Origin of the sequence: Caballeronia udeis (assembly GCF_001544555.2) — a bacterium.
Classification (GTDB): Bacteria; Pseudomonadota; Gammaproteobacteria; order Burkholderiales; family Burkholderiaceae; genus Caballeronia; species Caballeronia udeis.
In genome coordinates this window covers 1-50,800 of record NZ_FCOK02000075.1, presented here as the reverse complement: position 1 = coordinate 50,800, position 50,800 = coordinate 1, and the positions used below count along the sequence as shown (strand labels likewise).

The following is a 50,800-nucleotide window of genomic DNA, read 5'->3' as shown; positions in this document are numbered from 1 at the left end:
GCCCGAGGCGACAAGCTCAGGGATGTGGGCTGCACCTGCCCTCGGAAAAACCTTGACGGACCGCCTCAGGGCGTGACTCGGCCAATGGACTTTCTACAAAGCGAACCTGGTTTCCGCTCACCCAGGCGGCATGAGCCAGCGGGTGTTGTCCTGCTTCAACTGAACATCAAACGGTAGCCATTTGCTCTTTCTTATGCCCCAGCCAACCGGGAGCGATGCATGGACAGCACGAGTCTTCGCCGTCTGCGGAATAACAAGGACCGGTCGCGTGTTCTATTCAAGTACGCCAGAAAACGGCGCCGTCTGATGCAGATGCGGGATGTGAAATGCGACAGCGAGTTCGAGCAGACACCCACTTAGCAGAGCCGGTGAAAAAGTCACCGGATTCCGCCCTACGGACGCGTATGCCAGAGCCGGACCCGCTCGTTTCGGATTTGGCGCCGGAGGGCGATGGCGAGCGGGAACATAGTTCGGATACGCTCATGGCTACCCGACCCCGGCACCCAAACGGGCGTGATAAGCGCCAAACGGGCAAACAGACTCGACGCGACAGGCTGCCCCCCGGCCTCCATCTCGCGATGCAACCGATCATGTCTATAACCGCGCCCTCCGAGTCATTGGATTTCGAAGTATTGCTGCGCGTTCGCGCGCCCGACGGATCTGTGCAAGCGGCGAACAAGTTGATCGCGACTGCGGAGCAATCCGGCGATATCGCTGCCATCGACACATGGGTAATGACCACCGTCCTCGAATGGTTCAGGGAGCATCGCATGGCGCTCATAAATACACGCTTCATCTGCGTGAACTTGAGCGCCAGCTCAATCAACGACGCGCACTTTCTTGAAGAAACCTTTTCGCTTTTCGTGCGCTTTCAGGACGTTGTTCCTTACCTGTGCCTCCAAATCAGCGAGAGCGTCGCGCTGAACAATCTGGCGGGCACTCAGCACTTCATTTCTCGGGTGCACCACATGGGTGGCAAGATCGCGCTGGACAACTTTGGTTCGGGTTACAGCTCGTTCAAATATGTGAGGCATCTATCCACCGACGTGCTCAAGATCGACGACGAATTGGTTCGCACCATGCACGCGCATCCGACCGATATCGCCATTGTCGAGGCGATGGTCATGCTCGCACGCAACCTCGGCATGCGCAGCATTGCATCGCAGGTAGAGAACATTAATACGCTTCGTGTGCTGACGGAACTCGGCGTGGACTATGTGCAGGGCTTCCTCGTGGCGAGGCCGCAGGAAGCGATGGCAATCCTCGGTGCGTCTTCGACCACGAGCTTCGTCGAGGATCCGGCCGTGGCGAAATTCGTACAAGACATGGGCAATACGGATAAGCAATCCACGCCCGCACTCGCCTCCAAACAAAAGTCGCAGCTTCACTAGTGACGGCGCATTTCAGGAGCACCGAGCGTAAGACCATATTTGCCCCGTGCTGTGTCGCACTCCCATGGCGAGACCGTTCTCGAACTGACTCCTCTCGCGCCTCGTACGTCACGCGGCCCGCTCTGCCGCGCCGCAAGCGCGTGCATTACTTGAGGTAACCAGCCTGGCGTACCGCCCGATCAGTTATCGCCTGTCCGGACTGCAACGCCTGATCGACGGTTGTTTGCCCCGCGACCGCACCCGAGATGCTCTGGCCCACTACAGTTCCGAACGACTGGAACTCCGGAATGCCAACGAACTGCACGCCGGTATATGGCACCGGCTTCGCGGTCGGATGATCTGGATCCGCCGTCTCGATCGCGTTCCGTACGAACTCTGAAAACGGAGCAGCAGTCTTGTATTCAGGCAACTGGTAGGTCGAGAGTCTGGTGCCGGGTGGGAGGGATGCCCAGCCGATATCGGCTCCGACCAGCTTGATGTATTCCTTCGAAGTGGCCCACGCAATGAACCTCTTTGCTGCATCCTGCGATCTCGACGTCTTTGGGATCGCGAGCGCCCAAGACCACAGCCAATGAGAGCCCTTAGCTGTATCCTGTACTGGGGCCGCGGCGAATCCCACCTTGTCCGCCACCGAAGATTCCTTTTTGTTGTACAGGATGCCGGCAGCGGAGGTTGCATCAACCCAGATGGCACACTTGCCGCTGGTCATCAAGGAAAGATTTTCGTTGAATCCGTTCGAACTGGCTCCGGGGGCACCGTATTTCTGCAAGAGGTTCACATAGAATCCGATTGCGCGCTTCCATTCAGGAGAGGTGAGCTGTGCATGCCATTGCTCGTCAAACCATCGGCCGCCAAACGTGTTAACGAGGGTACCGACGTAAGCCATGTTCTCTCCCCAACCTGCCTTGCCGCGAAGGCAAATGCCATATACGCCGTTCCCCTTGTCCGTCAATTTTTCAGCAAATCCCTGGATCTGTTCGTAGGTGGGGTGGTCGGGCATTGTCAGACCCTTTGCCGCGAACAAATCCTTGCGATAGAACGTCATCGAACTTTCTGCGTTGAACGGAAGCGCGTAAAGCTTGCCGTCATTAGATAACCCGTCGCGCACGGTCTTGAACAGATCGTTGAGGTCGTAGTCCGCCGGTAGGTCTTTCACTGGAACGAGCCATCCTCGCTTCCCCCACAACGGCGCCTCGTATGTTCCGATCGCCAGGACATCAAACTGGCCGCCGTTGGTCGTGATGTCCGTTGTCAGGCGCTGACGAAGTACATTTTCCTCAAGCACCACCCATTTCAACTGAATGTCAGGGTTCGCCTTTTCAAAAGCTGGTGACAGCTTCTTGAGCTCAATCTGATCATTATTATTGGGTACGCCGATCGTCACGGTGGTGGCGTGTGCAACGCTGCATACACCCAAGATTCCACACGCGGACGCAATCACGGTGAGACGACGGCATAACGCGCGCATGGTCCCCTGACTACGGTAGAGCTTTGCTTTCATTTCTGTCTCCTTAATATTAATCAAGCACCGAAATTGGGCGGAGCGGTTCAGTCATGAATGAAATGCTCGCAGCCGAATTACTATATAAGTGGAAAGATAGTGACGCAGATAACTCTTGACTCAGGTGATGGTGTAACCTCCGTCGACCATCAGGTTTGCGCCATTTATCATGGCCGCTTCCGTGCTCGCCAGGTACATGATGGCTGACGCTATCTCGGCAGGCTTCGCAAACCGGCGAGTGGGTATTGCGGCTCGGGCTCGCTCCCCTACCTCTCCCGCCCATCCGCTTAGACCCAGTTCGGTCTCAACCACCGTTGGTGAAATGGCATTGACCGTCACTCCCCTAGGCGCCCATTCGAGCGCCATGCAATTTGTCATTCCGATGATTCCGGCCTTGCTCGCGCAGTAGGCAAGGTGCCCCTCGATGCCGATGACTGCGGCTTGGGACGCCAAGTTTATGATCCTTCCGCTTTTCCGCGCGAGCATGATGGGCGCGAACGCTCGGGCGACCAAAAATGGTCCGGTTAAGTTGACGGCGATCGTTTTGTCCCACGTCTCCAACGGGAAATTCTCCGCCGGGGCAAGCGGTCCGATGCCAGCGTTATTGACTAACACGTCCACGCGGCCACATAACGCCAAAATTTCATTCGCCGCCGCGGTTACCGACTCGGCGTCAGTGACATCAACGATCCAACCGGTATGTTTGGAGCCCAAACCCGCGGCCACTTCCTTGACCGACTCTGCGCGGTCCAGGAGCGCCAAAGTAGCGCCCGCGTCTGCAAATAGCTCCGCAGCCATGCGTCCGATCCCGGCCGCTGCGCCGGTGATCACAACGACAGCATTCGTAAAATCATAAGAGGTATTTGACCTGGAGACCATGACTGTTCCTTGACCGTGCGTTTCTATAAATGCCTCCGATCAGGTCTGACCGGTTCGGCTGCGATTGATCGACCAATGCGGGTCTTGAATGGCTGATTTGAGCGCCTGTCCTAGCGTTGAAATTCAACTCCGGCGGGAATCCCGCGACGTCATCCCTGGTGTATTCCGATTACAGCGCCGCCGACGACGGAGACCTTTTCTTTCAGCCGCAGGATTTTCACCGGCCAGGCGCGCCACGATGTTATACATCGGGTCGCTCCCCAGTCTTCGCAATGAATTCATCGAGTTCGGCAAGTGTCGCTGTCCCTTCCATCGGTCCACGGAACGTGACGGCCCGCGCACCGCTCGCGCATGCGTAGCGCAACGCTTTATCTGCACCGAATCCCTGCAAGCGGCAGGCTATATACGTTGCGCCGAAGCAATCGCCGGCGCCCGTCGGATCCACTTCCTGCACTCGAAAGCCGGGAATATGGATTTCATTCAGCCCATCATAGAAGCTGCATCCATCCTTGCCACGCTTGATGACGACTTCGCGAATCCCGCGCTTCAGCAGTTCTTCAATAGCCCCGTGCTCGGTGCTTGCGCTGGCAAGCAGCGTCACTTCATGTCCGCTTGGCAGAAAGACGTCCGTGTAATCGAGAATGAAGTCCAGCGCCTCCCGCATTTCCGGAATGCGCAGCATTTCCTTGCGGATGTTCGGGTCAAAGCTCACCGTCCCGCCGTGCCCCTTGACGACCTCGATAACCTTTTTCATCGCTTCAATGATGCGAAACGAAAACAGCGACGACCCCATTACATGGAAGTGTTTGCAGTCCTTGAGAATGTCATCCCGGACATTGCCGACAGACAATTGCCCCGAAGCGCTGTTAGCAATGTTAAAGATAAAATCGCGTTCGCCGTCCTCCCGGTATGTGACAAAAGCACTACCCGTCGTGGCGGATTTGATGACCGAAATACCCGATACATCGACACCATCTGAACGCAAGCGTTCGACGTTGAGCGCGCCGAAATCGTCGCCGCCTACGCAACCGATCATCGCGCAGCGGCTGCCTATGTGCGCGACCTGGTCAATGAAAATCGCGGGAGCACCACTCGCATACGGACCGATCAGGGTACCCGGACTGCGGAACGACTGCCCGCGCTCCGTCGCCATGATTTCGACGAGGATCTCACCCATCGTCAGGATATAGCCGGCCTCGCCGGGTTTGTGCAGTTCAGTGTTAGCCATGGCGCTTTGAGTCAACAGGCGAAATCACAATGACATTGAAGGCGATAGCAGCCAGCGCTGCGACGAACCTGTTTTGCTTCAAATTCATGGTGTGTCTTCCTTTGGCAGTGGACTAGGCTGTGGATTTGCGAAACTCAAGAATTCCGCTTTCCCTTCTGTGGAACCGGAGGCCCTTGCTCTGCATCAGCTCCATTGTTTCCGGGTCAATTCCGTCATCGAGCAAAAGAGCGTCGATGTCAGAAACGTTCGCGAAAACTTCTCCATCGTGCTCACCCAGTTGCGGCTGATATGCAACTACGATCGTGCGGGTGGCACCTCGCCTGGCCCCTTCAGACACGCGCGCAACTGCGGGATCTGCGCAAAGAAGATTGCCGTCCCGATCAAGACCCGACGCTTCCAGAATGCACAGGTCGAATGATCTGTGCGTCACGGACGCTTCCGCATCGGGACCAGTCAACGTCGTGGCGCCTTGCTCAAGCTGCCCGCCTGTAAGCAGTAGCTCGCAGTGAACGAAGCGCTGCGCGGTCTGTGCCATTCCAATGTCTTGCAACAGCAGCGCGAGATTCGCCCTGTCCGAAAGAAATGGCAGGATCTTGTGGACTATTTCACCCGCGCCCAACATCAGCGATTGATGGTCGTCGACGGCCTCTGCCGCGAAACGGGCGATCGCGGTCTCCCAAGCCTTTCGCGCAGCACCGTCGACCTCCGGGATGACGACGTTGTTTCCCGACCGCTGGGCAAGGTAGCGAGCTTTCCCGAAAGAGCGGACGAGGTAACGCTGCTCCTCGAGATAGGTGAGGTCCGTGCGAATCGTCACGCTCGACACGTCGAACGCCTGGCTGAGCTCCTCGACCGAAACCTCGCCGCGCTTGCGGACCAGTTCAACGATCTGCAGGCGCCGCTTCAGGGAACTCTTGTTTGCGAGCATGTCTTCGATCTCGAAAGTAATTCCTCTGTTTCGAAAGATTATAGTTTCGAATCGAAAGACAACCTAGTGATTCTTGCCGGGTGAAGGTAGTGATTTTCCCTAGGCGGTGTTCACATTTACGACTGGCCCAAACGCGCAGGCAAGCGATGCAAAGACGAGATAGCTCTCGGCAAGCTTGTCATATCGAGTGGAGACGCGGCGAAAATGCTTGATGCGATTGAAAAAACGTTCGACCAGGTTGCGTGTACGGTACAGCGCACGGTTGTAGCGTCGCTTTGTCTTGCGATTCGAACGCGGGGGAATCACGACCTTCGCACGGGTAGCCCGAATCCGTTGCACGAAGTGGTCAGCATCGTAGCCCTTGTCTGCGATCACCGCTCCGGTGCGCAGATGCTCGACCAGTTGCGCGGCGCACGAGATGTCGGCGACCTGTCCTTCAGTGACGATCAGCCGCAACGGGCGACCTTTCGAATCCACCGCCAGATGCAGTTTGGTGCTCAGTCCGCCTCGAGAACGTCCGAGCGCTTGCGGCCCGCTTTTTTTAAGGCCCCGGCTGAATGCTGGTGCGCTCGCACGATCGTCGAATCGATCAGGATGTGCTCGATTTCCGTCTCGCCTGCCAAAGCATTCGCCACCCGCGCCCACACACCCTTGCTTCGCCAGCGCGGGAAGATCGCGCCACGGACTGCCGGTTCGGGCAATCCATAGCACTGCTTCGAGGAACCAACGATTGTTGGATGCCGTTCGGCCACGGTCGCCTTCCTTGCCCGGCAGGATAACTTGGACTTTGTTCCATACTTCGTCGCTCAGTAACGTTCGTACCATCCTGTCTCGTAGCGCAAAAGACAGGATGTAAACACATTTTTTCAAATGTAAACAGACCCTAGCGTGCGAACTGGCCCGATTTACCGGTCCAAGGATGTCGGCGCGATGATGTAACCCGCAGTTCCGGGTATCGTGCGGTCAGAATCCGATCGCTGTTCAGACCAGCGGGGTGCGGTAGGCAGCTTGAATACATGCATTCGCATCAGGACCACCTGTGAGAGTCGCTGAGTGGGCCGGCGGCCCAATTCGTGGACAGTAGAACGAAGTAAAGCTGCCACAACTTCACGTATAAAAGTGACAACTGCGGTTAGTCGACGGCGCTATCAACGCCCCCTTTGAATTCATCAAGTTGGCGATTCGCGAAATGATTCGCGAAATATATGTGTCACCGCAAAAATCGCCCGACTGCACCACTCACGCAAATGACAGAAGGTGATAGACCCGTTCGAAGGCGAGACGCGGCCTCTTCGGCTGGGCATATGCCGACCCCGGAGGGAATCATCCATCACATCAGAGCCCTCCTTGCCATGGAGACCCGAATATCACCGACGCCGGCGCATGGACAGGATCCGGCGCACAAGTTAAACAGACCTTATGGGCAATTCCGCTACAACTTCTTGGTTAGTGGCTTGATGGGCTCTGGTCAGGGTCAAGATTACTCATTTACGTGGATGCGAACGGGCCGTTCTCCGTTGACGGCAGCCCCAGCAGGTCGCACACGAGGTTCACGGTCTTTTCGACTTCCGCGGGCGAACGCGGATCCAGGCCGGTCATCCGGCTGTACTCGTTCGCGAACACGATGCTGGTCGTGACAATGCCGATTACCGCATAGTGAAGGCGCCCGGGGTCTCCTGCGCGCACCACGCCCGCCTGCTGCCCCGCCTGAATCGCCCCAATTGAAATTTCGTAGTACGGACGGATATAGGTTTCGATCAGCCAGTTGAACCGGTCGCTGTTCGTCTGCCCTTCGAACGACAGCAACCGATGGAATTCCGGATGCTGCGCAGTGAACATGGCGAACGCATGAAACATCTCGCGCAACACGCTGGCAGGTTCTTCCGTGACCGCTTTCTCCGCCCAGTCCGCGACGCTTCGTTCCTGCATGCTTTCTTCGAAGATCGACATGACGACTGCGCGCCATAGCGCGTCTTTAGTCTTGAAGTGGTAGACGAGCAACTGATGCGTTTCGCCGGCGTGGCTGGCAATCTGCCGCAGGCTCGAGCCCTCGAAGCCCGAGGAGGCGAAGACCTGCAGGGCCGCGGCCAGGATGCGGGTGCGGCCGTCAGGCGCGTTGCCCGGTTTGGAAGGATTCATGCTGATGGCCTGCTGTGTCTGTAAAACGGGATAGTTGACTTTCCGAGTGGAAAGTATATCATCACCCTCACTTTCCGATCGGAAAGTCAATACGGAAAGTCCATGAATGAGGACGTGATGAAAAGAGTGATCATCGTAGGAGGCGGTTATGCGGGCGCGAATCTCGCGAGAGCGCTCGACTCGCGGGCCGAGGTTTGTTTAGTCGAGGCCCGTGATCATTTTGTTCATAACGTCGCGGCGATCCGCAGCGTGGTGGACCCGTCGCTGCTCGCGAAGATCGTGATCCCGTATGATCGTTTGCTGCGTCGCGGCCGGGTCCGGCAAGGTATTGTCGCGAACGCGTTCGACGGCGGCGTCATGCTGGCGGATGGCGCGACGATCGAGGGCGATATTGTGATTGTTGCGACCGGCTCGCACTATGCGAGGCCGTTCAAGCCGACCTTGCAAGGTGCGCGGGCGTTCGAGGACAGCGTAAAGGCAGCCAATGCGAGCCTGCTCGCGACAGATCGCGTAACGATTGTGGGCGGCGGCGCGGTGGGTGTCGAACTGGCCGGGGAGATCTCCACGGCGCATCCGCGCAAGCGTGTCACGCTTGTGTCCAGCGCATCCACCTTGATGCCCGGTTATTCGGCGAAGCTGGCCCGCTCGCTCGAAGCGCAACTGCGGGCCAAAGGTGTGGCCATCCATCTCAGCACGCGGGTCGAGTCGCTGGACGCGACCAACTCACCCTATCTCGGCACATTGCCGGGTATGCCTTACGCCGCCGAAAACCAGCTCATCTTCCCGGCCCTCGGCGCACGGCCTATCACAGCCATATTCCGCCACATGCCGGCCGCCTATTTCGACGCGCAAGGCCGCGTCAAAGTCGATGCATGGCTGCGGCCTGCGGGCGCGCAACGGCTCTTTGCACTTGGCGATGCCGCCGCCACGGGCGACCCCATGACGATCGTCGCCATCACCCGCCAAGTGCCGTGGCTCGCAAAAATCATTGCGGCCACGCTTGCAGGCGAATCGCCTAAATCGCTGCCTGCCTATGTTCCCTGGTCGTCACGCGGCATCCTGGTGCCGCTCGGTCCGCGCGACGGGGCGAGCATGCTGCCACTCATGCGCGACGGTGTGCTGGTCGGCAACTGGACCACCGCGTTGATCAAGGGCCGCGAATTGTTCATCCCCCGTTACCGGAAAGAATTTGGCTACGCGAGGAAGTGCGCATGAAAGTCCTGCAAGCCACCCACCCGAAGGCCGGCGCACAGTGGATCTCGCCCGCGCTATGGGTTTTCGCGGCCGCAAGCGTACTGTCCCATGTCGCGTCCGTGTTGATGCACTTGCCGACGGTTGTCGGCGGAGCAATGCTCGCGTTGTCGCTGCTCATGTTCGGTTTGCTGCACGGCGCATCAACCTACGGCTGGCGCGCGATCCTGTTCTTCATCGCGATCTGCCTGGGCTTCAGCAACGCCTTCGAGAATCTGAGCATCGTCACCGGCTTTCCGTTCGGCTCATATCATTACAGCGACACGATAGGCCCGAAACTGTTCCTCGTGCCACTGCTGATCGGTCCAGCGTACTTCGGTGTCGGCTATCTGTCATGGACACTCGCACGGGCGATCCTTGGCGATACCTCCGGCAGGCTGCGCGGCTCATTGGCGGTGCAAACGCCCGTCATCGCGAGCTTCATCATGGTGAGCTGGGACCTGACCATTGATCCAATGATGTCGACAATCACCGGCAACTGGATCTGGCATCACGGCGGCAGCTATTTCGGCGTACCGTTCGTCAACTTTCTCGGCTGGTATCTGACTGTCTACGTGTTCTTCCAGGTATTCGCACTCTATGCGCGGCGTCTGAAGGGCCCGCGTCCGGATATGGCGGGTTACTGGATCAAACCGCTGTTTGCCTATACGTCGATCATCGCCGCGCCTATCCTCAGCCTGCTGTTCGACACGCAGGCCGGAGGAGTGACCGATCCCTCCGGTGCGGTGTGGCAACTCCACGACATCAGAGCGGCGACTGCGCTCGTGGGCCTGTTTACCGTACTTCCGTTCTGGTTGCTGGCCGTATTCCGTTCGCTCGCACGTGTAGGGGAATAGGCGAGGCCGGCGCAACCCGAAGCTCTCATACGAGAAACCGACGACAGATCCCCCTCTATTTCGGATTCGATGCAGCCACGACGGCAAGTTTGATGCGATCGCTCGATTGCCTATCGCGCTTCACGCACCTCATGCGTCGGCGCTTTTCTCGCGTTCCACCACAGGCCGTCGCTGACCGGACGCGGGAGTGATCTGCAGCAGCACTGAGGCGCCGGCAAAGACAAGCCCAACACAGCACACGCCCGGCCAATGCCACATGCTCCACGCATAATTGCCAAGCGTCGCGCCGATCGCCCCGCCCGCAAAACGAATCGTCATATAAAGCGTGTTGGCGCGGCTCATCGCAGTGCTCCGAACCGCCAGGTTGCGCGCCATGTTCGAGACATGCGAGCTTTGCAGGCCGAGGTCGAGCAGGATTACGCCAACGATCAACCCGCCGATGCTCGCGCCTTTCCAGGCAAGCAGCCCATACGAGGCGATGAAGACGATGCTGGCCGCGAGAATGACACGACGTGGATCGTGAGCATCGGCCAGCTTGCCGACGGCATAGGACGCGCTGGCCCCGGCGACACCGACGAGCCCGAACAATCCGGCCGTCTCGCTGCCGTAACGTGGGTCGAGGCCGTGCAGGTGAAACGCGAGTGTCGTCCAGAACGCGCTGAATGCGGCAAACTGCAATGCCGCGATCGAAGCGGTCTGCCGTACCACGGGCTCCTCGCGCAGCAACGCAAACAGCGAACGCATCAACACGCCGTAGCTACCCGAGAAGGTCGGCTCGACGCGTGGAAGCACGCGCGCAAGCATGGCGGCAACGGCCACCATCGCGACTGCCGCGAAGGCGTAGACGGCGCGCCATCCGAAATATGCAGCGATCACGCCCGATACCGTGCGAGAGACGAGGATGCCGCAAAGCAGGCCCAACATCACGATTCCGACGGCCTTGCCGCGGCCCTGGGGTCCTGCAATCTGCGCCGCAAGAGGCGTGAGCAGTTGCGGTGCCACACTTGCCATGCCCGCGGCAAAGCTCGCCGCCACGGCCCAAGGCAGCGTGGGCGCCGCCGCCATCGCGACGAGCGCGACGACGGAGGCCGTCAACGTGAACGCGAAGAGCTTGCGAAGCTCGACCTTGTCGCCGAGCGGAATGAAGAAGAGCAGGCCCAGCGCATAACCAGCCTGCGCGGCGATGGAAACCACACCGGCCTGACCTTCAGTAACCCTGAACGTATGCGCGAAATCAACGAGCAGCGGCTGGTTGTAATAGTTATTGGCGACGACGAGTCCGGCTGCGAGTGCCATGAACCAGTAGATCGATTGCTTCATCTGCGCCCATCCTTTGCCCGAAATTTTCGAAGTGCTCGCACGCTCGAGCCCAAGCGTGGCGTGCGGGCTTTTGCGGTTTGCTCAAAGGGGAATGTAGACTATTCCCGGATTCGGGAGTACGGTCACAAAGCGGTAATGACTCTTCCGATTTAAGGAAAGGTGATCAATGGACCGGTTCGACGCAATGAATGTGTTTGTCCGAGTGGTGGAAGCCGGCAGTCTGTCTGCCGCCGCCCGTACGATTCCGATGTCGCTGACTTCGGTGAGTCGCCACTTGTCGGCGCTCGAGACGCGATTCGGCATGCAACTGCTGCGCCGCACGACACGGCACATTGCGCTGACGAACGAGGGGCGCCTCTTTTTCGAGCGCGCGAAGTCGATCCTCGCGGAGCTGGACGAAGTGGGCGCGTTGCTCAGCGCGGGCCGCAGCGATCCATCGGGCCGTTTGTGTATCGCTGCACCCACGCTGCTAGGCCGAACCGTCATCGCGCCGCTCCTGCCGCGCTTCCTTGCGCGCCACCCCGCAGTTTCGATCGAGCTGCTGCTGGTCGACCGCGCCGTGAATCTCGTCGAGGAGGACATCCACCTCGCGATTCGCGTGGGCCGCCTGCCTGATTCGGCGCTCGTGGCACGCAAGCTCGGTGAGGTGCGCATGATCGTTTGCGCCGCGCCGTCTTATATCGAGCGGCGCGGCGTGCCTTGCTCTCCTGATGAGCTGCGTCAGCACGACTGCCTCGTTTTCTCCGACCAGCCTGGCCCCGTCGATTGGCATTTCAAGTCCGCAGGCACTCGTCGTTCCGCACGCATTACAGGCCGCCTCCGGGCCAACGCGCTCGACGTGCTCGCGGCCGCGGCGATCGACGGTGCGGGTATCGTGCGCGCTCCATCGTGGCAAGTGGCGGACGACATTGAGCGTGGCCGGTTGCGGCGCATCCTTCAAGACTACGAACCAATGCATGCGCCCGTGAATGCGCTCTTCGAACATTCGCGGCGTACGTCGCCCTCTGTGCGGGCCTTCCTCGACTACCTGGTCGAATCGACGAAAACGGGCCCGCTCGCGAGCATATCCCGCTTCGGCGAAGCGCTTGGTGCGGCTAACGAGTGATGCCGCATTACGCCGGGCGCCTATGCAACATGTTCGTCTGCGATTCTTAGCTCCCAAGCTTTCGCACCCTGAGCCCGTGCCAGCGCCAACGCTTGTTCCAAAATTAACGACCGTGGCGCTCGCCGGGATGACTTCTTCTCCGATAGCGTCCGAGACTTGACCCTCATAAGCTCAGGGGCGTTCCAAAGCTGTCCGGCGGCGTCGCCTGCCAGTCGGGCATCAATGAGACCGGCGGCTTCTCGCGTATGTCCCTGCTCCAGCATTGCGTTAGCAAAGTCAGCCAGGAATACGGAATAAGCTGGATCAAACCTATGGGCTTGCAGCGTCTCCAGTGTCGATCGAAGCTCCATGAAAGAGACAGCTTTGGGGTCCTGGAATACTTTCGCCCAAAGTGAAAAAGCCGAACCGTAGAGTCCCCAAAAGTTCAGACCGTGATTTCCTGCCGCTTGACTAAGCTGCTGCGATGCGCGGGCGACTTCTTCTACATCTCCCGAAAGTGCCGCCACGGTACAGCTTCCTTCCGCAAGGGCACAACATAGGGTGCAGGCATGATCCAGTGCCATAGCTTCGTCGATCGCTACCTGGGCAGCCCGTCGAGCTTTCGTCGTGTTCCCCATTACACCCAGAATGCGAGAAAGAAAAGCCCAGCCTGCTACGCGCTGGTCCATTCCAAATCTGAAATGGGACCCATGACGTTCGTCGCGCGTATAGCTGTCGAGCATGGCTTCAATTTCAATCACAGCTTGAGTGTGATTACCCAAAAAATGATGAGATGTACCGATCAGACGACGCGCTGTCAGAAGCGCCGCTTGATCGCGATGCCTCAGGGCTAAATCTGCCATGCTTTTCCCGTGCCGCAGTGCCTGTGCGTAGCAACCGCTACGGAGATGATAAAGCCATAGACCGTATTCAGCCTGCAGTTGCGTTTCCTTGTCGTCCAGTCGGAGCGCGAGATCGCTGGCCCTAGTCCAAGCCCGCTCATTAGCCGGAACCGGTCCGCGTGACCAAGTCAGCGAAGTGGCCAGTGCGGCCTGAATCATCATCTCCTGGTGCTCTTCAACGGGAGGAACTTTCGTTTCTTCCAGTACGTTCGTCATCCGCTGGCGACACTCGTCGTGGAGTGATAGTTGTATCCAGAATGGGGCGGAGTTCGCGAGGATGCGCAGTCCCAGGGCACGGCGCTTACTATCTAACAATGACCAGTCAAGAGCGGCCCTGATATCGTCAATGTGGTGTTCGTATTGTCGCTTCCATTGTGTCGTGGGGAGCGACATCCAATCCTGTTGGGCTTGAGAAACCAATTGCTCAACAAAGCGGGCATGCTTTTCAGTCATGGCCGCCGTACGGTCCGCAAGCTGCTCCAACGCGTACGCCCGCAGCATGGTCAGATAGCGATAGCGTATCGGCTGGGTTCCGGCCTGCAACGTGATGAGCGACTTTTCAACGAGGCTGCAAAGAACATCAACCAAGCGAGTGGAGCTTTCCAGCTTGGTGGATACCATGGGTTCCGCGGCAGCGAACGTGAAATCGCCGGGGAAAATGGCCAGTTCCTGGAACACCGTTTGTTCTACGGAATCGAGTAACCGGTAACTCCACTGCAGAGCGTCACCTAGCGTCCGATGGCGCCCCGGGGTCTGGCGTTTCCGCGCTGCAAGCAATCCGGATGAAACAGCCAAATCCTCGGTGACCGCTGCAAGACCCAGCGACGGCACGCGCGCTGCGGCGATCTCCAATGCCAGTGGAACTCCGTCGAGCGCTCTGCATAACGTGGTGACCTGCCCTACGTTCTCTTCCGTAAGCGCGAAATGATAGTCCGCGGAAGTGACACGACGGACGAACAGTTCAACCGCACTATAGTTTCTTGCGTTTGCTACGTCGACGATGCCTGGGGGTAACGCGAGAGGATTGAGCCGGTATACCTGCTCACCGTCCAGCCCCAATGGGGTCTGGCTGGTGAGCAGCACGCTCAGTCGAGGATCTGCTTCCAGTAGCCGCTCAAGGGCCGCTGCACACGCCGACGTCACATGTTCACAGTTATCAACGACCAGTAGTGCCCTTCCCGGGTGTGACGCCAACGGTGCGCTTGTTCCTACCAGCCCCGCCAACACGCTCGAAATGGCTGGCGATACTGAGGCCGCGCTTAGTTGTGACAAGTCGGCGAAGTAAACCCCATCGGGAAAATAGGGGCTGGATTCTGACGCGGCCTCTATCGCCAGGCGAGTCTTACCTATGCCGGCAGGGCCTGTGAGCGTACATAGCGTTCGGATAGCCAACAGCCGGTTTAATTCCAGTAGCTCCTCAACGCGGCCGATCAGAGGAGACCGCGGACTCGGCAGGCCGACGCGTGCGTGAGGTGAGCCTATGGACGACGTTACAGCCCGATGCGCCTGCACTGAACCTGTAAAACGATAGCCCCTGCCAAACTCCGTCGCAATCAGGTCGCGATCGTCCCCCAGTATTTTTCGCAGCGACGAGATCTGCGCCTGCAGGCTGTTTTCTTCGATGACTCCCTTCGACCATATGCGGGAAAGAAGCGAATCTTTGGAGACTACCTCGCCTGCCGTACTGATAAGTTGGACCAGCACGTCCAACGCACGCTCACCTACGTCTAGCCGTACACCGTCTTTCAATAACAGCTGCAGACGTGGGAAAAGCTGATAGCGGCCGAAAGCAACCATATCGTCGTCGCGGGAGTCAGGACTTTGCGACAGCCTTTCATGGCGGGGCTTTGTACCTGTAGGCATTTTTTATGTCACACAGCAAGAGTGCGGGATCAACAGGAATTTCAGACGTCTGAAATTGTAGGCCAAAGACTTCTCCTGTGCACGACGTCACCATGAAGGTCCCTGTTCCTCATCGTGAGTCTGGACATGTCACAAAATACGGCTGGTAGAAAATCTCCAGCGGGGTCCGCCGCTCTTGAAGCACCTGCTCTTGAAGCACCTGCATTAACACGTCACCTGGATACTGCACTGCTGATGGTGATGGCGGTTGCCTGCGGTGTCTTTGTCGCCAATATTTACTATAACCAGCCGATCCTGGAACTATTGCAACAGGCTTTCCCGCGAGCGGTTGGCCTGGTCAATCTGGTTCCGACGGCTACACAGTTGGGTTTCGCCTGCGGCCTGTTTTTTCTGGTCCCTCTGGGAGACCGGATTGATCGCAGAAAATTGATTCTTTGCCAAGGCGCAGTGTTGATCGTGGCATTGGTGTGCCTTGCTGCAGCCCCAAATGCCGGGTTGCTGGTAATCGCTTCAGCGGTAGTCGGTATTTCAGGATCCGTTACCCAACAAATCGTTCCGTTCGCGGCAGAACTGGCCGCATCCGGCCGCCGGGGCCAGGTCGTCGGTACAGTGATGAGCGGCGTGCTTTGCGGAATTCTGCTGGGCAGGGCGGTCGGCGGATTTGCCGGCGATCATTGGGGCTGGCGTGCCACGTTTTGGCTAGGGGCTGCGATGACCGTCGTCATCTGGTTGATGTTGCTATTCAAACTCCCGCACAGCGAACCCAAGACAAACCACAGCTACCTTCGTCTCATGAAGTCGCTCGTGGAGTTGTGGCGAGAAGAGCGGTCACTGCGTCGTGCAACCTGTATTCAAGCCGCGCTGTTCGGTTCCTTTATTGCACTATGGACAATTCTGGCATTGCGCCTGCACGAGGCCTTCGGTTTTGGGGCTGATGTGGCAGGTCTCATGGGGATAGTGGGTGCAGCCGGGATTCTGATTGCCCCACTTGCCGGCCGGGTCGCTGATACTCGCGGACCCCATGCCGTTATCGGGCTTGGTTCCCTGATCATGCTGTTGTCATACGCGGTTCTGGGCATTTGGGGCAGCCTCGTTGGCCTGATTGTCGGCATCATCCTGCTGGACTTCGGTGAGCAGTCGGCTCTCATCTCCAACCAACATGTGGTCTACGCTCTTCGACCGGAGGCAAGAAGCCGGCTCAACACGCTATTCATGACCGGCATGTTTTTAGGCGGCGCCGCGGGTTCTTGGGGAGCAAGTATCAGTTGGCGACTGGGTGGATGGCAGGCGGCGTGCATATTCGGCGGCGCATTGGCATTGCTCGGATTCGTTCTCCATTTCTCGGGGAGACTGGCTGCTTACGGCACCACCAGGAGTTGAAACGTCGACGGTGGCCGAAAGCCTGAGGCGATCGTGCAGAGCGGCCATCAATCCTTGTCGATCTCGAGATTCAGGTGCGAAAAGGCAGGTACGATCCCTATCCCTGCTTACCCGCGCGCTCCGCGTACGCGAGCGGATGATCCATCGCGTCCTCGTAGCGCCCAGCTAACGCGTCGATGGCGGCTTGGGAAGTGGTGACGTAAGCGCCAGGAATGAGGCCGGCCGGCCTTTAGCCGCGCGGCGTTAGCGGCCAGGCCAAGGCAACGGAGATCCGGCACCTAGTGCGCGGGCTCAGGTTGCCGGATTGGATGCGATGAGCGCTTGGTTTTGTAGGCTTTGCGAAGGTACGCACACAGGGGCTTTTCAATCCACAGGAAACTGAAAATCGATACGGCCGTTAGCACCAGCAAGAATCCCAGGAATGGGGCGGGAGCCGTGGCGACGCTCGGAAACAGCATCTTCGCGTATCTGAAAAGCGGCACATGCAGTATGTAAAACGCAAAGCTCGCCTCCCCGAGCAGCACCATGGTCTTACTCCCAAGCCAGCCGCTAAGCGGCCCTTTCGCGCGTGCCAGGAAATAGAGGAGCAGGATAAACGCGGGGAACAGCAACGCCTTGGCTAACACATGATTCGCCAGCACGATGACTGCAACTGCTGCAACCAAAGCCGCAAAAGCGGCCACATCGAAGATAAAGGATTTGGCCATGCCCTGGCTCAGGTAAAGACGCGCCATGCATATGCCGGCGATAAACTCGCCTATTCGAAGCACCGGTGTGAAGTTGACCAGTTCTCGCAACCAGTACGCCTGTCCCAATGACGCTGGCAGGAACGAAAGCGTCAACGTGGGGATGACCGAAAACAACCAGCATGCCCCGATCAGACTTAACAACACGCCTACGCTGCGATTTTTCAGGAACGCAAACAGGAAGGGAAACGACGCGTAGAAAACCGCTTCCGCGGAGAGCGACCATCCAGGCGTGTTCCACGCATTAGCGGTGGCGGGCGTCCACGCTTGCAACAGCGCGAGGGAAATCACGCCATAAAATGCCAGCCGCGCGTATAGGCCCGTCGAGTGTCCATGCAAGGCCGCAAGATTCGAATACACCAGCGGTGCAAATACGATCCAGCCTAACAAATAGATTGGGTATATTTTTGCGAACCGGGAAAAATAGAACTGTCGTACGGCAGGCGCCTCTGCCCCGCTCATTTCCGGATGGGTGTAGGTGAGAATAAACCCCGAAAGAATGAAGAATAGTTCGACGGGATCGCCCGAATTATCGTAGAAATAAAATGGCGAAATCCCTAACGACGCTGCAATATCCGGCGACAGGTGATACAGCGCTACGCTTAACGCTGCCAGGAAGCGAACGCCGGTTAGCGCGGGAATGACTGGCCTTCTTGCAACTATTGTCATCGTTCATTGGGTTCGCCGCGTGCCCCAGCGCGCCTGGCGGCCTTATGGTGCACGTTAAAAAAATGGAAAATTAATGCGGATTGGCGGATTTTCCGGAAAATAAAACGCTTAAGAGGCAGTGCACGTTATGTCCGGGGGAAACGCACGTGCGCTTATGTAAAGGGGACCAGTGATTAAACTGGCCCTTGGGAACGGCGTCTTTGTCGGCGGATTCGGGCACCTAGAAACTGTGCCGCAATCCCGCCATGACGCCGAGTTGCCCCGCGCCCGCGGCAGGCGTCGTGCCGCCGCCACCCTGACTCACCGTATACGCGGCTTTCGCGCTGTTCGCCAGATACGCGCCCTGCAGATACACAGCCGTACTCTTCGACAGGAAATAGGTCGTGCGCAACACCTCGATCGTGCCCCGCGTGTCGTCCTGCTGGTTGACGATCCGGTAGATACCGCCATCCACGAGGAACGCTGGCGTAACCGGATACGCAGCCGTCAAGTAAAACTGGTCGGACCTCACGTTGGGCGTCGCAGCCGAAACGGTCTCCACCCGTCGGCCCAGCCAGCCGCCGCCAATCTTCAGTTTGCCGATCGCTCCGTAGCCGTTCAACTGCATGCGGATATCCTTGTCGCCCGGGTTGGTCAACCCGAACGTGGGCGTACCGTCGAACAGGTTCGCCGATGCCCCCGGGCCGCCGCGTTGTTCGTCGTAAGCTGCGGCAGCGCCGAAACCGCTCCCGTCATACCGCAGCATGGCGGACCACTCGCGGCAGGTTTGGGGGCTGCCCGGCACCGAGCCCACACATGTGCCCTGCCCCGGTGAATTTCCGGTACCGGCCGAATCACGTCCGAAGGAATAGGTCGCACCCGCCGTCAGGCCCCCGAAGGTTCCCTTGTAGACAACCGTGTTGTCGCTGCGCGCGCTGGGCAGATACTGGTCGAAGGAACCCGTGCCGCCATAAATATCCGGGCCGAGCAGATCGGAATCAAGGATGGCCCAGTAAGTCATGGTGTACTGACGCCCGAACGTCAGGCTGCCATACGGTCCTGTGAAACCGACCAGCGCTTGCCTGCCGAACAGGCGGCCGCCCTGGTTCAGCGTTCCGGCTTTCGTGTTGAAGCCGCTCTCCAACGTGAAGATGGCCGACCATCCGCCGCCAAGGTCCTCGTTGCCGCGTATGCCCCATCGCGACGGCAGTTCTCCTGTCACGCCGGGCATCCGTACCACGCTGTCGCCCGATGCATCGGCATGGGTGACGAACTCGACACCCGTATCGATAATCCCGTACAACGTCACGTTGCTTTGCGCGAAAGACGCGGTCGCGCTGATGCCGAGAAGTGCTCCTGCCAATGCCGTTTTGTATTTCATGATCTCCGGGTCCCCTGACCTGCGCTTTGAAATGCAGGTTGAATGGTCTTGTTCCGACGACAGTCAAGCGCGTTGCGCACTTGACCCTCCTGGTTTCAATCGTCTCGTTTCGAACTTCGCGCTCATTAATTGATAGGTATGCTAATTTATTAAAATTCTTATAGATCCGAATCCCGCCACTTGACCTGTTAAGTCAGGGGCGTGCGGGGATGAGGATCACTCAACCCCGATTGGAAGATTCCATGAAAGTATGTCCAGCGTCCTACCGGATCGCCCTGGGTATGTGTCGCCGAACGAGCGCAAGCGCAATCAACACCACCGTCATTGCCGCTCCCAGCATCAGGAGGTACGACGACGCGCCGCCGGCGGTGATGACCGCGGCGCCGGCGAACGCGCTGACAATCGCGCCTATCCGCCCGAATGCCAGCGCCGAAGCCGTTCCGGTCGCACGCACCCCTGTCGGGTACACATAGGCGCAAAGCGCATACATGGTGGACTGCACCGCGTTGACGAACAGGCCGTGCGTAAAGAGTCCGAACATCAGCACGCTAACGTGCCGGGAGACGTCCACGGTCAACAGCAGCCACGCGCTGGCGGCGGCGCCGAAGCAACAGACGATCAGCGGCCAGCGCGAACCGAATCGTGCGATGGTGACCGCACACGCCAGCGCCCCGATCGCACCGCCGAGGTTGTAGGCCGTCAACCCGTAGCCTGCTAACTGCACCGACAAACCCTCGTTGGTCAGCATGGTCGGCAGCCAGCTAAACGCGGCATAGACAGCCAGCAAGCACATGAAGAACGCACACCAGATCGCCACGGTGTCCAGCGCGCGACCGTCCTTGAACAGCGCGGTGAACCCCACATGCTTTTCTGAATCACGCTCGCGTATGTCGGTGAAGCGCGCATCTTTCGCGACAGGGCGCGACATGCGGCCCAACAGCGCCACCAGTTCTGCCCAGCGATGCGGGCGACGCGACAGGAAGCGTGGAGACTCAGGCAGCGCGAACAGCAGCAGCACGGCAAGTACCAGCGGCAGCACGCCGCCCATCAAAAACAGAGCACGCCAGCCATAAGCCGGCAGGATCACGCTGGCGAACAGCCCGGCGACCATGCCACCAAGAGGAACGCAAAGGATCGTGACGGTGACCGCGACGGTGCGCAAGCGCGCCGGCGTATATTCCGCCGTCAATGTGGTGGACGTCGGCAACGCTCCGCCTATTCCCAGTCCCGCGATGAAACGCAGCGCAGCAATCACCACAAGGTTCGGGGCGAGGCTGATCGCGCAGGTCGCAATGCCGAAGACCAGCACGCTCCCGATCACCGCCCAGCGCCGGCCAAAACGATCCGCGAACAAACCGGCGCAGGCGCTGCCTATTCCCATGCCGATCAGTCCCGCGGCAACCACCGGCGCAAACGCGTTGCGCGCTATACCCCACTCCTTGATCAACACGGGAATGGCAAAACCGATCAACTGGCTGTCGAAACCGTCGACAATGATCGATAGCGCCGCCAGCAGCACAATGAGTTTCTGGAACGTAGTGAACGGACCGTCGTCGAGCACGCTCCCAATGTCCACGGTCTTGCTCGTGTCCTGCAACTCCATCGCCTGATCGGGTTCCGTCAGCGCGGACCCCGTAAACACAGCGGGAGGGACGTAGCTGGGCATATGACTGTCTCCTGTTCATGCGTGGGCTTTCCCCGCGCATCTTTATTTTCTTCAGCAAATTATGTAAGTGCGGCTCGCTCTTTTGATATTGCCGATTAGCGTAAAAGTCATGACCTTCCTGCATGACCTTATCGACGTGCTACGGATTTTTATCAATATGCCCAGGACTCTTTATCATTTAGACAACTGCATGCGCACACACCAAAGTTCTGCCCATAAGTCAGAACGGGTAATGACGCGGCGTCGTCTGCACGGTAATCCAGCGCAGATCGGTGAACTCCGCAATACCCGCCTTGCCGCCAAAGTGACCGAATCCGCTGCCCTTTACGCCGCCAAAGGGCATCTGCGCTTCGTCGTGTACCGTCGGACCGTTGATGTGACAGATGCCCGACTCAATGCGCCGGGCGACATTCATCGCGCGTGCGACATCACGGCTGAACACCGCTGAAGACAAGCCAAATTCATTGTCGTTGGCGCAGGCAATAGCCTCTTCGTCGCCATCCACGCGCACGATCCCTTTGACCGGTCCGAACGACTCGTCGTGATAGATCCGCATGTCAGCGCTTACGTGATCCAGCAACGTGGCCGGCATCAACGTGCTGTCTGCCTTGCCTCCGCATAGCAGCGTTGCGCCTTTCGCGAGCGCATCGTCAATCAATGCATTGCATCGCGCAACCGTGCTCATGTCGACAACCGAGCCGAGCACAACCGGCCCGTTGCGCGGATCGCCCAATGGCAGTTCGACCGCCCGGGAGGCGAGCCGCTTGACGAACGCGTCGGCCACCTTGCGATCCACGACGATACGTTCCGTCGACATGCAAATTTGCCCCGAGTTGGCGAACGCACCGAACACGGCAGCGTCGACAGCGGCATCGAGATCAGCATCGTCCAGCACGAGCAACGGCGCCTTGCCGCCCAGTTCCAGGACCACTGGTTTGAGGTACTTCGCGCAGCTTGCAGCAATCACCTTGCCGACCCGGGTCGAGCCCGTGAAGTTGACGCGGCGCACTTTCGGGTGAGCAATCATGGCCTCAACAATCGGGCCGACGTCCGCGGGAGCGTTCGTCACGAAGTTCACCACGCCGGCGGGGAGCCCCGCCTCCTGCAGCGCCTCGACGATCAGGCCGTGGGTTGCCGGACATATCTCCGACCCCTTGAGGACCACCGTGTTGCCGCACGCGAGCGGCAGCGCGATAGCGCGAACCGCAAGGATCACCGGCGCATTCCACGGCGCGATGCCGAGCACGACGCCCGCTGGTTGCCGCACGCCCATTGCGAGGCTGCCGGGTACGTCCGAGGGAATCACTTCGCCGGAGATCTGCGTGGTAAGCGCGGCGGCCTCCATGAGCCCGGAAGCGGCCAGATGCACGTTAAACCCGGCCCAGATAGCCGACGCCCCGGTTTCCGCCGCCATGGCGGCCACGAAGTCGGCGTGCTTTCCTTCAAGGGCCTGCGCGGCACGCATCAACAAAGTGCGGCGCTCACTCGGCCCAAGCGCAGACCACGCGGGGAAGGCAGTGCCTGCAGCGTCTACCGCGGCCAGCGCGTCATCCGCTGAGGCCGCCGGAGCACGCGTGGCAACTTCGCCGTCCAGCGGATTCCTGCGCTCGAAGGTCGCGCCGTTGCTAGCTTGTACCGCCTCGCCGTTGATCAGCATGGCAATGGTTTTCATTGTCTGTCTCCTGATGATTTTATGTAAGCAGGGATCACTGCGTCACAGGCGCTAAGCCACGATGACTTCAACAAGCATCGGCCCGTCGGTGTGCAACGCTTCGTTCAATACGTCCTTCAGCCGGGCGGCCTCCCTGACCGCAACGCCGCGGCATCCCATGCCGGCCGCCAGCGTGACGAAGTCGAGACCGGGGAGATCGGTTCCCTGTACCGGATCTGTTGGTGCGAAGCCGAACACCGGCGCGAAGTCCTGTAACGCCGCATATCGGGAATTGTTAAGGATGACGAAGATGACAGGCAGGCTAAGCTGCACCGCGCTCCATATCGCCTGGATCGAGTACATGCTGGAGCCGTCGCCGATCAGCGCGATTACGCGGGTGCCGGGCTTGGCAAGCGCGACGCCCACCGCTGCGGGCATGCCGTATCCCAGCCCGCCGCTTTCCATGGTCAGGAACGTGCCGCTGCGGGTGAACGGCAGATATTCCTGCATCACCGGCCGCGCACTCGGCGCTTCTTCAACCACGACATCCGCCGGGTTGCGTATTTCGGCAAGCGTCTGAAGTACGAATGCCACCGACATCAGCGGAGAAGCCTCAGCGCGTGGAGGAGCACCGCGAGGCGCCGGCAGCGGACGCGTCCTGGGTGCGGGCCGCGCCAGCAAGTCCGTGACGCCCAGCCTGATATTGCCAACCGTTGCGGTACCCGACGGGGTCCAGGCAGCCACGCCGGGGTCATCGACAAGCTGGAATAGTTGCGCGCCCGGCGGAACGTGCGGACCGCTGCCTTCAACGTGATAGGTGAACGCGGGAGCACCGAGCACGCAGATGAGATCATGGCCGCCGAGTATCTCGACGATCTTCTCGCGCATGGCGGGAAGGAAACCGGCGAATAGCCGATGATCTTCCGGAAAGCTGCAGCGTCCGGACATGGGCGCAACAAAAACGCGTGCCTGATGACGCTCCGCGAGGCGCACCACTTCGTCCACCGCGCCTGCGCGGTCCACGCCGCCACCTACAACCAACGCCGGCCGCGCGCATAGATCGAGTGCGTCACCCATGCGCGCCAGCATGACCGGATCGGGGCGCATCACCGTGCTGACATCGCTTGGCGGCACGTAGTCCGCCGGCTGGTCCCAGTCATCGGCAGGAATGGAGACGAACACGGGGCCGCGCGGCTCCTGCATCGCAATGTGATAAGCGCGCGCGATTGCCAGCGGCACATCGGCGGCGCGCGCCGGTTCGATGCTCCATTTCACATAGGGTTTGGGCAACTCGGTTGCGTGCGTTGACGCGAGGAACGGATCGAATGGAAGAATCGAACGGGCCTGTTGCCCGGCGGTGACGACAATCGGCGTGCGGTTGCGAAACGCCGTGAAAATATTGCCCATTGCGTTGCCGACACCCGCTGCCGAATGCAAATTCACGAGCGTTGCGTTGCCGGTTGCCTGCGCATAACCGTCGGCCATGCCGACTACAACGGCTTCCTGAAGCCCGAGCACGTAGCGAAAATCAGTGGGGAAATCACGGAACATCGGTAGCTCTGTCGACCCCGGATTCGCGAATACCGAGGTCATTCCCACGCGTCGCATGAAATCGATCACGGCGTCGCGGACCGTGATGCGGGCGGGTTGAGTACGGTCTGAAACAGACTGCTGCGGGGTACTGCCTGTCATGCAATTGCCTCCTGAAAATCCTGCGAGTGAGCGCTTTATCCGTCGCCAGATTATCCAAGCCGGCGCACATCATGAATATTGCCTTTTTAGGAGGAAGGCATTACGTTTGTGCATGACTTTTAGCCATGGCGACCCTGGCGGCAGCGGGTATTGTGCTTGCTGTTTCTCAACAGAGATGAGGCGGAGAACCGCCGCAACGCCATCGGAATGCCGCCACACTTGTTACTCCCAATCTCCGCTTTCCGGTGCCAGACTTTTCTCAGGCCAACAACGATCGATGACTGGCGAATAGCGTCGCGCTTCAGCCTCGAGGCGCGGGAATTCGCCCACACTGGGAGAGAGCAAAAGCCATGACCACATCAACTGAGAACGGACGGAAAGACGGACAGCCTGCCATGCACACGCCACCGGTCGTGTCGCCGCAAGCGTGGGAGGCGGCCCGCGAGCAATTGCTCGTGAAGGAAAAGGCGCGGACCCGCGAGCGTGACGCACTCGCCGCCGAGCGCCGGCGAATGCCGTGGATGGCCGTGGAGACGGCGTATGCATTCGAAGGGCCCGCGGGCAAGGCCAGCCTGCTCGATCTGTTCGACGGCCGGCGTCAGCTGATCGTCTACCGCGCCTTCTTCGAGCCGGGTGTGTTCGGCTGGCCCGAGCACGCGTGCCGGGGCTGCTCCATGGTGGCCGACCAGGTGGCGCACGTCGCCCACCTGAACGCCCGTGACACCACCCTCGTCTTCGTCTCGCGTGCGCCTCAGGCGGACATCGTACGGCTGAAGGCACGGATGGGCTGGGAGATACCGTGGTTCACCCTCACTGACAGTTTCGACGCCGACTTCGGCGTGGACGAGTGGCACGGCACGAACGTGTTCTACCGCGACGGCGACCACGTGTTCCGTACTTACTTCATCAACAATCGCGGCGACGAGCAGATGGGGAACACCTGGAACTACCTCGACATCACGCCGCTGGGCCGGCAGGAGGTCTGGGAAGACTCGCCCGAGGGTTATCCCCAGAGCCAGACCTACAAGTGGTGGAACTGGCACGACAACTACGTCGCAGACGCGGCGCCCGACAAGAAGTGGGTCGAGGTGTCGGACGCTGGAGAAGCGGCGTTCCGGAACCAGGACGCGAGCGCAAAGCCATGAGCGAGGCTTGATCCGCTGGATCCGCTATGACACGGCGCACCGAACGCTCCATCCACCACGCTGAGCCCATGCGGAGCCGGCGACCGTTCACGCCACGAGGGCACCGGCGCTCGGAGGATCGATCATCGTATCGGCATCGCAGTGCAGGGCGTAGAGCAGGCCAGGCGGGTTATGGAGCCGCGCCACGAATTCCTGGCGCAGGTCCAGAAACGTCTCGCCGAGCGGCTTGCCGGATAGCGGGATCTCCGTCGGGGCCTCGAGGCGGAAATCCTTGAGCGTGATCGGCTTGTTGGTGAGGACCAGACTCGACGCATCCAGGCCGCCTGGTTGATTCAATCCGTATGCAATCGCATGACAGTAAAAATAGAGGATCTGGTCGGGCGTCGCCACGTTGTTGACGTCGTTGAGCACATCCGCACGAGTCAGGCGCGTGGTCACGCCGAGATTCGTTTTTCGCCAGAACGCCTGCTGCGTCCTGACATATCCCTGCGAAAACTGAGCGTCGATCGTTTCATTGAAGTTCACGCTGAGACGCTTTGCCTGGCTGAAGCGCGATCAGGACTCTTTGCGGCGTGTTACGACACACCTGCAGTGCAGCGGCACATGCCTGCCATAGAACATCCCTATGTCTTGCCTTTAGGGAAATGGCTTCATCGCTATTAAGTGCCGGTTCATCATTAAGATCGCAAGCCGCTGTTAGTATCAGCGAAACGGCTTCCAACGCATCCTGTTGCAAATTCAACGCAACAAAAAGCGACTCGGGATCGCGGGAAAATTTATCGATATTCATGGCAAGATCCCGTTAGCCGATAGTACAGCGCAGGAGGCGTGAGACGTCCCTGGTCGTGTGGTGGTCAACTCGAGCGACCCCGGTGCAATTGAAAGTTCAACGCGCTGCACCACGTCGACTGAGCACGTGCTTCTCCAGCAACTGTGTCCCACTAGCCTGCGCTCAATGGCAGCTTGTCAAGTTACAGCATGCACTTCCCTTCTGCAGATGCGCGACTCCATGCAAAGATCCAGCGCCTCATCCCAGTCTGGCGCCATTACACCGAACGTCTTGAATAATTTCTGATTTGATAGCCGCGAGTTGGCAGGCCGCGTTGCAGGGGTCGGATAAGATTCCGTCGTGGTCGGCTTAAGCTGGGGCTTTCGCCGCAACGTTGATCGCTCGAAGATTGCCTCGGCAAAGCCATACCATGAGGTTGAACCTGAAGCCGTCAGGTGATAGATGCCAGAGTCCTGCCCCCACCAGTCCATGTCCCCGGCGAGCACCTCTGACAACACATTCGACGTCAGCGCCGAAATCGTGTTCGACCAGGTGGGCGCGCCAATCTGATCGGACACAATACTTAGCTCATCTCGCTCCGCACCCAACCGCAGCATGGTCTGGAGGAAGTTCTTTCCTCGTGCCCCGTACACCCAGCTGGTTCGAAAGATGAGATGCGCACATCCCGACGCGGCAATCGCCTGTTCACCGGCCAGTTTGCTCCTGCCGTAAGCGTTCTGCGGATTGACAGGATCGTCTTCTACGTAAGTACCGTCTTTTGTTCCATCGAAGACATAGTCGGTAGAGTAATGAACCAGTAGCGCGCCAAGGCGTTTTGCCTCATTCGCCAACACCTCCGGCGCATGCGCGTTCAATTGCATGGCTGCATCCGGCTCGCTCTCGGCCCGGTCGACCGCTGTATGTGCCGCCGGGTTCACAATCAAAGCGGGTCTCACATCGCGCACGACCTGTCGTACCTGGTCGAGGTCGGCAAGATCAAGGCTGCCTCGATCAAACGCCACAATGCGGCCGAGGCCCTGGAGACTGCGCTCCAGCTCAAACCCGACCTGACCGTTTACACCAGTCAGTAAAATCGTGTGTTGCCCGCGATTATTCATTGAATGGTTCTCATGCGAAGTGCTCGGCCTCGACAAGTCGCTTCCCCGCGACGTCCTTTGCGGCTAGCAACGGCTCAATTTCCAGCGGCCATTCGATACCGATCTCGGGATCGTTCCATAAGATGCTGCGTTCATGATCCGAATACCAATAATCAGTAGTCTTGTATAAAAACTGGGCCGACTCAGACAGAACCAGGAAGCCGTGTGCAAACCCCGGTGGAACCCACAGTTGCCTGCGGTTCTCTCCCGACAGTTTCACTCCGACCCATTTGCCAAAATCAGGCGACCGCCTTCGAATGTCGACGGCGACGTCGAAGACCTCGCCCTCCACCACCCGAACCAGTTTCCCCTGCGCATGCTCGATCTGGTAATGCAGCCCACGCAGCACTCCGCGTGCCGAGCGCGAATGGTTGTCCTGCACAAACTCGACGTCCGGCGCCACGTTCCCCGCAAACTCGCGGCCATTGAAGCTTTCATAGAAGTAGCCGCGCGCGTCGCCGAAAATCTTCGGCTCAATGAGCTTGACCTCGGGCAGCGCCGTAGCAGTTACGTGGATTGCCATGCGACTTGATCCTTGGAAAGGTTGAGCAGATATTGGCCGTACGCGTTCTTCGACAGCGTCCGGGCAAGCCTGAGAAGTTGCTCCTCATCGATCCAGTTGCGGCGGTACGCAATCTCTTCCGGGCACGCGACCACCAAGCCCTGCCGCCGCTGCAACGTCGCAATGAAAGTGGCCGCTTCGATCAGGGAGTCGTGCGTGCCTGTATCGAGCCATGCATAACCCCGGCCCATGATCTCGACATCGAGCTTGCGCTGTTCCAGGTAGTGCAAGTTCACATCGGTTATTTCAAGCTCGCCGCGCGGCGAAGGTTTGACATCGGCGGCAACTGCGCACACGTTGCTGTCGTAAAAATAGAGTCCCGTCACCGCGTAGTTCGAACGCGGCTTGACTGGTTTCTCCTCGATCGACAAGGCACGGAACTCGCCGTCAAACTCGACCACGCCATAACGTTCCGGATCGTGCACGTGGTACGCGAACACGGTAGCGCGGTCACTGCGCAGATTGGCGCTGGCAAGCTGCGCACCGAGATCATGACCGTAGAAAATATTGTCGCCGAGTATGAGCGCGGACGGGTCATTCCCAATGAATTGCCTGCCAATGATGAATGCCTGCGCCAACCCGTCAGGGGATGGTTGCACCGCGTACTGGATATTCATTCCCCAATTGCTGCCGTCGCCGAGCATTGATTCGAAACGCGGCGTGTCCTGCGGCGTGGATACGATCAGCACGTCGCGAATGCCCGCTATCATGAGCGTCGTTAGCGGATAGTAGATCATGGGCTTGTCGTACACGGGCAATAGCTGCTTCGATACGACCGTCGTGATCGGGTAAAGTCGCGTTCCCGAACCTCCGGCGAGAATGATGCCTTTTCGTGCCATCGTCAGTCCTTTTGGTTATCACACCCGCACTGCATAGTTATCCTCTACCCACTTCTGGTATTCACCAGAAGCGACCTCGTCTACCCACGCCTGGTTGTCGAGATACCATCGAACCGTCCTGGCCAGTCCGGTCTCGAAGGTTTCTGCGGGCTTCCAGCCGAGTTCGCGCTCAATCTTGCGAGCATCGATTGCGTAACGCCGGTCGTGACCCGGACGATCCTTTACGTAGGTAATTTGTTCGCGATAAAGGCCCTGCCCCTTTGGCCTCAAGGTATCAAGAAGATCGCACAGGACGTTCACGACGTCGAGATTCTTCATCTCGTTCCAGCCACCGATGTTGTACGTTTCGCCTGGCTTGCCACCTGCCAGTACGCGACGAATCGCTGCGCAATGATCACCGACATACAACCAGTCGCGCACGTTGTTGCCGTCGCCATACACGGGCAACGGCTTGCCGGCGAGTGCGTTGGCGATCATCAGCGGAATCAGTTTTTCGGGAAACTGATACGGTCCGTAGTTATTCGAACAGTTGGTCGTGAGGACCGGCAAGCCATAGGTGTGGTGATACGCGCGCACGAGATGATCGGACCCGGCCTTCGTCGCAGAATAGGGACTATTCGGCGCGTAGGCCGTTGTTTCGGAGAACGGTGGATCGTCGGCCGAAAGCGATCCGAACACTTCGTCGGTCGACACGTGCAGGAATCGGAATGCCGACTTTTGAGCGGCGGGTAGTGTGCTCCAATAGGCACGCGCGGCTTCGAGCAGCGTGAAGGTACCCACCACATTGGTTTGCACGAAATCGGTCGGACCATGAATCGATCGATCCACATGACTCTCAGCAGCGAAGTGCAGTATGGCGCGCGGTTTATGTTCGGCCAGCAACGCATCCATCGCGGCGCGCTCGCAAATGTCCGCACGCACAAAGACGTGCCTGGCATTACCGCTCAATGATTCAAGCGTGCCGAGATTGCCGGCGTAGGTCAGCTTGTCGACGTTGAGTACGGCTTCGCTCGCGCCTCGCAGCCAGTCGAGCACAAAGTTGGAGCCGATAAACCCCGCACCGCCTGTCACTAATATCATGGCATTCCTTTTGGGTCGTCCCGGTTCGTCCAGGGAAAGCTGCAAACCTGCATACATGGGCCGAGCATTGCTTTTCGAGTCCACCCGAGTCGACTCTGCCTACACCAGGCAATAGTCGATCACCCTGTTACGAATCACATCCCACGAATAGTTTTCCTTCACAAACGATGAGAGCCTGTCGCCTTCCGCGGCCCGCTCGGTTTGTGTCATCTCGCTCCTGCGCTGCACCTTCAGGGCCAGGTCCTCGATCGAATCGAACACGTAGTCCCCAGGTGGCAGATATTCGCGCACGCCGTGCGTATTGCTGCAAATCACCGGCACACCGGCGACCAGGCCCTCGAGCAAGGCATTGTTCGCGGTGGCGAACTTCAGCGGCAACAGCAGGAACAGGGAGTTCTCGATAATCTCCTGGTACTGCCGGCTGTTCAGGCGGCCATGACAAACGACATTGGCCGCTCGTTGGCTCTCGTCAAGCTTCTCGTACTTCATTCCCACCAGATCAAACACCACCCTCGGGTTGTGATGGAGAAAAAACTCAATGATCCGTGACAGCAGCGCGTAGTCGCGATAGGTGTCGCCCACCACGGTCAGATGCAGTTTTCCGTCGCTTGCGGACGGCCCGGTATTGTTACGAACCCGGCACCAGGTACCATGCGGAATCCGCGCTACCTTGCCCGGAAAATGATCGTCAAAAACAGACTTCTGCTGCTGGGTCAACGTAATGAATTTGCTCACAAAGCGGAGATTGAAACGCTTGAGCTTGAGGAACAGGGAATCGTCCCGCTCAAGCCAGTAGTCCTCGCCCAGATGCACCACGTAGATCACCTGCTTGCCGAGCATCCGCAAGATCGGGGCGGAGAAATAACCCGTCTGTTCCGGATAGAACAAGAGCACCGATCGGTAACGCAACGAACGTACGATCGTCAGCACGTCGATCAGCAGGAAATTGACTCTGCGCGAACGCGATCCTATCGGACTGTGGCCGCCCCATAAAGCGCCACCGTCGACGTAGTCCGCGCTCGACGCCACAACGTGGTGATACCCCGAGACCTCGTCATGATGGTCCCAGCGGAAACCGGAATAGAGCACCCGCTTTTCGTTTGTTGCTAAGGCCGAATGAGTCTTCATGCTTCACCTGTCGGAGTCGTTTCTGAGAACCGGTCCGTCACTTGTGACGTACCGCGACGATGCGGTCCACAAACACCGCGTCGCCCGCCTTCATGTCGACTGCCTGCACATACACACCCTTCTCATGATCCGATTCAAAAACGAACGGGCCTCCGGGCACCGGGATCGACTGGTAGGTTCCCTGGTTCAACGTGCTCGCTGACACCTGCTTGAAGCGATCCATAGGCGGATACGAGCCGACCCGCACGCTGCCCCCTCCTGCTGCTCCCGCGACCCGTACGTTCACGAACAGGTCCCACTTGCCCTCACGGGGCAGCTTGTCGAATTTAAGCTGGACCGCCCACACCGAGGAGTCGCCGGGCATGCGTATCGCCGCGCCGTCGGAGGCTGCTGCGTCCGCGACTATCCTCGCCGAACTATAGATATTCAGGTTGAGGTCCTGGATATCGCTCCAGTCCGCAGCCGGTAGTCCCGCACTCTGTGCCGGCGGAGTAGCTGGACGACGCTCGATGGCGAGCAGTTGATTGAGGCCATCGAGGTCACCCTCCTGGCGGTATGCCGACACATGCGTGCGCTGCACGGTCTCGTTGAAGCGTGCAATTCGCTTCGCATAATCCAGTTGCCATCCAGGAGCAGCGTGCGCGTCCTGGTACTCGCGACGACGCACGAGGATCACGAAATCGAGCGGCATGCGGGCCTGTTGCACGCGTGCCAACAGCGATGGGTCACCCGCTACCGCCTGCTCCGCGTTGTCGAACAGCTTGTCCGCCTGTGCGACGAATTGCGGGGAGTACATCTTCATGCCCACGGGTGTCTGCTCGGAGAGGACATCCCCGCTCGCAGCCAGTGCTGCATGCATCAAGTCGATATACGCAAGCAGTTGCGGCCCTGCCGCTCCGAAATAGTCCCTGCAATATTCACTCACGAGTTCGTGCACGTCCTGTCGCGGATCCCACAGCAGACGTCCTATCATCCAGACCCTCAGGCTGGCAAATTCCGCACCGGGCGTCGTCCAACTCCCTTCCGCGAAGTACCCCGAAACGCTCGGGAGTGTCGCCAGCCACTTGATGCTGGCGCCTATCGGATAGATGTTCGGCGTAGGTTGCAGGAAGCCGGCAAAGTTAGTCACGTGATCCCACACGAGCATGTGTTTCGCCATCGCACTCCAACCAGCGAGGCCCCGGCCCAACTGCACGTTGCGGCCAAGATTCAGCGGCGTGCTGTAGTCCACCTGGATGGTCATCGGATACACGAGGATGTAGTCCGGCAACACCATGCCGGCCGGTGGCGCGAATCCCCAGTGATAAGCATTGAAGGCGAACCGGGCGCCCGGCATCACCGCTCTTACCTGCCTCGCCACGTCCTCGACCATGTCGACCAACGGTGCCGAAGGATTACCGCCGTGCTGGTCAGCGAACTTGCGGCTGTCCGCATCCATGTCCCAGCCCCAGTCCATGTCGTGAATCCCGAACCAGACCTTTCTATAATCCGGCAAGGCCTTGAGCCGCTCGACGATCTGTTCCGCCATGATCCGGCGAACATCGGCATTCATCATTGCAACCTGGCCACCCGCGTACCATTCCGGATGAGTCTTCAAATACTTGTCGCGCGGCACCAAGTCCCAGAACGATGCATCGCCGCCCTTCGCCAACCAGCTGTGATCCCAATCGTCAAGTTCGGGGGGCGTAGGTGCGAACGACGGCCCATGAGACTCGCCGTTCAGCAAGTTGTGTGCGCGGAACGCCTTGTCCTGCCCCTCCCAACTGAGGACCTCGCGATAAGCGAAGCGTGGAACCTGCCGGTCATGAGGCGCATCGATTTGCAACGTCGGCCGTGAGGGCACATAGGTCGCATCGGGAGCAAGCCATTTCACGCCAAGCACCCGATCTAGAAACCAGTTCACGCCGTACATGGTGCCGCGCGGTGTTGCGCCCGCGATCACGAGATTCTCACCCGACGTACAGAGCACAAATCCGTCCGGCCCGAGTGTGTCAAAGGCGGCTGAGGGACACAGCTCACGAGCGAGCCGGTTGTCGAGGCCGATAACAATAGACGGTCCCGCCTGCGGTGCGTTGTCGTCAGCAAGCCGTCCGACGTTGCTGCCGGTAATGCGTTTCAGGTAATCGGCAAGATCGCTGGCAGCTTGCAAGGTCATGGCGTCTGCAAGCGCTCCGACCTGCACGTGGTAGCGTGTAGTGCCATGATCCGCGAGCGTCAGCGTCCGTGCAGGCGGCCCGCCTGACTTGATGATCCCGGCGAGCAACGCTTCTCGTTTTCCGGCTTCAATGGGAGCGGGCAAGAGTTTCGTCCGCATCTGCTCGCCCTGCAATGCGTCTGCAGTCGTCACGGCGTCATCGGTCGCGGAAACACTGACCCTGCTGAATCGTGCCGCGCCGGATTGTCCCTTCGCTTTGCGCAGATACAGGATCATCTGGTTCGCGCCTTCAGGCGCTTGCACGACAACGCCGGAACTATTCCATCCATCGCCAACGCCGCTGTTCACCGCCAGCGCGGGTTCTGTTCCCCAGGGCTGCTGGACCGAGTCGACACCTCTCCAGCCCGGATCGACTCCAGGGCCGCGGAAGCTGACTTGAACGAACGCCGCCTTTGCCGGTGTATCGACCGTGCGCATGTTCAAGCTGATTCGATAACGCCGGCCCGCCTGCACAGCGATCTTGTCCTGAGCGGCGTAACCCGACTGCACCTCTAGTGCGTTGCCGTACTTTGTATCGGAGACAATGGAGAACTGCTCACCCCACCAGCCTGTCTTGCCTTGCGCGAAATCCCCGTTGACGATCAGCGTCGCGGCAAGCGCCTGGCGGCTCAGACAAGTCATCGCCAGGACCGACATCACGAGCAACGCTCGAAGCAATAGAGGTCCGCCAGAGCGCGGCCGGTGCACGCGCTCTGGCATTCCCCCAGGAAATCGCAGTATGACAACGCTCATCGGGTTATCTCTTGACGCCCTCGATGCTCGGCGGCATCGAGAGTGGCAAGTGGAACTTGTTACGGAAGCGCAGCAGGCTCTGCAAGTGATAGCGGCCAGCACGCGACAGCGGCCCGCCGGCTGATTGCCGCTGATGGTCGTGCATGAGGCGTGCCCCTGGCACACAGGCGATCCGGTACCCGGAATTCCACACGCGCGCGCACAAATCGACGTCTTCCATGTAGAGGAAATAGCGCTCGTCCATGCCGCCCAGTTCCTCATAAACATTGCGCTTGACGATGAACCCCGTACCCATCACCCAGTCCGCGTCGAAAGGCACACCGGGGATCCAGGCTTCGATCATCATGTGGCGTTTGACACGGCGTTCAAGCGACCTCAGCTTACCGAGCGGCGTGCGCCGCCCGATGATATCCAGGAGGCTGTAGAAGCGGCGTCCGGAGTACTGCCGCACGCCGTCCGGATAGGTCAGGTCCAGGCCGACCATGGCGACGTCGGGTGCTGCATCCAGAACGGCCAGCGCCTTCTCTATGCTGTTGTCGACAAAGTAGGTATCCGGGTTGAGGACAAGGATTCTTTCCCGCATCCCGGCCACCGCGCCAAGATTGACCCCGGCGCCAAATCCGCGGTTCATGGACGCGCGAACAAGCCGCACACCATCGGGCAGGTTCGTGCGCAAATTCTGATAAGAATCATCAGGTGAAGCGTTCTCGACAACAACCATATCGGACGCACGCGCAATACGAAGAGCGAGCAGTGATTTCACGCACCTTACAGTCAATTCAGGTGTACGAAAGTTTACTATTACAACATTCAAATATCCTTCAGTGTTCATGGCTTCCTCGCAACGGACAAACAGCAGGCCGAAAAATGAAGCTATTGTTTTCTTACCAACGAAGCTTGCTCAACAATGGTCCAAAGTGCATCGGCTGAACGATCCCAACTAAACCGCATGGCTCGTTCACGACCGCACTCGATCAGCTCTTCACGCAGAACACGATCTTCTGCAAGCCGGTTCATCGCCTTGGTGATGTCCGCAACCGATCGCGGATCAACGGTCAGGGCCGCATTACCGGCCACTTCGGGCATTGCCGACACGTTCGACGTAAGCACCGGTACGCGCGACATCATGGCTTCCAGGATCGGCAAACCGAACCCCTCATAAAGCGATACAAAGGCAACGAAGAGCGCCCCCCGGTACAGCTTCGGCATCATCGCGTCCGGGACGTCTCCTGCAAAGCGCAGCCGCCATGAGATCCCGAGCGCGTGCGCCAACTCCTTGAGGGCGGCATCCGGCTTGCCCGTCAGCATCAGGTGGATTCCTTTCGCGGGAAGCGACGAGCGCGCATAGGCGGTAAACAATCGCTCGAGATTCTTGTAGTTCCGACGGTTGCCCGGGTAGAGCACATAAGGATCTTCGGACTCAAGTACCTCGTCGTTTCTCGCGTACGCCGGATCCACTCCGTTGTGCACGACATGCACCTTTGTGTGAGGCATGCCCGACCACGCGAGGAACTCGTTGCGCGTGTAGTCGGAAACGCAAATCACCGCGGTACACCGCCGGTACATTCGCCTGAACAGGACATCGTAATAAGCGCGATGCAGCCGCGAATAAAAATGCAAATGCGTCAGATCATGTACGGTCACGACCGTCGGCCGCTTGCTGAACGCCGGGGGAACGAACCCGGGGCTCCAGAACACGCCATCGTCCTCCTCGTCATCAAGCGCTCGCTTGATCACGAAGGGTGACCAGGGACTGCCCAGGCCACTGTTTATTGTCAGCGGGACGATGTTGATTTCATCCGGCGCGCGCTCCATGCATGCCGTCATCACGTTACCAATGCCGGTCTTCGCGGGCCAGCGCAGATCGGCGTAAACAGTGAGCGCTGGCATTGCAACAGCGAGGCGAGAATGATTATTCATGTCTATCCCTGATCAACCCATCCGAGCACACGATTCGTCGCAGCGATCCAGTAATAGCGCGCGCGACCCAGGTCTCCTTGCAAAATCGACATCACGCAGCCAGCGGCCGGCCTGGCAGCAACATAGAGAACGAAATGCATCGGATACCGATTCAATGACAGTACCCGGCCGAACCCGCGGTTATAGAGCCTTCCGCGCGCGTAAGCCTTTTCGTCGTAGGTCGTGATCGGCTCCGGATGGCAAACGCGCAGCGCCGGTTCATAACGAACCTTGTATCCGGCATTGAGCACGCCGAGAAGAAAATTCACTTCCTCTCCCGCTCCCCAGCGCGAACCCGACCCCACGCCAAGTTGTTCATCGAACCCGCCCACGGCACGCACGGATTCCGTACGCAGGAAGATCGTGTAGGACGTCGCACAGGTCCAGATGTTGTAACGGTTGACGATGAGCGGAGTCGTTGACCAGCGACCCTGTGAAGGCTTGCTGTCGCCGTCCACGCTGCACCCCGTCACGCCGGCGAGTTCTGCTTCGCTGCCGAACTTGTCCGCGACGAATTCAAGTACCTGTGGCGGGTACCAGCAGTCATCGTCCGGGAACGCCACAATGTCTCCGCTTACCGCTTGCAGGCCGACATTGCGGGCACGCGACAACCCTTTCTCCGAACGACAATAGACAATCTGAAACTCATCCTTGAAGCGCTCGATGACCTGTGTCACGCGGTCATCGTTGTTCTGGTCCACCACGATCAGCTCAAAATTCCGGTAGGTCTGCTCCGCAAGAGAACGGAACAAACGCTCGACTTCACTGCTGCGACCTAGGGTCGCCATGATCAGCGAGAATTTCATGTCGGCTCACCATGAACCCGCACCGGCTGTGCCCGCGGCCGAACCCGCACCGGCGAAACGAATCGTCCAGCCTGGCTACGTACGCTCCTGACCGCGCGAGCAGCGATGAAAGTCCCGTCACGTCCCCACGATACGAGATAACCGAGAAGAAAATAGGCCGTCTCGTTCTGATGCAATGGATTCGATATCGACCACGCTGCTATTGGCGCGAGGCAAATCACCGTTGCCCACCCAAGACCCAGTCCGCAGAAAAACACCATCCACATGATCAGCCCGGGAATCCCCGCGATCAGCATCAAGTCGAGCGGCGATGAAAAGACCGAGTTCGTACCCGCACCCAGTCCCTTGACGCTGACCACTGAAGTAGAGAAAAAACTTTCGACAAAACCAAAACCGTGACCCAGCCAGTCCTGCGCAATCAGACCCACGCTGATGGTGAACGCCAGGCCGCGCTCTTCTTCAAGACGAACATTCAACATATCACCCGAGAGCTCGCCTCCAAATCGCCAGTAATAAAGCCCGCCTCCCAGTGCCAGCAATAACAGCTTGATACTGTTATAGCCCTTCAACTGCGTGAGCAGGACGATCCCGCAGGGAATCAGAACAGTCTTCGACTCGCTTATCAGCGCATTCGCCACCCCGAATGCCAGGAGTATCGATACATCGAAAGGCTTGCGCTCCGACTGTAGAAACAGCATGTAACTCGCGCCGAAAAAGAATAGAGCAAACCAGTTACGCTCCAGAAACGAGCCGTGTATAGCGTCTTGCATGAATTCCACTTCCTTGTAGACGTAGGGAATATCAAGCTTCTGCAAGGCGATCTGGAACAGAAAAAACCCGATCAAGATAACGTACCCATATGGCAGCGGGTTCTCCAGGTAATGGCGGCCAAGCTGCCGGCCAACCAGATAGAACACCGGATACACGAGTGCGAACTTGATGATCTGCTCTATTTCCTTTATATGCGGATAACCCGCGAACAGGGTCAGCCATACCGCAACACCGAGAAACAAAAAGTAAGCAAGCACTTCGCGTCCCATCACATGGACGCGTCGTCCCACCAGCAACAGCGCGAACACGATCAATGCCCAGAACTGATTCAACTGGGCCCCACCGACCTGCGTGCACTCCAGGGACAAAAGCAACAACCCGCTGAGCAATGACAGATCGAAAAGAGCGTTCCGTGTGTTGTCCGAATGCAGGATGGACTTCGCAGCGCCCGGGTAGAGTTGAGATCCTCGCTCTCCTGCCGGCGCCGCACGAACTGGTTTCATAGGCATTACCCTGCGTAATACGCGCCGTACTTCATGCTTCGCTCCGGCACATCGTTGACCAGCACGCCGCTTACTTCCACGTTAGCGTTCAACAAGCGCCGCTCCGCTTCAGCGATTTCGGCCGAGGTGTGCCATCCATGCCGGACTGCGAACAGCGTCGTACCAGCGTAGCGGGCGACCACCGCCGCGTCCGCTACCGCCAGCAGCGGTGGCGCATCGATCACCACGACGTCGTAGCGCATGGACAACTCGTCGAGCAAACTCCTGAACCGGTTGCTCATCAGCAGTTCAGTCGGGTTGTTCGGCTTCGAGCCCTTTGGAAGAAAATCGAGTTCGGTCCCCGCCACTGCGCGGCGAATCAAACGTTCAGCGGACTGGCCTCCCACAGCTTCCGACAGGCCCGGGCTGGCGGGAACATCGAAGTACGTGTTGATATCGCCGCCGCGCATGTCTGCGTCGATGAGCAGTACCTTCTTGCCGCCCGTCGCCAGCACGGTAGCAAGGTTCGCTGAGAGAAACGACTTCCCGACATCCGGCCGCGGACCGGTCAACAGGATAATGTTGTTGCGCGGCTGGAAAGCGCCGAAGTGAAGCGCGGTCTGAAGGCTACGGATTGCTTCAACCGCAATGTCGTCGGGTGCTTGCGCAGCCAGTAAATGATGGCCCTTTGCGCCACGGCGCAACCGGCTCTCGAGCTTGGCCTGCATCTCGCTGTGAGGCACGATCGAATAGACCGGGGCGCCGAGAACATGCTCGAAATGCTCGGAGCGCTCAATGCCCGGACGAAACCGGCGACGCAAGAACGGTGCCCCCAGACCCAGGACCAGACCGACCATCAGCGAGATACCGATAATGATCATCTTTCTCGGCTTGACCGGTTTCGCTGACGTCATCGCCCAGTCGACTACCCGGACGTTGCCCATCTGCCCCGCCCTCACAATGTTCAACTGCTGTGCGCTGTTGAGCATGTTCGTGTACAGCTCGGTATTGACGCGTACGTCGCGCAACAGTCTGAGAGCGTTCTGCTCGGTGTTCGGCAACGCCGCGACGCGACCTGCGAAAGCGCGTTGCTGCTCCTTCAACTGATCGATGCTTTGCGTTAGCGAAGCAACCGCCGGATACTGGTCCGAGAACCGATGTGAAAGCTCGTTGCGCCGTTGCTCGAGGTCCAGCTGCCTGGACTGCGCATCCACCATCTGGCCAAGCAGCAACCGGCTCTCCTCGCTCAGGTCGACCGTGCCGTGCTCGTTGCGAAACGCGTTGTAGGCGTTTTCGGACTGCTCGAGCGCCGTCTTGAGCATGGGCAACTGCTGATCGAGGAACGCAAGGGTTGTCTGAGCTTCCTGCCTCTTATGTTCCACATTCTGCGCAACATACTTGCGTGCAATCTCGTTGACAATTTGTGTTATTTTTACGTTATCCTTACCTTCCAGGGTAACTGAAAGAATCCCAGCTTGTTTACCCAGTTCTTCTACCTTCAATTCCTTCTGCAAACGATCGATCGCGTCGAACTCACGCAGACGCCTGACAGAAAATTTTGTACCGGGATTGGCCACAAGACGGCTGACCTTGATCGCGACGTTCTCGCCTTGATCATTGCCAACGGCGTCCTCGCCGACCACCCCGCGGGCAACAATGATGTCATCACTGTTTTGCAGAATGTAAGTGCCGCCCGTCCCCGCCGTCAGCGTGTACGACTCGTCCGGCTTCGCGTCGAAAGCGGGCACGTCGATTGCCTCGCCACCCCACGCGTAGCTATTCAAGCCCAGCAACGGCCTGGCCAGATCGCTGCCCTTTGCCTGCCGCGCGATCCATTGACCGATTATCGGGAAATATTTTGGTGTGGCATCGACACTTAGATTCAGCGCCTTTACGGTCGGTTGAATCACGGCGCGGGAAAGGATCAGTTCAGACTCGGCAGCGGTCGCCGCAGCGGGGTCGAACGGGGTACTGGAGTCCTTGTTTTGCCATGGTGTTGGACTGCTGGTGCTGCTGCTATTCGGGTCTTCGACCTGAATCATGGCGTCTGCGCGAAAGACCGGTGGAGCAAGTAACGCGTAGGCAAGACCGAGCAAGAAGATGGTTAATACTACCCAGAAAACCGTCTTTCGGTTTTCCATTACAACATCGACGTTCTCAGCCAGTGAGACGTCTTCCCTCACTGATGGATCGATAAAGCGCGGCGCAATGCTTCTCGTCATAGAACTCTCGTCTCGTCACAGAACTCGAAACATAGAACTCGAAAATATGAGTGCAAGTTCGTTGCATGGGGCCAGTCTCCGGTGGCGGGAAGCAACTCTCTGGTTGCTGTGCAGCAGTAAATCACATGAATCAGCCAGAAACGAGACTTGGCGCTTGAGTCCGCCTTGTTGTCTTCTATTAACTACCTTTTAACCAAAAGATTACGGTGGACGTGCGCTTTAGCACTGACTGTGCCGGACCGTTAAAATACATAAATTTTTACATCTTGTTTCATTTAGTAGAACTTATGTGTCAAAAAACTGTAAAGAATTGGAGTGTTTAGCAATGGCCGTGCCCTGGTTTGTAACAGGCATGCACTCTTTTGTGTCAGGGATGCATTCGTTGGATGCACGACAATATACTTTCGCAGTCAAAGATTCTTGCAAAATCTAACATCTTCAAAAAGAATTTTGAAAGGCCTCAATAATTGCATCGTATTCCTGATTTAACGGAATGGACCGGCATACCTCTAAAGGCCCCGGGCGCGATGCAATAACCCTCTTTGTGACGTCCTGACGACGTTTGATAAAAAATCTCACCCATCATATGCAGCGGCGAGGTTGACGATACTTTTCTACATCGCTACGCTTTGTCCCAAACTTATCGGCTAAGTGAGGCACGCTCGTGTATACATACAGTCCAGATGGTGACGGCGAGTATTTGATCGAAGTCCGAAGGCTTGGTCCAAAATACACGTATTACTTGCGATCCCGCAGTGAGGCTCGTCCATTCACCCCTTCTACCGGGTTCTTCGACAGCGCGGAAGATGCATTGCAGGCGGCACTCACCAAGGCCGCTCAACTTCATTGCGAGGACGCGTAATAGCAAGATCTCGAGCAACACCTCGCTGGACCTTGACCGTGCAGGAGATGGCGACACGACCCGTTGTTCCCGTCGGGGGTAATCGGATGGGCTGCCGGTATGGAGGATCCCGCGCAGACATTCGATACGGCCCGTCTTTGTCGTTATGCCGAACAGAAGAAAAGCGCAACCGACTGGCCTGGGCCGCTTCTGTTTTTCACTCTATATGGATCCAGTACCTTATTGGTAATTTTCACCTATCATATGGAATCCGAAATAATACCAGGTGGAAATTTGTGCTTGATCGTAGCGTTGTTACTGTTGGTGCTCACGCGGTGCCTCGTCATATGCGCCGCCCCAACGACTACAGGCATGCAAGCCTTTTGAAGGTGCTGCCATGTTGCGCCAACAGGATACGTCGAACACTGTGCCCTCGCCCGAATCCCGGCTTCATCGAATATAACTAAATATGAAGAATTTAGTTAAAACAATCGGCATGATACTCAGCGCTATTCGTCTCACCCCTCATTTGATCCTTCTGATGACCCGAGACAAAGCTGGATTAATTCGAGCGGATATCGAGCGATGGAGTGAAATATATATGAAAGACCAAAAGCTCCACCCTACTCGCGCGTTCATCCAATTGATGACTATCTACCCCGAATATCGGAATCTCTTTTATCATCGCGTTGGCTGGCTCGGGAAGATAGTCAGTCCACTGTGCCGGCCGATGAATACCCTCTTTATTTCAACCGATATCATTGGACCCGGTTTGTTTATTCAACATGGTTTTGCGACGATAATCGCCGCAAAATCAGTTGGAGCAAACTGCTGGATCAACCAGCAGGTGACAATTGGATATTCCAGTGCAAACGACTGCCCCACCATTGGTGACAACGTGACGATCAACGCGGGCGCTAAAGTCATTGGTGGCGTCGCTATTGGAAACAACTCGAAGGTCGGAGCGAACGCGGTCGTTGTTAAAAACGTGCCCGCGAACTCGACCGTTGTTGGTGTTCCCGCCAGGATTGTGAGGCGTGACGGCAAGCGCGTGGACGAGCCGCTTTCCTGATCAGCTTCACGGGTTTCTCACTCTCCCAGGTTTCATGCAAAACGATATTTCTCGGTGACTTCCTTGGAAGCGTAAATTATCATGGCTGTCATTAATACTTCGGTTGCTACTACAGAATAAGCAGCACCAAGAGCCCCCCAGTGATATATGACAAGTGGCGCCTGCAGAATGTGAAATATGGCCCCCACGAAATAGATCTTCTTTAACACGGCCTGATTTCCAGATGCGATGAGGCGAAGTTGAACAAGCGTTGCCGCGACACCAATAATAACGGGCACAATGATCATTACCCTCAAGATCGGAAAGGTGTCGTGGAATTTGCTCCCAAAAAAATGCTGGACGAACCACTCGCCAAAGAGCTCGAATCCCACAAACATCAACGCGCCTGCCGCCAAAAATACGAGAATGAATCGCCTTATGATTTTCTGAACCCCGAGATGATCGCCCTCAGCATACATGCCGCATATTTTTGGGAAAAACGCTTGTATGGGAGGCGTTGAAAGCTGGCGAAGAGGCGTAGTGATTTTATCTGCCGCAACGTAATATCCCACACCAACGCTGCCACTGATCAATCGCAGCAGCAACACGTTGGCGTACATATATATTGAGGTCAAAGCAGAACTGAGAAAGAGATGGTACGAATCCTTCGCCTCTTCAAGAATGGATTCGATAGACGTCTCGACCTTAAGATATATCTCGCCCTTGGAAAATGCGATTGCCGTCAGGATCAACCCGGAAAATAATGAAGGTACGAACTGCAAGGCCGACGCCAGCCCAACGTCCCCACTTCCCTTGACCAACAAGAAAAGCGGAGCAAGCAGGAGGATTCTTATCACCACGACCCACATCGCGAGCAATGACATACGTTGCAGCCCTTGGTAGAGCCAGGTGGGTGTGAGCACGTTTCCCCATAAAACCAGGTTCGCGAGCAATAGCGAGGTTCGATCCCCAGGACTTTTATAAACGACTAATGCAAGAAAAATCAGGACCGCTGAACCGACCAAAGCCAGCATCGCCTTTGCGGTCGTCGTTGTCCAATATATTCGATTTATGATCCCCGGTTCGTCCCTATGGATAGCAATTTTTCGGGTACTGGTAAGATCAAATCCGAAATCGACGAAGATCAGTAAGATTTGTGCGACTGTTTGTGCATACCCGATCGTCCCTATGCCGGCTGGACCCAGAACGTACGAAAGATACGGTATCGTGATCAGTGGCAAAACGTAAGTTATCAGCTGAACCCCGTAGAGAGCGACGATACTTTTTCGCGTCGATACCATGGCACTCATTCGCTAAGTTGATTGATTGGAAGCATTCGGAGGCGAATCTTGTTCGGTAACAGACGCCGCACTGCTACAAAAATTTCTTGAACCCTGCCCTGACTGCAATCTTTTCCGCGACCGTCAGCGGTTTCGGCTGGACGAAGCCGGTGTCGAAATGTGCAAGCCGCATACTAAAAAACAGCTCCTGGAGTACGCATCTGGCTTTATTGGCCATGCCGGTGCTGTTTTTAATCGACAGTGGTTCCGCTTTGTACCAGGCGTCGGGATTTGTCGAGAAGAGCCAGCCAGAAATGTGCCGCCTGAGGGACTGCGCCACGGCTGGTCCAAAAAAGCTGTCTTCGTCCGGACTGTCATTGATGTAAGCGTTCAGCTCCGGCACGTAGATCATGTGGTTGATGCTTTTGAGCGCGGCGTCATCCATGACGAAAAGATTGGATCGCACCCAACGTGTTCCAAGCAGGTGGTTGACTTCTACCTGTCGCACGGCTGAATCGATTCGGCCCGAAATAAATTTCGTCCCCATATAGGTACGAACTGCGCCATGCAAGTTTCGTAAAAAGAACCGGTCAATTGGCTGATGTGTGCCGACTGTGTCGTTGGCAAACAGGCAAGTGAAACGCTCGGGAATGCTCGCTCTGAGATCGTTCAAGCCCCGCTGATAGGCGCCAAATTCGAGGCCTTCATTGTCGTGCCGAATGATTTTTACGGTGGGAGCGGCGTTTAGGAAGACACTTTCTGCGTGTTTTTCGCTGATCGCCGGGTTGTTCACTACTACGCGCAAAGACTTCATTTCTTGCCAACCACCCAGTACCCCGATTATCCGCGCAATCTTTGTCAGGTAAGCAGGGTAGTAGACTACAACGATCATGTGCATATCTTCTTTAGCGCTACGGTCGCCCTTGCTATCCATCTGAAATCTATCCCTCATATCAGTCCCGCCCAACATCCAGGTTCGAGACAAGTTAGATTCATGACCCTACCGGGGCCGCGATGCTGGATTTTGTGTTCGGTCAAATAACATGTGGTTTCGACCATCTATCTCGGCGTACAACTCAAGTGTGCCGCAGTTCAGCTGCTACATTAGCTCAGTAGAACATCTCAAAACGGTGAAAATTCGGTATGTCGGGCTGTATCTGTGCTTTGTCTGAATTTAGCTAATCCACGGCGCCCAGTGTTTGCAAAATGCTTTGTCGCAATAAGCGAATCTGCTATAGCGAACGCACCCAAGAACAAACGATGTCACCGACGATCAAGACTACGAACGCGGCCGCGAACGAGGTCTTGATCGACTCCATCATCCGGCGAACGTGATGCTGACTTGCGTGCGTTGCTAAGCGGCCTGCTCCATTGAGGCTGCGCCACCTGCATGAAATGATGGTTGAACGAGCCGAGATCCCGGAGACGGTGATGTTTGACAAGAGCGGAACAGATCTCGCCCCGGAAGGCAGTGCCCCGGGAAGTGCAGGAATTCAGGGCCTTCCACTGCGTGCGCGTCATTCTGCGTGGCATCGAGTTGATACGTATGTTCGGGAAAGGACAGGTTAAAAATCAAAGCGAGACGCCCCTGTGCGCCGTGCAGAAGCTTCATTCCTCATTTTTATAAGTAATCCTTTGATTATTCAGTGCGCCTGGCTTATTCCAGTTATGGCGGCAAAACCCAACCGCCCTGTCAACGTGACGGTGTCGGGCCCGAGCGCACCGCCACAGCGAAGGGACGAGGCACGCTCAGAACGGGGAGCACTGGCGCCCCTCGCCTTACCGCACCGTGCCTATCCTCAAGTTCATCGTGCAGCGGTCGATATCACTACTGCCACGCCTACGTGGTGAATATCGAACGAGCCGGACGAAAGGCGTAAAATCCGGTGAAGAAATTTTTGGCAAGGATTTTTGACCGCGCCCACGCACGAAGCGCTGGGACAGATTCCAAGAGCGAAAGCTCAGGACGTCAGTCCAAGTCAACCAAAGCAGAGCGGCACGGCGGTCAATGAAATCTGGAGTAGGGAATTCGTAGGTAATCTGACATGACGAACACGACAGCAGCGCAACGACTGAGGTCAGCAATATCCGGAGCGGATGTTGACCGTTCACGGCGGAGCGAATTTTCAGTGCATCAAGGGCGTTGGCCCAAGTTTGCTTTGCGTCGTGCTAGCCGCTCACCGATATTGAATGCCTGCAAGCCTCACATCAGCGACCGCTGCGGGCGGTGGACGCTCGATGAGAAATTCGATCAGGTATCCGAATTATTTTACGCCCGACAGGTATACTATTGGCGCGCACTCTCTTCGCCATAGCTCTTCCCGGAGCCCAGGCACGACAGTGGAACTTGAACACACAACTAATGACCAGATCGGGACCTTGATGAGCACTCCAACCCCGCCTGCCGGACGGCCGCCGTTGACCGGTAACGTAGCAGTCGCGCCGCGCGGCGTCATCCGCGCAACGCTTTCTATTGCACTGCTTCTGACAACAATAGTGTTCGTGATCTCACTGGGCGCCACGTTGGAAGCGCTGGCGGAAAAGTACCTGATGAAAATTGGCACAGGTAAGCACGAGCAATTTCTTGCATTCTTTATTCCAGCTACCATCTACATCGGTATCGCGGTTGTGATCTTGCTGTTGATACGCATGGTACTCGTTCGGCGTAAGCGCACGGTATAAGGGGCTAGTTCTGAAAGAACCCGGCGGACTGTCAACTTTTCTGGCGAACGGTCAGTTTTGACGCGGAGCCAGGTGCCCGATACAAACTCAGCGCTTGTCGCGGACTGCCTGTTGCCGCCGGCCTTGCGCCGCGAGGTGCGTCTGAATCACCTTGGAACGCGAGCCGGCGAGCTGCGAACGTTGCGCTGCTGCGCTCGCTTTCTCACTGGTCAAACCCACTCTCGCCTTGGGACTTATCGTCGCTGCTGCAACCGCCTCGCGCTTGCTGGAGGGCCCTTTTGAGGCGACTACCTTGCTTTTCCCGACGAGCGGTTTACGTATCACGGCTAGCGCAAGCGCGCGTTCCGCCTGGTTGGCCTGACGGGCTTCGGTTGCGGCAAGCTTGGCCTGTCGGCCCTCGAGGCGCTGCTGCACTTCTTCGAACAGCTTGACCTTTTGTTCAGTGCGCGCGTTGTCGTTACCCAGCACGCCCGACTTGGTGCCCGTGCGCTCGCGGGTGGCCAGTTTCTGACGGCGCAGAAGATCACGATACTTGTCACGGAGGGTGCAAGCGCGCTTTATTTTCTGGCGCAATTGCGCGGCGCTCCACCCGGTCAGGGCCTCGCCGACACTGCATTCAAACAACGGCAACTCGGATGCGCTAAGCAATCCTCGGGCGTGGCGGCGGTTGTATGCCATGTGAAAACCTCCTGTGTCTATGCTGAATGTATAGAACACGCCGCTCACCAGGGCAAGGCTGCGTTTTTCGAAAAATATCTCGGCTGCGAGGTCGTCGCGGCCGGACAGCACTGCCTGCTCAAGCGTAACGCCTTCGACATTGTCCTCGAGCAGGTCGACGACGAGGTACCCGTCTGGCCGAAAAACTTCCACTTCGGCCTGGAAGTCGACACCTGCGTATGTCGGCACCTCCTTCATCGAGACATACCTGTTTGACGGCGACACCCGTCACAAGGCGAGCGCGGAAGCGGTTGGCGGTGGCGCGCTATTTGCGCTGGCGCCGGGAAAAGGCATTTTCGCGCACCGCGAGCCCGATGGCGTGCTGCACACGTACGTGGAGTTGAACAAGCCAAAGGACTGGATTGACAGCATCGACTTCTCTGACCCGGCAGCTGCCAAGGCCCACGTTGCCAGGGAGTTCGATGGCTGGGCTCCGGAGCTGACAGCGTTGATCACCGACGGTGAGACGGACCCTGTGCCTCGCCCTATTCATGCGCTTCCCGTCGAGCACAGATGGGCTCGCGTACCCGGCGTGACACTCCTCGGCGATGCAGCGCACCTGATGATCCCGTCTGGCGAAGGAGCCAACCTCGCAATGTTCGACGGCGCTGAACTCGGGAAGGCCATCGCCGCCAACCCCGATGACATTGAAGCCGCGCTCACTGCGTATGAAAAGGACCTCTTCCCCCGCAGCGCGTCCGAGGCTGTGGAAGCGCAAGGCGTACTCGAGGTGTGTCTCGGCCCCAACGCGCCCCAGAGCCTGGTTGATTTCTTCACCAATAACCAGCCCGCAAAGTAATTGCCCTGCACGGCTGAACCTTGAATGACCTCGAACAACAGCGTCTGATCGAACGGGACGTGATCGACGCGTCCGATCTGCTTGCTTCGCACATGGAGCGGATTGCGTTCAGCGTTTGAAAATACGCAGACGCCATCGTCGCGTGACGACGGTGAACGCGTTGCCTCGGTCCGCATTAATGGGAATCGGCTGCGAGAGATAGCCGTTCACGGGATGGCGGACATAGGCCAGGTACTCGTTATCGTGATCGAAGGCGTTTTCCGCCAGGGTCCAGCTTCTGACTTACGTCTTCGCAGCGTCTATTCGGGCCGCCTTATTGCCTCCCGCATAAATCCAAGCAAGTCCTCATTCGCCCACGACCCTTTCGTCAACTCCGGCTCGTTCTGCAGTGCGTGGCGAATCTTCGCATGCGTCGCCGGATCATCGCCGGCATAGCTGCGAAACAGATCCATCCACCGTCGCGCCAGTTCGCGTGCTTGCGGCGAATCCGGTGTCACGCCTTCGTCGATTGCATCGCGCGCATCGGCCATCAACTGCGGCCATTCCATCGCACGCTTGCCGTAGTTCGCGCGCAGAAAGTGAAACTCCCCGGGCGACAAATACCGCTCAAAGATCGCAATCTTGGTCTCGGCGAAAGCGCGAATCACGTAATCGCGCAACTCGGGCGAAATGCCCATGCTCGCCTGCATCGACGGCTCGTTGTCGTGCATGCGGTTCAGCTTTGCAAACATGCGCGGGTCGTTGTTGGTGTCGCGCGCGAGCAGCGTCATCCAACGGTCCGCAAGCGCGCGTGGACATTCATCGGCGGGAGAAACACCGGCGTCCATCAGGACGCGCACCTCTGCGACGAGTTCCGTCCACTCGACGGACTGCGTCTGGGTCTTCCGGTACATCGGCAAGCGGTCCAGTTCTTCTTGGGAAAAGTAGCGGTTGAACATTGTCATCAACTCCAGGGTTCTGAGCCAGTCGACCAGCTCGGGCTCCTTGCCGTCCATCAGCGTGCCGCGCAGTTCCTGAAGACGGTCGCGCAAGCGCGCCGCCTTGTCGATCTGCGCGTCGAGCATCGCGATCTGACGTGCGACGATGTCGGCAAGAGGCTTGTCGGGCTGGGCTAGATAAGCGCCGATGTCGGCTAGCGTGAGACCGAAGCCGCGCAACGCCTGGATTCGGTGAAGCCGGGCAATGTCGTCACGGTTGTACAGCCGGTAGCCGTTATCGGCGCGCGCCGAAGGCGTGAGCAGGCCGATGGCGTCGTAGTGATGCAGCGTGCGGACGGTCAGTCCGCTCTTCTTCGCCAATTCCCCTACTTTCAAAAGTATGCAAGCCCCCGTTCAGTGCGCACGATGAAGGCTAGAACCTTACGCTACGTGAGGGTCAAGCGGATCGCCAACGACATCGCTCCTCACAGCACAGCACATTGCGTCGAAACGTTATATGATGCTCATCATGAAAAATCCATCAATCAACCGGAAAACCGTCAGCCGGAAGGAAATCACGCACGAGCGTATCGTGCAGGTTGCGGCGCGCGTGATTCGTCGCAGCGGCTACGACGGCACGGGCGTGGCGGACATCATGAAGGAGGCCGGCCTGACACACGGCGGCTTCTATGCCCACTTCCCATCGCGCGAGGTCCTGCTTGCCGAAGCGGCTGACCGGGCCGGTGCTGAAGCCGTCGCCCTGTCGGAGCAAATAGCCGCCTCCGTGCCTCCAGAGCAGGCATTGCGGTCATTGGTGCGCGCCTATCTGTCGAAGGAGCATTGTGAAGACATGGAGACTGGCTGTCCGGTCTCCGCCCTCGGCTCGGAGATGCCGCGCCAGGCGCCAGTCGTGCGGCGAGCGGCCACCCGCCGTATCAAGGAGATGATCGATGTCGTTGCGCGCCAATTGCCCGATTGGGGTCAACCGGGCGCGCACGAACAGGCGCTTACGACGGTGGCCACCATGGTTGGAACCATGGTGCTGGCGCGCGCCGTTGACGACCCCAAGTTGTCGGAAAGTTTTCTTGAAGCCGCATTGAAAAAACTCGCGCCCATCGATGCGTGAATCCACCGGCCCGGTGTCGGTTTTCGTTGGATTCAGAATATGATGTATATCATATTTCAGTGAGATGAATACTCGACAAACCAGGTAAAGACATCCCTCAATATCAGAAGGACAACATGGAAACCCGAAATACGGCCAGTGGCCCCGCCGGCCGTCTGACTCAACCAGAAACTGACAAGGAACCGTGATGAAGGCATTCGTCGTCGATCGATATGGACGCAAGAATGGCATACGAGCTGCCGATATGCCGCCCCCGGAGCCGCGCGAGGACGACGTATTGATCCAGATCCACGCCGCTAGCGTGAACCCTCTCGATTCGAAGATCAGGGATGGAGAGTTCAAGCTTGTCTTGCCCTATCGCTTGCCTCTGATTCTGGGCAACGACTTGGCCGGGGTGGTCGTTCGCGTCGGATCGCGCGTACGACAATTCAAACCGGGCGACGAGGTCTATGCGCGACCGCACAAGGATCGCATTGGCACCTTCGCGGAATTCATTGCGGTCAAAGAGGATGGCGTAGCCCTCAAGCCCACCACTCTCACGATGGAGGAAGCGGCTTCAATCCCGCTGGTGGGATTGACGGCCTGGCAGGCGATGATCGAAAAAGGACAACTCCGGAAAGGGCAGAAGGTGCTCATTCATGCTGGCTCGGGCGGCGTTGGTACCTTTGCCATTCAACTGGCCAAGCATGCGGGAGCGACTGTCGCAACCACCACGAGCGCGCGGAATATCGAACTGGTGAAAAGCCTCGGCGCGGATGTCGTTATCGATTACAAGAAAGATGACTTTTCACTCATTCTAAAGGACTACGATGTAGTTCTGGATACGCAGGGTGGAAATACCCTGGAGAAGTCGCTGCGAGTGCTCAAGCCGCGTGGCAAACTCATAGGGATCGCCGGTCCGCCTGATCCTGATTTTGCCAAAGAGACCGGTGCGTCCTGGTTCCTGAAAACGGCGATAGGGAGGGTGTAATTAGTTTTGTGTAAACGGTCATTTGGCAGGAGACTGCCAGCATCCAGGAGCAACGATGACCGTA

At 58.0% G+C, this 50,800-nt stretch carries 39 protein-coding genes and 2 pseudogenes; 11 read left to right on the top strand and 30 right to left on the bottom strand.

All coding sequences use genetic code 11. The features are described 5' to 3' along the window. Positions 1-326 precede the first annotated feature (326 nt). On the top strand, positions 327-1,391 hold the full coding sequence (locus AWB69_RS35920) for an EAL domain-containing protein (protein WP_082913741.1): 1,065 nt from the start codon (positions 327-329) through the stop codon (positions 1,389-1,391). Positions 1,392-1,536: 145 nt separating this feature from the next. Here the strand turns inward: AWB69_RS35920 and AWB69_RS35915 are convergent, their stop codons facing one another. The 6 genes and pseudogenes from AWB69_RS35915 to AWB69_RS35885 all read right to left on the bottom strand — a co-directional run bounded on the left by AWB69_RS35915 (position 1,537) and on the right by AWB69_RS35885 (position 8,066). After that, on the bottom strand, positions 1,537-2,892 hold the full coding sequence (locus AWB69_RS35915; protein WP_407923074.1) for an ABC transporter substrate-binding protein: 1,356 nt from the start codon (positions 2,890-2,892) through the stop codon (positions 1,537-1,539). A gap of 120 nt (positions 2,893-3,012) precedes the next feature. Continuing rightward, a complete protein-coding gene (locus AWB69_RS35910; RefSeq protein ID WP_062091542.1) occupies positions 3,013-3,771 on the bottom strand; it encodes a GolD/DthD family dehydrogenase in 759 nt (252 codons plus the stop codon). 241 nt (positions 3,772-4,012) lie between these two features. Further along, a complete protein-coding gene (locus tag AWB69_RS35905) occupies positions 4,013-4,999 on the bottom strand; it encodes a tagatose kinase (protein ID WP_062091541.1) in 987 nt (328 codons plus the stop codon). A 112-nt stretch (positions 5,000-5,111) separates the two neighbouring features. After that, the gene (locus tag AWB69_RS35900; protein ID WP_062091540.1) at positions 5,112-5,927 is read right to left on the bottom strand and encodes a DeoR/GlpR family DNA-binding transcription regulator; all 816 of its coding nucleotides are present in this window, start codon (positions 5,925-5,927) and stop codon (positions 5,112-5,114) included. 99 nt (positions 5,928-6,026) lie between these two features. After that, positions 6,027-6,752, bottom strand: a pseudogene (locus AWB69_RS47285) (IS5 family transposase). A 663-nt stretch (positions 6,753-7,415) separates the two neighbouring features. Further along, positions 7,416-8,066 carry a TetR/AcrR family transcriptional regulator gene (locus tag AWB69_RS35885; RefSeq protein WP_062091539.1) on the bottom strand — a complete coding sequence of 217 codons (651 nt, stop codon included), beginning with the start codon at positions 8,064-8,066 and terminating at the stop codon, positions 7,416-7,418. Positions 8,067-8,183: 117 nt separating this feature from the next. Between AWB69_RS35885 and AWB69_RS35880 the strand changes: the two genes are divergently transcribed. Together AWB69_RS35880 and AWB69_RS35875 are read left to right on the top strand one after the other, a co-directional pair. Beyond that, positions 8,184-9,281 (top strand): NAD(P)/FAD-dependent oxidoreductase, encoded by a 1,098-nt coding sequence (locus tag AWB69_RS35880; RefSeq protein ID WP_197500391.1) that lies wholly within the window; start codon positions 8,184-8,186, stop codon positions 9,279-9,281. Further along, positions 9,278-10,153, top strand: coding sequence for a carotenoid biosynthesis protein (locus AWB69_RS35875; RefSeq protein WP_062091537.1), 876 nt, complete (start codon positions 9,278-9,280; stop codon positions 10,151-10,153). Before AWB69_RS35880 ends, AWB69_RS35875 begins: the two co-directional genes overlap by 4 nt. Positions 10,154-10,282: 129 nt before the next feature. Here AWB69_RS35875 and AWB69_RS35870 read toward each other — a convergent pair whose 3' ends face one another. Continuing rightward, positions 10,283-11,473: an MFS transporter gene (locus tag AWB69_RS35870; protein ID WP_062091536.1), complete on the bottom strand. Its 1,191-nt coding sequence runs from the start codon at positions 11,471-11,473 to the stop codon at positions 10,283-10,285. Positions 11,474-11,639: 166 nt separating this feature from the next. Here AWB69_RS35870 and AWB69_RS35865 point away from each other — a divergent pair, with 166 nt between their 5' ends. Beyond that, the gene (locus AWB69_RS35865) at positions 11,640-12,578 is read left to right on the top strand and encodes a LysR family transcriptional regulator (protein WP_062091535.1); all 939 of its coding nucleotides are present in this window, start codon (positions 11,640-11,642) and stop codon (positions 12,576-12,578) included. 20 nt (positions 12,579-12,598) lie between these two features. On the opposite strand, the gene AWB69_RS35860 is transcribed toward AWB69_RS35865, so the two are convergent. After that, complete coding sequence (locus tag AWB69_RS35860; RefSeq protein ID WP_082913740.1) at positions 12,599-15,322, bottom strand: ATP-binding protein; 2,724 nt, start codon at positions 15,320-15,322, stop codon at positions 12,599-12,601. A gap of 126 nt (positions 15,323-15,448) precedes the next feature. Between AWB69_RS35860 and AWB69_RS35855 the strand changes: the two genes are divergently transcribed. Further along, on the top strand, positions 15,449-16,702 hold the full coding sequence (locus AWB69_RS35855) for an MFS transporter (protein WP_075644051.1): 1,254 nt from the start codon (positions 15,449-15,451) through the stop codon (positions 16,700-16,702). Between the two features lie 278 nt (positions 16,703-16,980). Here the strand turns inward: AWB69_RS35855 and AWB69_RS35850 are convergent, their stop codons facing one another. The 5 genes from AWB69_RS35850 to mdlC all read right to left on the bottom strand — a co-directional run bounded on the left by AWB69_RS35850 (position 16,981) and on the right by mdlC (position 24,486). Further along, complete coding sequence (locus tag AWB69_RS35850) at positions 16,981-18,117, bottom strand: acyltransferase family protein (protein ID WP_062091532.1); 1,137 nt, start codon at positions 18,115-18,117, stop codon at positions 16,981-16,983. Positions 18,118-18,337: 220 nt separating this feature from the next. Beyond that, positions 18,338-19,477, bottom strand: a complete 1,140-nt coding sequence (locus AWB69_RS35845) for a porin (RefSeq protein ID WP_062091531.1) — start codon at positions 19,475-19,477, stop codon at positions 18,338-18,340. 262 nt (positions 19,478-19,739) lie between these two features. Continuing rightward, on the bottom strand, positions 19,740-21,080 hold the full coding sequence (locus AWB69_RS35840; protein WP_062091547.1) for an MFS transporter: 1,341 nt from the start codon (positions 21,078-21,080) through the stop codon (positions 19,740-19,742). Between the two features lie 283 nt (positions 21,081-21,363). Next, entirely contained in the window at positions 21,364-22,815 is a 1,452-nt protein-coding gene (locus tag AWB69_RS35835) for an aldehyde dehydrogenase (protein ID WP_062091530.1), read from the bottom strand. 51 nt (positions 22,816-22,866) lie between these two features. Beyond that, positions 22,867-24,486: a benzoylformate decarboxylase gene (mdlC, locus tag AWB69_RS35830; protein ID WP_062091529.1), complete on the bottom strand. Its 1,620-nt coding sequence runs from the start codon at positions 24,484-24,486 to the stop codon at positions 22,867-22,869. A gap of 350 nt (positions 24,487-24,836) precedes the next feature. Between mdlC and AWB69_RS35825 the strand changes: the two genes are divergently transcribed. Then, entirely contained in the window at positions 24,837-25,631 is a 795-nt protein-coding gene (locus AWB69_RS35825; RefSeq protein ID WP_062091528.1) for a DUF899 domain-containing protein, read from the top strand. Positions 25,632-25,718: 87 nt separating this feature from the next. Here AWB69_RS35825 and AWB69_RS35820 read toward each other — a convergent pair whose 3' ends face one another. From AWB69_RS35820 to AWB69_RS35765, 13 genes are all read right to left on the bottom strand, one after another. After that, entirely contained in the window at positions 25,719-26,156 is a 438-nt protein-coding gene (locus AWB69_RS35820; protein WP_062091527.1) for a hypothetical protein, read from the bottom strand. After that, entirely contained in the window at positions 26,143-26,421 is a 279-nt protein-coding gene (locus AWB69_RS48210) for a hypothetical protein (RefSeq protein ID WP_156529080.1), read from the bottom strand. Before AWB69_RS48210 ends, AWB69_RS35820 begins: the two co-directional genes overlap by 14 nt. Before the next feature lie 176 nt (positions 26,422-26,597). Next, positions 26,598-27,518 carry a dTDP-4-dehydrorhamnose reductase gene (gene rfbD, locus AWB69_RS35815; RefSeq protein WP_062091526.1) on the bottom strand — a complete coding sequence of 307 codons (921 nt, stop codon included), beginning with the start codon at positions 27,516-27,518 and terminating at the stop codon, positions 26,598-26,600. Between the two features lie 10 nt (positions 27,519-27,528). Beyond that, positions 27,529-28,080 (bottom strand): dTDP-4-dehydrorhamnose 3,5-epimerase, encoded by a 552-nt coding sequence (gene rfbC, locus AWB69_RS35810; RefSeq protein WP_062091525.1) that lies wholly within the window; start codon positions 28,078-28,080, stop codon positions 27,529-27,531. Beyond that, positions 28,065-28,958 carry a glucose-1-phosphate thymidylyltransferase RfbA gene (rfbA, locus tag AWB69_RS35805; RefSeq protein ID WP_062091524.1) on the bottom strand — a complete coding sequence of 298 codons (894 nt, stop codon included), beginning with the start codon at positions 28,956-28,958 and terminating at the stop codon, positions 28,065-28,067. Before rfbA ends, rfbC begins: the two co-directional genes overlap by 16 nt. 18 nt (positions 28,959-28,976) lie before the next feature. Beyond that, positions 28,977-30,038 (bottom strand): dTDP-glucose 4,6-dehydratase, encoded by a 1,062-nt coding sequence (gene rfbB, locus AWB69_RS35800; protein WP_062091523.1) that lies wholly within the window; start codon positions 30,036-30,038, stop codon positions 28,977-28,979. Between the two features lie 99 nt (positions 30,039-30,137). Further along, the gene (locus AWB69_RS35795) at positions 30,138-31,166 is read right to left on the bottom strand and encodes a glycosyltransferase (RefSeq protein WP_082913739.1); all 1,029 of its coding nucleotides are present in this window, start codon (positions 31,164-31,166) and stop codon (positions 30,138-30,140) included. Between the two features lie 37 nt (positions 31,167-31,203). After that, positions 31,204-34,113: a DUF4838 domain-containing protein gene (locus AWB69_RS35790; RefSeq protein ID WP_156529079.1), complete on the bottom strand. Its 2,910-nt coding sequence runs from the start codon at positions 34,111-34,113 to the stop codon at positions 31,204-31,206. A 4-nt stretch (positions 34,114-34,117) separates the two neighbouring features. Beyond that, entirely contained in the window at positions 34,118-34,945 is an 828-nt protein-coding gene (locus AWB69_RS35785; protein WP_062091521.1) for a glycosyltransferase family 2 protein, read from the bottom strand. A 41-nt stretch (positions 34,946-34,986) separates the two neighbouring features. Continuing rightward, on the bottom strand, positions 34,987-36,033 hold the full coding sequence (locus AWB69_RS35780) for a glycosyltransferase family 4 protein (protein WP_082913738.1): 1,047 nt from the start codon (positions 36,031-36,033) through the stop codon (positions 34,987-34,989). Positions 36,034-36,035: 2 nt separating this feature from the next. Further along, on the bottom strand, positions 36,036-36,878 hold the full coding sequence (locus AWB69_RS35775; protein ID WP_062091519.1) for a glycosyltransferase family 2 protein: 843 nt from the start codon (positions 36,876-36,878) through the stop codon (positions 36,036-36,038). Then, positions 36,875-38,152: a hypothetical protein gene (locus AWB69_RS35770; RefSeq protein WP_197500390.1), complete on the bottom strand. Its 1,278-nt coding sequence runs from the start codon at positions 38,150-38,152 to the stop codon at positions 36,875-36,877. The genes AWB69_RS35775 and AWB69_RS35770 overlap by 4 nt, the downstream gene beginning before the upstream one ends. A gap of 5 nt (positions 38,153-38,157) precedes the next feature. Further along, on the bottom strand, positions 38,158-40,353 hold the full coding sequence (locus AWB69_RS35765; RefSeq protein WP_062091518.1) for a polysaccharide biosynthesis tyrosine autokinase: 2,196 nt from the start codon (positions 40,351-40,353) through the stop codon (positions 38,158-38,160). Between the two features lie 1,310 nt (positions 40,354-41,663). On the opposite strand from AWB69_RS35765, the gene AWB69_RS35760 reads away from it, so the two are divergent. Continuing rightward, the gene (locus AWB69_RS35760; RefSeq protein WP_063977976.1) at positions 41,664-42,266 is read left to right on the top strand and encodes a serine O-acetyltransferase; all 603 of its coding nucleotides are present in this window, start codon (positions 41,664-41,666) and stop codon (positions 42,264-42,266) included. 32 nt (positions 42,267-42,298) lie between these two features. On the opposite strand, the gene AWB69_RS35755 is transcribed toward AWB69_RS35760, so the two are convergent. Both AWB69_RS35755 and AWB69_RS35750 read right to left on the bottom strand, forming a co-directional pair. Beyond that, positions 42,299-43,555: a flippase gene (locus tag AWB69_RS35755; RefSeq protein ID WP_082913737.1), complete on the bottom strand. Its 1,257-nt coding sequence runs from the start codon at positions 43,553-43,555 to the stop codon at positions 42,299-42,301. Between the two features lie 64 nt (positions 43,556-43,619). Next, complete coding sequence (locus AWB69_RS35750) at positions 43,620-44,459, bottom strand: hypothetical protein (protein ID WP_156529078.1); 840 nt, start codon at positions 44,457-44,459, stop codon at positions 43,620-43,622. A gap of 1,406 nt (positions 44,460-45,865) precedes the next feature. On the opposite strand from AWB69_RS35750, the gene AWB69_RS35745 reads away from it, so the two are divergent. Beyond that, positions 45,866-46,207, top strand: coding sequence for a hypothetical protein (locus AWB69_RS35745; RefSeq protein ID WP_156529077.1), 342 nt, complete (start codon positions 45,866-45,868; stop codon positions 46,205-46,207). An 87-nt stretch (positions 46,208-46,294) separates the two neighbouring features. On the opposite strand, the gene AWB69_RS49840 is transcribed toward AWB69_RS35745, so the two are convergent. Then, the gene (locus AWB69_RS49840) at positions 46,295-47,122 is read right to left on the bottom strand and encodes a hypothetical protein (protein WP_231937341.1); all 828 of its coding nucleotides are present in this window, start codon (positions 47,120-47,122) and stop codon (positions 46,295-46,297) included. A 121-nt stretch (positions 47,123-47,243) separates the two neighbouring features. On the opposite strand from AWB69_RS49840, the gene AWB69_RS49835 reads away from it, so the two are divergent. Then, positions 47,244-47,723, top strand: a complete 480-nt coding sequence (locus AWB69_RS49835) for an FAD-dependent oxidoreductase (RefSeq protein ID WP_231937340.1) — start codon at positions 47,244-47,246, stop codon at positions 47,721-47,723. A gap of 299 nt (positions 47,724-48,022) precedes the next feature. Here AWB69_RS49835 and AWB69_RS35730 read toward each other — a convergent pair whose 3' ends face one another. After that, entirely contained in the window at positions 48,023-49,042 is a 1,020-nt protein-coding gene (locus AWB69_RS35730; protein WP_062091513.1) for a MerR family transcriptional regulator, read from the bottom strand. 115 nt (positions 49,043-49,157) lie between these two features. Between AWB69_RS35730 and AWB69_RS35725 the strand changes: the two genes are divergently transcribed. After that, positions 49,158-49,766, top strand: coding sequence for a TetR/AcrR family transcriptional regulator (locus AWB69_RS35725; protein ID WP_062091512.1), 609 nt, complete (start codon positions 49,158-49,160; stop codon positions 49,764-49,766). Between the two features lie 187 nt (positions 49,767-49,953). Next, positions 49,954-50,715, top strand: a pseudogene (locus tag AWB69_RS35720) (NADP-dependent oxidoreductase); the annotation flags it as partial. Positions 50,716-50,800: the final 85 nt, after the last annotated feature.

Coding starts and splice junctions, on each gene's coding strand:
- AWB69_RS35920 (WP_082913741.1), top strand. CDS start 327: ATGCGACAGCGAGTTCGAGCAGACACCCACTTAGCAGAGCCGGTGAAA.
- AWB69_RS35915 (WP_407923074.1), bottom strand. CDS start 2,892: ATGAAAGCAAAGCTCTACCGTAGTCAGGGGACCATGCGCGCGTTATGC.
- AWB69_RS35910 (WP_062091542.1), bottom strand. CDS start 3,771: ATGGTCTCCAGGTCAAATACCTCTTATGATTTTACGAATGCTGTCGTT.
- AWB69_RS35905 (WP_062091541.1), bottom strand. CDS start 4,999: ATGGCTAACACTGAACTGCACAAACCCGGCGAGGCCGGCTATATCCTG.
- AWB69_RS35900 (WP_062091540.1), bottom strand. CDS start 5,927: ATGCTCGCAAACAAGAGTTCCCTGAAGCGGCGCCTGCAGATCGTTGAA.
- AWB69_RS35885 (WP_062091539.1), bottom strand. CDS start 8,066: ATGAATCCTTCCAAACCGGGCAACGCGCCTGACGGCCGCACCCGCATC.
- AWB69_RS35880 (WP_197500391.1), top strand. CDS start 8,184: ATGAAAAGAGTGATCATCGTAGGAGGCGGTTATGCGGGCGCGAATCTC.
- AWB69_RS35875 (WP_062091537.1), top strand. CDS start 9,278: ATGAAAGTCCTGCAAGCCACCCACCCGAAGGCCGGCGCACAGTGGATC.
- AWB69_RS35870 (WP_062091536.1), bottom strand. CDS start 11,473: ATGAAGCAATCGATCTACTGGTTCATGGCACTCGCAGCCGGACTCGTC.
- AWB69_RS35865 (WP_062091535.1), top strand. CDS start 11,640: ATGGACCGGTTCGACGCAATGAATGTGTTTGTCCGAGTGGTGGAAGCC.
- AWB69_RS35860 (WP_082913740.1), bottom strand. CDS start 15,322: ATGCCTACAGGTACAAAGCCCCGCCATGAAAGGCTGTCGCAAAGTCCT.
- AWB69_RS35855 (WP_075644051.1), top strand. CDS start 15,449: ATGTCACAAAATACGGCTGGTAGAAAATCTCCAGCGGGGTCCGCCGCT.
- AWB69_RS35850 (WP_062091532.1), bottom strand. CDS start 18,117: ATGACAATAGTTGCAAGAAGGCCAGTCATTCCCGCGCTAACCGGCGTT.
- AWB69_RS35845 (WP_062091531.1), bottom strand. CDS start 19,477: ATGAAATACAAAACGGCATTGGCAGGAGCACTTCTCGGCATCAGCGCG.
- AWB69_RS35840 (WP_062091547.1), bottom strand. CDS start 21,080: ATGGAGTTGCAGGACACGAGCAAGACCGTGGACATTGGGAGCGTGCTC.
- AWB69_RS35835 (WP_062091530.1), bottom strand. CDS start 22,815: ATGAAAACCATTGCCATGCTGATCAACGGCGAGGCGGTACAAGCTAGC.
- mdlC (WP_062091529.1), bottom strand. CDS start 24,486: ATGACAGGCAGTACCCCGCAGCAGTCTGTTTCAGACCGTACTCAACCC.
- AWB69_RS35825 (WP_062091528.1), top strand. CDS start 24,837: ATGACCACATCAACTGAGAACGGACGGAAAGACGGACAGCCTGCCATG.
- AWB69_RS48210 (WP_156529080.1), bottom strand. CDS start 26,421: ATGAATATCGATAAATTTTCCCGCGATCCCGAGTCGCTTTTTGTTGCG.
- rfbD (WP_062091526.1), bottom strand. CDS start 27,518: ATGAATAATCGCGGGCAACACACGATTTTACTGACTGGTGTAAACGGT.
- rfbC (WP_062091525.1), bottom strand. CDS start 28,080: ATGGCAATCCACGTAACTGCTACGGCGCTGCCCGAGGTCAAGCTCATT.
- rfbA (WP_062091524.1), bottom strand. CDS start 28,958: ATGGCACGAAAAGGCATCATTCTCGCCGGAGGTTCGGGAACGCGACTT.
- rfbB (WP_062091523.1), bottom strand. CDS start 30,038: ATGATATTAGTGACAGGCGGTGCGGGGTTTATCGGCTCCAACTTTGTG.
- AWB69_RS35795 (WP_082913739.1), bottom strand. CDS start 31,166: ATGAAGACTCATTCGGCCTTAGCAACAAACGAAAAGCGGGTGCTCTAT.
- AWB69_RS35790 (WP_156529079.1), bottom strand. CDS start 34,113: ATGAGCGTTGTCATACTGCGATTTCCTGGGGGAATGCCAGAGCGCGTG.
- AWB69_RS35785 (WP_062091521.1), bottom strand. CDS start 34,945: ATGAACACTGAAGGATATTTGAATGTTGTAATAGTAAACTTTCGTACA.
- AWB69_RS35780 (WP_082913738.1), bottom strand. CDS start 36,033: ATGAATAATCATTCTCGCCTCGCTGTTGCAATGCCAGCGCTCACTGTT.
- AWB69_RS35775 (WP_062091519.1), bottom strand. CDS start 36,878: ATGAAATTCTCGCTGATCATGGCGACCCTAGGTCGCAGCAGTGAAGTC.
- AWB69_RS35770 (WP_197500390.1), bottom strand. CDS start 38,152: ATGAAACCAGTTCGTGCGGCGCCGGCAGGAGAGCGAGGATCTCAACTC.
- AWB69_RS35765 (WP_062091518.1), bottom strand. CDS start 40,353: ATGACGAGAAGCATTGCGCCGCGCTTTATCGATCCATCAGTGAGGGAA.
- AWB69_RS35760 (WP_063977976.1), top strand. CDS start 41,664: ATGAAGAATTTAGTTAAAACAATCGGCATGATACTCAGCGCTATTCGT.
- AWB69_RS35755 (WP_082913737.1), bottom strand. CDS start 43,555: ATGAGTGCCATGGTATCGACGCGAAAAAGTATCGTCGCTCTCTACGGG.
- AWB69_RS35750 (WP_156529078.1), bottom strand. CDS start 44,459: ATGGATAGCAAGGGCGACCGTAGCGCTAAAGAAGATATGCACATGATC.
- AWB69_RS49840 (WP_231937341.1), bottom strand. CDS start 47,122: ATGAAGGAGGTGCCGACATACGCAGGTGTCGACTTCCAGGCCGAAGTG.
- AWB69_RS35725 (WP_062091512.1), top strand. CDS start 49,158: ATGATGCTCATCATGAAAAATCCATCAATCAACCGGAAAACCGTCAGC.